We start from the raw sequence: 53,873 nt of genomic DNA on the forward strand, positions 1-53,873 counted from the left end.
AAGCCTTCGAGGATCGCGGGCTGCCCTCCCATATCGGCCAGCGCCTGTTCGGCATCTTCCGGCGTCATGATCCGCGCCTGCCCCTTGCCGTCATAGCCGAAGCGCCGGGTCTTGAGGATCGCGGGCAGTCCGATCTCGGCGATCGCCTCGGCCAGATCGATCTCGTCATCCACGGCGGCAAACGGCGCCGTTGCCAGCCCCAGATCCGACAGGAACGCCTTTTCGGTCAGCCGGTCCTGGCTGATCCGCAGCGCGTTGCGCCCCGGCCGCACGGGTTTGCCGAAGCTGTCCAGCACATCCAGTGCCGAGGTCGGGATATTCTCGAATTCATAGGTCACCACATCGACCGCGGCGGCAAAGCGGCGCAGCGCGTCCTCGTCCTCGTACTCGGCCTGAAAATGGTAGTTCGAGACATGGCTCGCCGGGCAATCGCCGCCCGGCTCGAACACACAGGTCTTGAAGCCGAGACGCGAGGCGGCAACCGACAGCATGCGGCCCAGCTGGCCGCCGCCGAGGATACCGATGGTGGCGCCGGTCGTCAGGAGATCAGTCATCTTGAGGCTCGTCCGGAATGGAGGCCGAAAGTGCGGCACGCCATGCATCCAGGCGCTGCGCCAGCGACGGGTCGCCATTGGCAAGGATCGCCGCCGCCATCAGCCCGGCATTGGCAGCACCCGCCGCACCGATCGCCATGGTGGCCACCGGAAAGCCGCGCGGCATCTGCAGGATGGAATAAAGACTGTCGACACCGGACAGCGCCTTGGTCTGCACCGGCACGCCGATCACCGGCACCCGCGTTTTCGAGGCCATCATGCCGGGCAGATGCGCAGCACCGCCCGCCCCTGCGATAATCACCTGAAGGCCACGCTCGGCGGCGGTGCGGCCATAGTCCCACAACCTGTCCGGGGTACGATGCGCCGAGACGATCTTTGCCTCGTAAGGCACCTCGAGCTCGTCCAGAATATCCGCGGCCGCGCGCATGGTCGGCCAGTCCGACTGGCTGCCCATGATGATGCCCACTTTGACCTTGCCCATGTCACTGGCCTCCTGCCGTCTGCGCGCGCACTATACCCATCGCGCGGGCAGGTGCAATCAGACAGACCGCGACAGGCGGCCCCCGTCACCCGGCCCGTCTCACGCAGGGTCGGCATTGCCGCGCGGTCACGCGATGATGTCGGGATAGAGCCGGTCCTCGATATAGGCGATCCGGTCCTTGAGCTGCAGTTTCTGCTTTTTCAGCCGCTTGATCGTCAGCGGATCGCCCGAGCCCATGGCCTGCAGAGCGCCGATCGCCTCGTCGAGATCGCGATGCTGGCGGCGGAATTCCTCCAGCTCGACGCGCAGCACCTCGTCCGACTTCATGGACAGATCGCTGAAGGCGTTCATCTGCGTGATTCCTTTCAAACTCCGGGCCATTGAAGATACCGCTTTTGCCCCCGCAGGCAAAGCCCTTGCACCCGTCCTTTTCGATGCCCATATTCATGGCGTCGGATCGCCGGAACGGGGTCCGGCAGGGACTGTCGCTTTGATGAAGGACGTGTCGATGACGAAACTGACGCTGGGGTCGCACCCTTACATGCTGGGGTTCGAGCAGCTTGAGCGTATGCTGGAACGCAGCGCGAAATCCGGCAATGAAGGCTATCCTCCGTTCAATATCGAACAGACGTCGCAGACGTCGTACCGGATCACCTTGGCCGTGGCCGGGTTCTCCGAGGATGATCTGTCGATCACGGTCGAGGATCGCCAACTGGTGATCCGTGGCCGGCAGGGCGATGACGCCGATACCCGGATCTATCTGCATCGTGGCATCGCGGCCCGCCAGTTCCAGCGCTCTTTCGTGCTGGCAGACGGTGTCGAGGTTGGCGAGGCGATCATGGAAAACGGTCTGCTGCATGTGGACCTGACCCGCGCCGAGCCGGAACCCGTGGTGCAGAGAATCCGGATCAACAAGGGGTAATGCAAGATGCAGACAAGATATGATTTCGGTGCCGACGAGGGCCGTCCCATCGTCTATGTCCGGCCCGTACACGTGGCCGACCTGCCCGAGGACATGCGTGAGCAGGCGATGGGCAGCACGACGCTCTATGCGCTCCATTCCGCGGAAGGAGAGCGTCTGGCGCTGGTGCGCGACCGCCGCCTGGCCTTCGTGCTGGCGCGTCAGAACAACATGAATCCGGTCGCTGTTCACTGACATTCGGGTGCCGCTTTCAAGCCAAAGGGCCGCCCCGTTCCGGGCGGCCCTTCGCGTGAGAAACCTTCAAAAGCTCCGATCCGGCCTCAGCCCGCGATCAGCCCCATCTGCTCCAGCTTCAGCAGCACCTGATGCGCGCAGTTGTCGACCTCGACATTCTCGGTCTCGACCCGCAATTCGGGATCTTCCGGCACGTCATAGGGGTCCGAAATGCCGGTGAATTCCTTGATCTTGCCTTCGCGCGCCAGCCGGTACAGCCCCTTGCGGTCGCGCCGTTCGCATTCCTCGAGGCTGGTGGCGACATGCACCTCGACAAAGGCGCCATATTGCTCGATCTCCTCGCGCACGGCCCGCCGCGTCGTGGCATAGGGCGCGATTGGCGCGCAGATCGCGATGCCGCCGTTCTTGGTGATCTCCGAGGCGACATAGCCGATGCGCCGGATGTTCAGATCGCGGTGCTCCTTGGAAAAGCCCAGCTCCGATGACAGGTTCTTGCGCACGATATCGCCATCCAGAAGCGTCACCGGGCGCCCGCCCATCTCCATCAGCTTGACCATCAGCGCGTTGGCGATGGTCGATTTGCCCGATCCGGAAAAGCCGGTGAAGAACACGGTAAAGCCCTGCTGGCTGCGCGGTGGACGGGTGCGGCGCAACTCGGCCACCACCTCGGGAAACGAGAACCACTCGGGTATTTCCAGCCCCTCCTGCAAACGGCGGCGCAGCTCGGTGCCCGAAATGTTCAGGATGGTGACGTTGTCGCGATCCTCGATCTCGTCGATCGCCTCGTATTGGGCGCGCTCCTGCACATAGACCATGTGCTTGAAATCGACCATCTCGATGCCGATCTCGGCCTCGTGCTCGCGGAACAGATCCTGCGCGTCATAGGGGCCATAGAAATCCTCTCCGGCGCTGTTCTTGCCGGGGCCGGCATGGTCGCGCCCGACGATGAAATGCGTGCAGCCATGGTTGCGCCGGATCAGCCCGTGCCACACCGCCTCGCACGGGCCGGCCATGCGCATCGCCAGATTGAGCAGGCTCATCGTCGTGGTCGCGTTGGGGTATTTGTCCAGCACCGCCTCATAGCAGCGCACCCGGGTGAAATGATCCACATCGCCCGGCTTGGTCATGCCCACGACCGGATGGATCAGCAGGTTGGCCTGCGCTTCGCGCGCGGCGCGAAAGGTCAGCTCCTGATGCGCGCGGTGCAGCGGGTTGCGGGTCTGGAAGGCCACGACCTTGCGCCAGCCCAGCTTGCGAAAGAGCGCGCGCAATTCGTTGGGCGTGTCGCGGCGGCCCCGGAAATCGTAATGCACCGGTTGCTGGATGCCGGTGACCGGCCCACCAAGGTAAACCTTGCCGGCCGTGTTGTGCAGGTAGTTCACCGCCGGATGCGCCGCATCGTCCGCGCCAAAGACCTTCTCGGCCTCCCGCGCCTTGTCGGGGGTCCAGCGGTCGGTGACCGTCATCGTGCCAAGGATCACACCCTCTTGATCGCGCAGCGCGATATCCTGTCCAAGCTCAAGCTTTTCGGCAAAGCTTTCTGATACATCGAGCGTGATCGGCATCGGCCAGAGCGTGCCATCGGCCAGCCGCATGGTCTCGACGACGCTGTCGTAATCCGCCTCGCTCAGAAAACCTTTCAACGGGTTGAACCCGCCATTCATGAGCAGTTCCAGATCGCAGATCTGACGCGGTGTCAGATCCCAGCTTGTCAGATCGCCGGCCTCGATCTTCAGCTTCTGGGCGGACTCGTACGAAACGAACAACTCGGGGATAGGGGCCAGATTTTGCTGGTACATCGGAACTCTCGAATGGCTGTTACATGAATGTGCGGCGCCCGGGCCGGGCACCGCCTGTCTGATATGCGGCTTAGCCCCGCATTGTGGCCGGATTCAAGGCTGAGTTGGACCTTTTCGTGAAACGAGGCAGCAATGCCACCATCCGGGCCTTGGGCGGAAGGATGTTTTGTCGCAGCCGCCGGGTGCGAAACGCGGCGCTTGTCTGACCCAGATCAAATCGGGGTTTACATCTTCGAATTAGAATACTTCCAGACGCGCGACCGATATCAATTGCCTGGAGACCTCAATGCCCTCACACCGCCCCCTCACGCTGGGAACAGTGTCCGCCCTCGCCATCGCCGCCGCAAGCGGTGTCCACGCCTCCGATTTGCGCGACCGCGCGCTCGACATGTTCGCGGCCCTGCCCTCGACCGTCCCGGCGCTGAACGACAACATCATCACCGATGAAAAGGTCGATCTCGGCAAGGCGCTGTTCTTTGATCCCCGGATGTCGGCCTCGGGGGTGTTTTCGTGCAATTCCTGCCACAACCTGGCGACCGGCGGCGATGACAACATGCCGACCTCGATCGGCCATGGCTGGCAGCAGGGGCCGCGCAATTCGCCCACCGTGCTCAACGCCGTCTTCAACGAGGCGCAGTTCTGGGATGGCCGCGCCGCCGATCTTGCCGAACAGGCCAAGGGCCCGGTGCAGGCGGGCGTCGAAATGGCCAACACCCCCGACAACGTGCTCGCCACGTTGAATTCCATGCCGCAGTATCAAGAGTGGTTCCGCGCGTCCTTCCCCGGTCAGGATGATCCCGTGACCTTCGACAATTTCGCCAAGGCCATCGAGGCGTTCGAGGCCACCCTGATCACGCCCGCGCCGTTCGATGCCTTTCTTAATGGTGACGACAACGCGCTCACCGATCAGCAAAAAGCCGGGCTCGATCTCTTCATGGAAAAAGGCTGCTCGGCCTGCCATAACGGCGTCAACCTGGGCGGCACAGGGTATTTCCCCTTCGGCCTGATCGAAAAGCCCGGCGCCGACGTGCTGCCACCCGATGACAAGGGACGCTTCGAAGTCACCAAGACGGCGGATGATTCCTATGTGTTCCGCGCCTCGCCCCTGCGCAATATCGACCAGACCGCGCCCTATTTCCATTCCGGCAAGGTGTGGGACCTGCGCGTCGCGGTGGCGATCATGGGAACCTCGCAGCTCGGCGCCGAACTGACCGATCCCGAGGTCGACGATATCGTGGCCTTCCTCGGCTCGCTCACCGGCAAGATGCCCGAGGTGATCTACCCGATCCTGCCCGCCGAAACGGCGACGACCCCCCATCCGACGGGCGAAGTGATCCCCAACTGAGCCCCGGCTCGCCCCCGATGACACCAGACCGGCGCAGGCCCCGCCCGCGCCGGTTCTTTCTTGTCCGCCGATCCTCGCGGCAGGGCATGGGGCAGGCCGGGGATGCCTCCGGCGGGAGTATTTTGGGAACGATGAAAGCCGCGCCGCGCGCGTTTCTTCTGGCCGGAAATATCCCGGGGGAGGCGTTGAAATCCCCCGGGATTTCAACGTTGGGGGCAGAGCCCCCATGTCTTGCGGACGTCAGCCCTCGAGTTCGGCGATGAATTTCTCGGCATCAAGCGCTGCCATGCAGCCCATCCCGGCGCTGGTGACCGCCTGGCGATAGACATGATCCGTCAGGTCGCCGGCGGCGAAGATGCCGGGGATCGAGGTGCGGGTGCTTCCCGGCTCCACCTTGACGTAATCGCCGTGATGCATATCGAGCTTGCCCTTGACCAGCTCGTTTGCGGGCGCGTGGCCGATGGCGATGAACACGCCCTTGCAGGCGATGTCGCTTGTCTCGCCGGTCTGGGTGTTCTTGACCCGAATGCCGGTGACGCCCTTGGGCATGTCCTCGCCCAGCACCTCCTGCAATTCGTGGAACCAAAGCGTCTCGATCTTGGGGTGCTTGAACAAACGGTTCTGCAGGATCTGTTCGGCGCGCAGCGTGTCGCGGCGGTGGATGAGCGTCACTTTCGACGCGAAATTGGTCAGGAACAGCGCCTCTTCCACGGCGGTATTGCCGCCGCCGACCACCACGATCTCTTCGCCGCGGTAGAAGAACCCGTCGCAGGTGGCGCAGGCCGAGACGCCGAAGCCCTTGTAGGCCTCTTCCGAGGGCAGGCCCAGCCATTTGGCCCGTGCGCCCGTCGCCAGGATCACCGAATCCGCCGTATAGGTGGCGCCGCTGTCTCCCCTGGCCACGAAGGGCCGCGCCTCGACATCTAGCTCGGTGATGATGTCGCCGATGATCTCGCAGCCCATCGCCTTCGCATGGTCCTGCATCCGCACCATCAGGTCGGGGCCCTGCACTTCGGTGTCGCCGGGCCAGTTCTCGACCTCGGTGGTGGTGGTCAGCTGCCCGCCCGGCTCAATCCCCTGCACGAGGATCGGCTCCAGCATGGCGCGGCTGGCATAGACCCCTGCCGTATAACCGGCGGGGCCGGACCCTATGATGAGGCATTTGGTGTGGCGCGTCTCGGACATCTGGGCTCTCCGTATGGTCGGGTCAGGCCGGATATAGCCTTGCCCGCGTCCGGGGGAAACCCCATGCGAGATGAAAGAAGGGCCCGCGCGACGATGCGGCGGGCCCTTGGGTGGTTTTCAGGTTCTGAGGCGCTCTCAGGCCGCCCGACGCTTGCGACGCAGCGCCGCCAGCCCGCCCAGACCGGTTAGCAAGAGCCAGCCACCGGCCGGCAGCGGGATCTGGCCCGAGGGCGGCTGGGTGGTGATTTCCTGCACCTTGATGGTGACGAACGCGCTCGAGAACGCCTCAGCGGTATCGCCGCCGGCACGGATCTTGTTCAGATCCCAAGCCGCGCCACCGGTTGCGAGGGCCAGTTTAGCGTAATCATCCTCGGTCGTCCCCGCGCCGTTTCCGATAAAGGCGCCTATATCGGTGGTGAAGCCGGTGCCATCGGCGATATAGGCCGTGCCGTCCGAGTCGATCCCAAGGGCGGTGCCGACACTATTGCTATCTGATCCGAAGGGATTGTTGATGATTGCGTTGAGCAGGATGTTCTGGCCCTTGAGGGCGCTGAGGATCGAGCTGTAGGTCAGTGAATTGCCCATATTGTCGCGATCTTCATCGGTAACGAGGATGAAGTTGATCGCGGCGCCTTGCGCATAATTGAAAGCGGTCCGGGCGAATTCGATCGCCGCATAGCCATCTTCTTCCGAACCCGTCAGCACAAGGTTGCTGAACTCGGTCAATGTGTCGGCCGCGGAATCGAGGATGCCGTCACTGATCGTTCTGGGGGCCGGGTTGCTTGCACCGAACCCCACCACACCATAGCTGCGATCCGTCACACCTGCACTGTCGAGGCCCGCATCGAGATCAAGGATCACATCTTTCAGAAATTGGTGTTCCGTGGTCATTGATCCCGACTCATCGACGAGAAAGACGACATTCGATGTCGTGTTGACCGTCGTCGTCGTCGTGGCATGCGCATCCGGCGCGAACATCAATGCGCCCGCGGCGACAAGCCCTGCACCTATAAAGTTTTTCATCATGGGTATCCCCCTTTTCAAATATTTTCAGGGCCACAACGGCCCATAATTGACCGCGTCAAAAGCAGCGACAGCCGACGTCACGGGGAACGGGAAACAAGGCACATGGGAACAGGCTCGGGACGACAGCACCCGCTACACAAAACACGGGTTTGCCCTCTATCAAACGCCACCAGAGTACCACTTTTTTACCATCTGGTGAACACATTCCTGCCCGAATTGACCATTTTCAGGGGGGGCATCCCCCCGAAAAGACAGCCATTCTGTCCTGATTTCTCCGGTTGCGCCTAACAAAGTTGCGAGTTATTGAAATAATATTGCGCGCGCCTGCGGTGCCGTTATAACTTTCACCAATTCAAACCTGTGGAGCGAATCATGTCCGCAACCCGTCTGGACGAGATTGATCGCAAGATTCTGTCCGAACTTCAGGCAGATGGACGGATGACCAATGTGGAGCTGGCGCGCCGCGTCGGAATCTCGGCGCCGCCCTGTCTGCGCCGGGTCCGCACCCTCGAGGAGCAGGGCTATATTCGCGGCTATCACGCCGATGTCGATCCGCGCGAGCTGGGCTTCGAAGTGCAGGTCTTCGCCATGGTCGGTCTACAAAGTCAGGCCGAGGCCGATCTGAGCGCCTTCGAGACCCGGTGCCGCAACTGGCCCTTGGTGCGCGAGTGTCACATGCTCAACGGCGAGGTGGATTTCATCCTCAAATGCGTGGCCCCCGATCTCAGCACCTTTCAGCGCTTCCTGACCGAAGAGCTGACCGCCGCCGACAATGTGGCCAGCGTCAAGACCTCGCTCGTGATCCGCGGTGCCAAGGATGAACCGGGCGTGCCTTTCGACATTCTCGAAGCGCGGTTGAACAAGTCGGCCTGACACCCCGTTCGTCGGGCAAGCCTCGGCAGCGCCGCCTCAGGCGGCGTCGATCTGTCCGCCCCAGCTGAACGGCAGGCGCAGATGCGCCAGGGGGCCGAAATCCTCGGGCGCGCGGATATGCGGGAAGAACGACAGGAACAGGTCCAGCATCTGGTCGCCCATCTGCCGCTCAAACCCGATGCCGGGGTGGAATGTCTCGAAGTCCATCCCCCCGGCGGTGATCGTGGCATGCTGTTGCAGGCACAGGTGATAGACCGTGATCGCCGCGGGCGGTGTGATCTCGACCACATTGACCCCATCGGCCAGATCGCGCACCGGACTCAGCACCCGGTCGCCGCCGAAACTGTCCCGCAGATTGGCCGGGCGCGACAACAGCCGCGCGCCGGGACCCGCCATCAGATTGCTCATTGGGCGCTCCATGCCAAAGGCATCCGGCATGATCCGGGTGACCCGGCATGCCAGTGCCGGCACGCCCGCGACATTCGGCACCAGCGTCATCGACCCGATCCAGATCAGCTTTTGCGGACCATATTCTGCAGTGTCGATCTCGCAGCCGGGCATCAGATCCTCGACCGCGACCTGTCCTTGGGTCGTGCGGATGAGCGTGCCGCGCGCAAAGGCGGAAAAGGCGCATTCAAAAGCAGGGATCGCAGGCCCGATATTCTCGGCATCCTGAAGCGTTCCGTCCGCCAGCTCCGCCATGATGCGATGCTTGCGCAGCATCCGCGCCTGGCGCGCGGTGCCGGTGGCCGGGGCATTGCTGCCCGGTTGCGCTTTTTCTTCGGGGCGACGGCCCACTCTGATCGAGGCCGCCGAATAGGGGATCGTCATGTTGTGTCACCTTCAGGATCGTTACAACCGCGCCGGCCCCCACCGACGACGACAAAAGGACGTGAAACCGTGTTCATTCGTACCTCAGGCGCGCAGCTGGGCCGCTCCGCCTGTCCCGGATCACATCGGGCCGCTGCTGTGTCGGCCCTCTCGTCGCCTCAGGCTGCGCGCGTTTCGGCCTTGCGCCGCGCATTGCGGCCAAAGGGCAGGGCAGGCATCGGCTGCAGGCTCGTCTCGATCACCGATTTCATCCAACGCTTTTTCATGGTCTTGTCCTCATACAACTGTCACTGCGCGACGCATTCTCCGTCATCGGAATCACTATGCCCGCGCTTTGGGGCCGCGATTTGACCGCGACACGCGGTGATGCAATTTTTTTGCCAATCCGCCGCACGAATTGTGAAATTGGACCGCATTTTGGAATTTCATTTTAAATCATGTGGTTAAGGGGATTCAGGCAGTCACGCCCCGTCGTGTCCCGGCCCCAATTTTGGCAATCCTGTGGACGTGTCCGCCCCGGATAGGCCCCAATCTCGGATTTCCCGGCTCAGATCCGGATGACCGAGATCAACCGCCCGTAATCCGCCTCTCCCGCATGGGTCGTGCGGCGATAGGAAAAGAACCGCTCCGGGTCCGAATAGGTGCAATGCCGCGTCCATTCGCACTGACCGATCCCGGCCTGCCGCAGCCGGTGCAGGCCAAACCCCGGCAGATCGAACAGATACCGGTCGCCCTCTCCATTGGCGAAGAAACGGGCATTGCCCGCGTCATCGGCCATGAAATCCTCCAGCAGTTCGGGCCCCACCTCATAGGTCCTCTGGCTGATTGACGGTCCGATGACGGCCCGGATCGCGCAGCGCTTGGCGCCCAGTGCCTCCATCGCATCGACCGTGGCCTCCAGCACACCGTCCAGCGCGCCGCGCCAGCCCGCATGGGCCGCACCCACGACGCCTGCATCCGGGTCTGCGAACAGCACCGGCTGGCAATCGGCGGTCAGCACTGCCAGCGCCACGCCCGGTGTGGCACTCACCAGCGCGTCGGCGCGCGGGCGTTCGGTCAATGGCCCGCTCACCGGGATCACATCCGCCGAATGCACCTGATGCAGCGTCACCAGATGATCGGGCGCCACCCCCATCGCCGTGGCCACCCTCGCGCGGTTGATGCTCACGATCTCGGACTGGTCCGACGATCCCGGCCCGCAATTCAGCCCTTGGAACACCCCCGAAGACGCGCCTCCGCGCCGGGTGAAGAACCCGTGACGGAAGGGCGACAGGCTGTCGGCGGTGATGATTTCCAGCGTCATGTCTCAAGTCCGGGCGGCGGTGGCGCCGTTTCGGGGAAAAGCCCAAGTACCTTGAAGACCGTCCCCATTTCCGCGGGATGGGTCAAGCGCCGATGTGCCGCAACATGCGCGTCCAGCGCCGCACCCTCCAGCCCCTGCGCCAGCGCCTGCGCCCGCGCGGTGATGCCCAACCGCTCCAGAAACACCCCCTGCGGGGTCAGACGGCTATGCTTTGCCGGGGCTGCGGCCTGCGCCAGCGCCTCGAAATCCACATGCGCGGTCAGATCCGCCCCGCCGGGATCGGCCAGCGGATCGGCGGCTTCATGCCCCGCCACCGCCTGAAACGTATCGCCCAGCGACCGCCAGTCGCCATAATCCACGATCAGCGCCGCACCGCCCCGTGCCCCGATTCGCGCGCCGATCGCCCCCGCCATGGCCTGCGCGCCCGCGCAGATCTCGACGATATCGCCATCCCGCGTATCCTCCATCCGATGCGCCAGCGCCGCCACCGGCTTGGGCGCGCTCACCCCAAGGGCCAGCGCGTCGCCGCTCAACCCGACGCAGCGTTCGCGCCACATCCCGCCCTCGCGCTGCAACTGCCGGATCGGCAGCGCGTCGAAGAACTCGTTGGCCAGCAAAAACAGCGGCGCATCGGGAAGCGCATCCACATGATCGTGCCACGTGATGTCATCGCGTCCCAGAGACTTACCCAGAGACTTACCCAGAGACTTACCCAGCGTCGCCCCCTGCACCGCCCGCAGCGTGGCCGAGGTCTCGACCAGATGCACCCGCATCGCCGCGTGAAACCCCGGCACCGCCCGTGTGGCGCGCAGCACATCGGCCATCAGCGTCCCGCGCCCCGGCCCGCATTCCGCCAGCGTGATCCCCTCCGGCGATCCCTGATCCATCCAGGCCTGCGCCAGCGACAGGCCCAGAAGCTCTCCGAACATCTGGCTGATTTCCGGCGCCGTGGTGAAATCGCCCGCCGCCCCCAGCGGGTCGCGCGTGGCGTAATAGCCATGTTCGGGATGCATCAGGCAGTCGGCCATATACTCGGCCAGCGTCATCGGCCCGTCCGCCCGGATGCGTGCGATCAGGATATCGCGCAGCCCGCTCATGCGCCCGCGCGACGCGCCCGCACGATCAGAACCAGACCCAGCACCACCATCGGCAGCGACAGGATCTGCCCCATGCTCAGCCCCAGCTGCCCCATCTGCCAGGCATAGCCCATCGGGTTGTCGGGCGTGATGAACTGCGCATCCGCCTGCCGCACGAACTCCACCACGAAACGCGACAGCCCGTAGCCGGCAAAGAACACGCCCGCCACCAGACCGGGCCGCTTGAGCGCGCCGCGCCCCCAGACCATCCACAAAAGGATCGCCCCCAGCAGAAGCCCTTCCAGCCCCGCCTCATAAAGTTGCGACGGATGTCGTGCACACGGCCCCTCGATACCGGGGCAATCCTGCGCCCGCGCTGTGGGGAAAACGACGCCCCAGGGCAGGTCCGTGGGCCGCCCCCAAAGCTCGGCATTGATGAAATTCGCGATCCGCCCCAGCAGCAGCCCCACCGGCGTCGCCATGCACAGCGCATCGGCCACCGACAGCATCGGGATGCCGCGCTTGCGCGCGAACAGGATACAGGCCACCACCACACCCAGAAGCCCGCCATGAAACGCCATGCCGCCTTGCCAGACCTGCAGGATCTCAAGCGGATTGGCCAGGTAATAAGCCGGTTGATAAAACAGCACGAATCCAAGCCGCCCGCCAAGGATCACCCCAAGGATCACCCATGTCAGCAGGTCCTCGACCGCGCGCGCATCCATCGGCGCCGTGCCGTTCGGCCACAGATGCGGCCGGCGCACCGCCGCCACCACCAGCCGCCAGCCGATCACGATGCCTGCGATATAGGCCAGCGCATACCAACGCAGCGAAAATTCCATCCCGAACAGCGCGATGGTGAAAATCTCCGGCGAGATATCTGGAAAGGGGATCATGGCCTTCATGCGCGTCTGTGTGCCTTCGGTTGTCGAAAGAAGTCAATCCTTGTCCCGGCCGGGCGCAGGCTCCATATAGGGGGAAACTGCAATGCCGGAGAGACCCATGCAAACCCGCAACAAGGTTCTGGACGATATCTCGCAACTCATGACCAACGCCATGGGCGTCGCTCAGGGGGCGCGCGAAGAGGCCGAGACAGCGATGAAATCCATGATCGACCGCTGGCTGGCGGACCGTGATTTCGTCACCCGCGAGGAATTTGACGCCGTGCGCGCCATGGCCCAAAAAGCCCGCGAGGAAAACGAGGCCCTGAAAGCCCGCCTAGACGCCCTCGAAGCCGCATCTCGCGGCTGATCGGCGCTCTACTCCTCTGGCGCGGGCACCCGCACGCCCGTGTTCGTGTCGCTGTCCGCCTCCATGTCGGCCCCGCGCCAGACCACGGTTCCCAGAATGGTCAGCTCGTCCAGCGCCGGACCCCGGACGACACAGGGCGGCTCGGAGCGTTTGAGCCCCGACAGAACCATCAGCCCCGGCTCAGGCTGGGACACATAACTCAGTCCCAGCCGACCGTTACGAAGATAAGCCCGGATCGCATGATCCGTGACCTTGCGCTGCCCGCCATCGACAAGGCACAGCGCCCCCTCCACCACCAGCGGTGACAGCCGGTCATCCGGCGCGATCACGAAACTCAGCTTTTCGGGCGTCAGCCCGCGCATCTCCAGCCACTCGCGCGCAAGGCCGATCGGCGCGGTCTGCCCATAGCGCCGCTCGCTGGGGTGAAACGGAATCGGCAGAAAGCCCGGTTTCGGCCCCTCGGCCGCGCCACCCGGCTCGCCGAATCCCGGTTGCGCGCCGTTGCGCGGCTCCGCGCCACCATCGTTCAGCGTCAGCCGCAAGCCCATCGCGTCCACCACCTCGACCAGCTTCGATGTCTGGATGTCGCGCCCGTCCCGGATGCTGCGCAGCATGTTCAGATCGATGCCCAGCTTTCGCGCATAGCCTCGCAACCCGTGCCGGGCGATGCCCTCGTTGATACCGTCTCTCAGGATGTCGAAACTGAACTGTGTCACAGGCGCGAGTTTGCACGAAACTCCTTTGTTGACCAGAAGGTTAATTGATTACACAATGTGTGATTAGTGACGCAATTATCATGGCTTACGCGTGTACGAGGAACCCGAAAAAACCGTTGCCCCCCAAGGTTGCGCAGCCTGCCGTTAGCCTTTCTCGGATGGTCTGCGATGACCGACTGCGACCCAGCCTCCGATCTTCTGCGTGCTCTGGAAGACACGCTGGCGCAGGCCCGCCGCCTGCGCGAAGAGCTGGGCCAAGTGTCCGACCCGGCCGAGCGTGCCCAGATTGTCGCTGAACTGCGCGACACGCTTTCGCAACTCTCCACCCTCCTGTCCGAGATCGACGCGATGGGCGGTATGGACTTCCTCTTCGCCTCGCCCGTGGGCCGGGCCTGACCCGCGTCATCCGGTCGGTCATCACGACCACGTCCCGTCCTCATGCGCGGCCATGCCCCTCGGTCACGCGCCCGCCCGGTGTCTGAAGCGGGGGCGCGCAGGGGGCGAAATAGGGGAGTTGTGTACGGGATGGACACAACTCCCGTTTCGCTCGTCTTATTTCGTCCCAAACCCGTGTAGGATTTGTACGAAACCTACGCATTTTTCCCGGCGACGGGGCCATGCCGTCATGCCTTTGTCACACTGGCGCAGATCGCCTCTGGATCGGCCTGCTGCATCTTGAGGCCATTTTGAAGTCATCCACAACTTATTGCGGTTATCCTCAACAAATAGCTTTACAGGATATGCCAAACCACGCACCATATCTTGTAGGACGGGTGGAATCCTCCCCCTTCCTTAGAGCAGGCACCTAGCGCTTGGGGCGCTGCAAAGCCCCGGCGCTACAGCAAAATGAGGTGGCGCCATGGCACTGTCCGAGCAGTTCTTGCAGGAAGATCTCCATCCGATTGATATCGTTGAACATCTTGCCGAACATCACGATTGGGAGTTTGATCGTATCGGCGACGATCAGATCGCAATGGCCGTCGAGGGCCAGTGGCGCACCTACTCGATCACACTGGCCTGGTCCGCCTATGACGAGACCCTCCGCATGGTCTGCACCTTCGAGATGGAACCTCCCGAAGAAAAAATGCCTGCGCTTTATCATATACTTAACGATGTGAACGATCAGTGCTGGGCCGGCGCTTTCACCTATTGGGACGAACAGAAACTGATGGTCTACCGCTACGGTCTGGTGATGACCGGCGCCCAAGCCGTCAGCCCCGACCAGGTGGATACCCTGATCCATGCCGCCTTCACCAATTGTGAGCGTTTTTACCCGGCTTTTCAATTGGTTGTCTGGGGCGATCAAACTCCGGAACAGGCCATTCAGGTCGCCATCGCCGAAGCTTTCGGCCGCGCCTGACCCCGGAAAAACCTCTCCGCGGCGCCATTGCACCCCCCCGGCGCCGCGCGTATCCCTACCATGATCGTAAATTGGGAATGGGAATCGGATCATGGATATGGACGAATTGGCCCGCCGCGGCCTTGTTTTATTGGGCTGTGGCAAGATGGGATCGGCCATGCTGCAGGGCTGGCTGTCCGGCGGACTGCCCCCCAAATCCGTTTGGGTGATCGATCCCAACCCCTCGGAATGGCTGCAATCGACCGGTGTGCAGATCAACGCCGATCTGCCTGTCAGCCCCGCCATCGTGCTGATCGCCGTCAAACCCCAGATGATGGGGGATGCCCTTCCTGACATCGCGGCGATGGGCAATGCCGAAACGCTCTTTGTCTCGGTCGCTGCCGGAACCCCAATTTCCTCTTTCGAACAAGCCCTTGGCGCGCAAAGCCCGATCATCCGCGCGATGCCCAACACCCCCGCCGCCGTGGGTCGGGGCATCACCGCGATCATCGGTAACGCCCATGCGCAACCACACCATCTTGATCTGGCCGAAACGCTCCTTTCCGCCGTAGGACAGGTGGTGCGCCTCGAAAACGAGGACCAGATGGACGCCGTCACCGGCGTCTCCGGCTCCGGCCCGGCCTATGTGTTCCACATGATAGAATGCATGGCCCGCGCCGGCGAAGCCCAGGGCCTCTCGCCCGAGCTTGCAATGCAGCTGGCCCAGGCCACCGTCGCCGGCGCTGGCGCCTTGGCAGAAGCCGCCGACGAGACGCCCGCGCAGCTCAGGGTCAATGTCACAAGCCCCAACGGCACCACGCAGGCCGGTCTCGAAGTGCTGATGGACGAGGCCAAGGGCTTGCCTTTATTGATGAAAAAGACCATCGCCGCCGCCGCCGACCGCTCGCGGGAACTGCGCAATGGCTGACCCGATCTCGATCGACGATTTCCTCAAGGTCGATATTCGCGTCGGCACCGTGATCCGCGCCGAACCCTTCCCCGAGGCCCGCAAGCCCGCGATCAAGCTCTGGATCGACTTCGGCCCCGAGCTTGGCGAGAGGAAAACCAGTGCTCAGATCACCGCGCATTACAGCCCCGATGACCTGCCGGGGCGTCAGGTGATCGCCGTCACCAACTTTCCGGCCCGCCAGATCGGCCCCTTCATGTCCGAAGTGCTGGTGCTTGGCCTGTCCGATGAAAAAGGCCAGATCGTGTTGCTGGCCCCCGACAAACCTGTGCCCAATGGGGAGAAGATGCATTGAGCCGCGTATACATGACCCGCCCGCTGCCTGACCGCGTTCTTGCGCGTGCCCGGGATCTTTTCGATGAGGTCGAAGTGCGCGAAGAGACCGCGCCGCTCAAGATAGGGCAGATGCGCGCCGCGCTGGCACTCTATGATGGGGTGTTGCCGACGCTGGGCGACATGTTCTCGGCCGAGGTGTTTCTGGATACCGAGAACCCGCGCTGCAAGGTGCTGGCCAATTTCGGGGTGGGATACAACCATATCGACGTGCGCGCCGCCCGCGCAGCGGGCGTCATGGTCACCAACACACCCGGCGCCGTCACCGATGCCACCGCCGATATCGCCATGACCCTGATCCTGATGAGCGCGCGCCGCGCTGGTGAGGGCGAGCGGCTGGTGCGCGCCGGCAAATGGGAAGGCTGGCACCCCACGCAGATGTTGGGCCTGCATGTCTCGGGCAAGACGGTGGGGATCATCGGCATGGGCCGGATCGGTCAGGCGATCGCACAGCGCTGTCACATGGGGTTCGGGATGGATGTGGTCTATTACAACCGCTCGGAAAAGGAGTTGGCCTTTCCCGCCACCCGCGCTGAAAACCTGCAATCGCTGGCCGAACAGGCCGATATCGTCGTTGTCGCCGTACCGGGTGGGGCCGAGACGCACCATATGATCGGCGCCGATCTCTTTGCCGCGATGAAGCCAACCGCGCATTTCGTCAACATCGCCCGCGGCGACGTGGTCAACGAGGTGGCGCTGATCGCCGCGCTGCAGGTTGGCCGCATCGCAGGCGCAGGCTTGGATGTCTATGAGCACGAACCCGAGGTTCCGGACGCCTTGCTCAGCATGGAGAACGTGACGCTCTTGCCGCATCTGGGCACTGCCGCGCTCGAGGTGCGCGAGGCGATGGGGATGATGGCGGTCGATAACCTCTATGCGGCATTGCAGGGGAAAACCCCTCCAAACCTTGTGAATTAGACGCATCAAAGCCGGGCTGCCGCGCCGTCACGCTTGACCTAGCGGCAGCCATCGGATGATCTGATGGCGTCATCCGGAGGAGGGGCCCGATGCACAGACCCGCTATCACAGGCAGCGGCGTTTTCACGCCAGACCAAGTCATCACTAATGATGAGCTGGTCGCTGCCTTCAACGCCTATGCCGAGCGGTTCAACGCCGAAAACGCCGACGCTATTGCGGCGGGTGATATCGCCGCCAAGGCCCCATCTTCGTCGGACTTCATCCTCGGCGCCTCGGGGATCGAGCAACGTCATGTCATGGACAAAACCGGCGTGCTGGACCCCGCAGTGATGCATCCACAGTTTCGCCAGCGAAGCGATGATGAGCCGTCGATTATGGCAGAGATGGCGCTGGATGCCGGGCGCAAGGCGCTTGAACAAGCCGGGCGGCGCGCCGATGAGGTCGATCTGGTGATCTGTGCCGCCTCGAACCACGAGCGCCCCTATCCGGCTATTGCCATTGAAATTCAGCAGCTTCTGGGCGCTGGCGGCTTTGCGTTCGATATGAATGTCGCCTGTTCCTCGGCTACGTTCGGCATTCAGGCGGCCGCCGACATGATCCGCTCGGGGTCGGTGCGTTGTGCGCTGGTGGTCAGCCCCGAGATCTGCTCGGGCCATCTGGAATGGCGCGACAGGGATTGTCATTTCATCTTCGGAGATGTCTGCACGGCGCTTGTGCTGGAACGCGCCGAAGACGCCAAAGGCGCACATTTCGTCGTGCGCTCCACGCGCTGCGCCACGCAGTTTTCCAACAATATCCGCAACAATAACGGGTTTTTGCGCCGCACCCGGCCCGATGGCCTGAAGGATCGGCGCGACATGCAGTTCATGCAGGAAGGCCGCAAGGTCTTCAAGGAAGTGCTGCCCATGGTCTCGGCGCATATTGCGGCGCATCTGTCTGACGAAGCCGTGGAGGCCAGCGATCTGCGGCGTCTGTGGCTGCATCAGGCGAACAAGTCGATGAACGATTTCATCGGCAAGAAGGTCATGGGCCGCGTGCCCGAACCCGACGAACAGCCAAATATCCTTCAGGATTACGCCAATACCTCGTCTGCGGGGTCGATCATCGCGTTCTCCAAGTATTCGGATGACCTCAAGCCCGGGGATGCCGGTCTGATCTGTTCCTTCGGGGCGGGATACTCCGTGGGTTCGGTGCTGGTCGAGCGCGGCTGAGGCGCGCCTTTCATTGCGCAACAAGCCGCATTTACAGGGTCGCGCCGCGATCACCTGTCGCTCTGGCTGCGCCATGAGATCAGAATAGTTTCGCCAAACTTACGTCATCTTTGGCACGGATCTTGCGGTATCGCCATGCCGAGTTTCGGCGCTGTCGACCATTTGTCGCGATAGTGAGGATACCTGCAAGATGCATATCATTCAGAATTTTTTAATGTCTCAAGCGCCACGCTCCCTTCTTTTCGGGGCGATCGGCATGGTGATGTCTGCCGCAGCCGCGACCGCGGGCAACACCTTCCTGCTTGCAAGCGTCGAGATGCCGCCGCCGAACGGGGCGAAGAATATCTGCGCGAAATACGATTGGGCCTGCGGCGGTCAGGTCAAGGCATCGCTCGGCGTCGAGCAGGAACTGGCATTGGTCAAGAAGATCAACACTCAGGTCAATTCATCGGTGAAACCCGCCTCGGACCGTGGGCAATTCCGAAGTGGGGATTACTGGTCCTTGCCGACGGCGTCGGGGGGCGATTGTGAAGATTTCGCTCTGCTCAAGAAACGCGAGCTGGTGCGCCTTGGCGTGGATCATCGCAAGCTGTTGCTGGCGACGGTCCTTGACCGCAAAAGGGTGCCGCACGCCGTTCTGGTCTACCGATCGGATCGGGGCGACCTGCTGCTGGATAATCTGACGAACGATATCCGCGATTGGCGATCCTCGAGATATATCTTTCTGAGAATGCAGAACCCGCAAAACCCGCGAAGCTGGGTCGGTGGTTTTCAGCAAGGCTGACCCTGCTAAACTCACCTAAAAGACCGGAGGCCGCACGCCCCGCGCAAGCGTGGCGCGCGGCTTTATTGTTTCAAATATGAGCACTTTCGGCACATCACCGGCTCATTGCACGGCCTTGTGAAACGCAGATTGCGTCACGCCGTTTCCAAAACTGAAAAAGTTTATATCCAGTTTCGGCAATAATAACACTATATGTTGCAATTCAATCCTCTAAAGATCAACATCTTGACTTTTGCACAAATCCTTCGCTATGGAAATAGATAGAATGTGTCGAAAATCTGGCGAGAATGCGGTAAGAATCAAAATTGTTTAGATCATTTATAAGGTGAAAGTTTGTGTTCCGCTGTGGGGGCGTAAAAAGCAGACTTTGGGAGAATAACTTTGAAACGCAAATTTGTGGCTTTGACCACGATCGGAGCATTTTGCTCTTTGGCAACTTTGGCCGCCCCTGCAATCGCTGATACAAGATGCACAGCCTGGACGGCCATGACGACACCATCGGTCGAGGACTTGTGCGAGTGTGATCGCGTGACCCGTGGCTTTGTCGCCCAACTTCAGCGCAGCGCCAGTTTCGCATCCATCCTGGCCGAAACCCAGTTGGCATGTCCCGGTCTGGCCGTTGTGCTGACCGAGGTCGAGACCTTCTCGACTGCCGCCGCATCGGGCGTCGGCAACGGGCCGGGTGTCGGCGCCGATGGCGGCGGTGGCCCTGGCGGGGTCGGCGGCGCTGGTGGTGGAGCCGGCGGTGGCGCTGGTGGTGGAGCCGGCGGTGGCGCTGGTGGTGGAGCCGGTGGTGGAGCTGGTGGTGGAGCCGGTGGCGGCGCTGGCGGTGGAGCCGGTGGTGGAGCTGGCGGTGGCGGCGCTGGTGGTGGAGCCGGTGGCGGCGGCGCTGGTGGTGGAGCCGGTGGCGGCGGCGCTGGTGGTGGAGCCGGTGGCGGCCCTGGCGGTGGAGCCGGTGGTGGAGCTGGCGGTGGCGGCGCTAGTGGTGGAGCCGGTGGCGGCGGCGCCGGCGGTGGAGCCGGCGGACCGGACGGTGGAAGAGGTCCCGCCGGTTGAGGCGGTGACGCCCCACGCAGTGTCCTGCGATATCTGCCCGAACCAGTAATGCGCCTGATCACATTTACATTGAGGAACACAAGATGAAACTGACAGCAGCAATAATGCTAACCGCTACCTGCATGACCGGCGCAATGGCTAACGCGGCGACGGTCGATATAAATACATCCGGCACATGGTCCAATGTTGCGCCTCAGGATGTGTTTGGCTTGCAAATCACCGACGACGGAAGCCGCGTCGCCTGGGGTGACCCTGTGCTGAAAGGTTCGGAAAATTCTGGCCAGCAAAGTGCATACAGATTCGATGGTGTCGATGCGAAAGACGTTTCGAACGAGTTTTCTCTTGGCGTCTTCACACATGAGAATTTCGCTATCTGGCTCGACACTGAAACCTTCTATGAAAGTGCCGAGGGCGCTGCTGACGGAGATGCGCCCACAATCACCGGCGCAACCCTCACCGTGGATATCAAAGGCGATATTCATGGCCACGCCTTCAGCTTTTCATCGGTCTTCAACTTCCTGCATGATGAAACCGATAATACTTGTACGAATGTACCTGGTTCGGCCGCGGACTGTGCCAATGATATCGTGACCCTGGTAAGCTGGTTCGCAGCCCCGCAAACGGTGCGCGTTGGAGATTTGGTCTACACTTTTGAAGTGGACGGTTTTTATCTCGGCGAACAAGGCGACACCGCGCTCACCAAATTCTCCACCATTGAGGAACAAGACAACGCGGCTTATCTGCGCGGTTCCTATTCCGTGGCACCGATCCCGCTGCCGGCGACACTGCCTTTGCTGCTTGGAGCAATTGGCGGAATGGTGGCCTTCGGGCGCCGAAAGGTCCGCGCGGCCTGATCGCGGCAGCTTGGCCGGGGCTGGGGCAGGGGGCTGGCCCCGGCCCATCACCGATAGGTTCGGTCTTCCATGGGGGTCGCCTCGATCCGCTTGAGCAGTCGGTCCAGAAAGGACTGCTCGGCGCGATTGAGGCTCGCCTTGGGGTTCCAGACCACATGCACATCTATCGCGGGCGGCGTGTCGTAGGGGGGCAATTGCCACATGACACCGTCCTGCACATCGCGCTTGGTGACATGAACCGGCAGGGGGCCGATCCCCAGTCCGGCGATGATCATCCGCCGTACCTCTTCGAGGTGGCCGGATGTGCCCACGATCAGATCCTCCATATTGGCCTCGGCCCGCATCACGGCCACCGGTTTCAGCGCGTCCTGCAGGCGGTCAGTGTCGAAACTGACGGCGGAATGCCCCGCCAGATCTTCCCGCGTGAGGTTCTCGCGCCCGAACAGAGGATGCGGCGGCCCACAGAAAAGACCAAAGAATTCCCGGTAGATGCGCATGTATTCAAGGTTCGGGTTACGTCGGTTCACTAGACATACGGCGAAGGATGAAAACCGCCCCGAGACGCTTTCGACGGCCTCGGACGAGGACAGCACGTCGATCGACAGCGTGGCCTTGGGGTGCTCGGCGTGAAAGTCCGACAGGACGGCGTCAAAGAGCGGGCAGATCACGTGGCTGGCCAGCGCGATACGCACATGGCCTGTCACCTCGTCAGTCATTTCGCGCATCTGGGTGGATAGCCGCAGGATCGATCCCTGGATGTCTACCGCCTCGCGATAAAGAACCTGCCCCGCTTTCGTCAGCTCGAAATACCCCGGTTTGCGGTCGATCAGGCGACGGCCGACACGGTCCTCCAGCCGTTTGAGCGCGGTCGAGACCGAAGGCTGCGTGAGCCGCAGCCGGTGTGCCGCTTCGGTGATCGAGCGGGACTGTCCCAGAACGACGAATGTGCGCAGCAGGTTCCAGTCCAGTTCGCGCATCAGACGGACAGCGCCGTCAGGGGTTTCCATAGCTTCTGTCAATAGTCATAATTCCGATTATTTATTTGATTAATGCATGCCCCCTTTGCATCGTCAAGCCAAGCCCGGTGACAACGGGCCAGGGAACAAAGAGGGAGTGTCATGTCGGTCGAAGCCCGAGAGGCGCGACAGCCTTGGATATTGCTGTCTCCGGCGCTCACGGCGGTAGCGTTGCTGCTGTTCGTGCCCTTGCTGTTCATCGTCGTCTATTCGTTCTGGTTGCGCACTGCGACGGGCGCCGATCAGGTGGGCTTCTTTCTGGACAACTGGCAAGAGGCGCTGACGGACGCGTTTTACCGCGACATCCTGCTCAACACCCTGAAGATCGCCGCGATCACGACGTTCGTCTGCGCGGTCATGGGCTATCCCGCAGCATATTTCATTGCCCGGTCCAAGGGGAACAAGGCGATCCTGCTGCTGTTGCTGATGCTGCCATTCTGGATCAGCTACATCATCCGCACGATGAGCTGGATCAACATCCTTGGCGTGTCGGGGGCATTCAACAGCGCGCTTCTGGCGCTTGGCATCATCGCCGAGCCGATCCAGATGCTTTATAATGAAACCACCGTGATCTTGGGTCTGGTGCATTTCCTGCTGCCCTTCATGGTGCTGAATGTCTTTGTCAGCCTGGACGGGATCGACACCAATCTCGAAGATGCCGCTAATTCGCTTGGCGCGACACGCTGGCAGGCGTTCCTGCAGGTGACACTGCCGCTGTCGCTGCCGGGGCTGGCGGCGGGCGGGCTGCTGTGTTTCGTTCTGGGCGCCGGCACCTACATCACGCCGCTGGTTCTGGGCGGGCCGACCGACGCGATGTTCGCCAACCTGGTGTTCGAGGCGATCATCACGCAGCTCAACTGGCCGCTTGGGTCGGCCCTCAGCCTGATGCTGCTGGCGGTGCTGGGGGTTCTGGTGCTGATCTACAACCGTTACTTGGGCATGGCGCAGCTGATGAAGGGGCTGGGCTGATGCGCGAGTCGGGATCACTGGGCTGGGCATTGGTGCGCGCATGGACCCTGCTGGTCTACATGTTCATGTTCCTGCCGGTGGCGGTGGTTGTGCTCTTGTCGTTCAACGCCAGTCAGTTCGGAAGTTTTCCGATGACCGGGTTTTCCTTCCGTTGGTTCGTGGAGCTGTCGCAGAACGATGCGATCCTGCGGGCGTTTCGAACCTCGATCGTGCTGGGGCTGCTGACGGCGGCGATCTCGACCACCTTGGGTGTTCTGGCCAGCCTTGCGCTGGTGCGCTACCGGGTGCCGGGGTCGAACCTGATTTCCACACTGCTGATCGCGCCCATTCTTGTGCCGGAGGTAGTGCTGGCGGTGGCGCTGCTGCTGTTCCTGAACTTTCTGCAGATCAACAAAAGCTTCACCCTGCTCTTGCTGGGCCATGTGATCTTTACCTTGCCCTTCGTCATCCTTGTGGTGCAGGCCCGTCTGGTCAGCATCAAGCGCGATGTCGAAGAGGCCGCAATGAGCCTTGGGGCCAGCCCGCGCCAGACCTTCTTCCAGATCACCCTGCCGCTCATGATGCCGGCTGTTCTGGCTGGCGCGCTTTTCGCCTTCACCATCAGTTTCGATGACATCACCGGCACATTGTTCTGGAAGCCCGGCGGGGTAGAAACCGTCCCGACCCAGATTTTTGCCATGCTGCGCAATTCGATCAGTCCCGAAATCAACGCGCTTGGCACTGTGATGATCCTGATGACGGTCGGGCTGCCTCTGCTGGGGCTGGCGATTGCCCGGAAACTTTCAACCAAAAGCGGCACTTGAGAACCGCTGAAGCAAACTGAACCCATGTCAACAAGGAGTGACCTATGACCAGGAAAATGGACAACACAACCCGCTACGAGCGTCTGCGCGAGCGCTACATGAACGGCGATATCGACCGGCGCGGCTTTCTGGGGCTGATCGGTGCCGCGGGCCTTGCTTACGGTGTGCAGACGCCCTTCGCCAAATTCGCCCATGCGCAGTCCGTGAGCCAGGTTCGCTTTGACGGCTGGGGCGGCGTGGTCTCCGAGGCGTTCCGCGAACATGCCTTCGATCCCTACACCGCCAAGACCGGTATCGAAGTGGTCGACGGCACATTCGGCGGCGGCGATGAATATCTCAGCCGCGTCAAGGCCAGCCAGGAAGGCGAATACAACATCGCGCATCTGTCGGGTGTGTTCGACTATGCGCGTTACCACAGTCTTGGCCTCAGCACTGTGTTGAACGAAGACAACATCCCCAACCTGCAATACGTCATTCCCAAATTGGTCGACGTGTTCCGCGGTGTATCGGATGGCAAGCTCTCTTGCGTGCCTTACGACTATGGCACCACGGGTCTTGCCTATAACCGCAAGCATATCTCGGACGAAGAGGCCAAGGAAAAGGGCGCGGGTCTGCTGATCGATGCCGCCTACAAGGGCAAGATCGCCGGCTGGAGCGATTGGCGCACGCGTATCTGGTATGCCGCGCTGCAAACCGGCCAGAACCCGAATGCGATCGAGGATATGGACGCCGTCTGGGATGCCGTGCGCCAGCATCGCGATCTGAGCCTGAAATACTGGGGGTCGGGCGCCGAATTGATGAGCCTTCTGGCCGAGGAAGAAGTCTACGTGACCGAAGGCTGGTCCGGCCGCATCTATGCCCTGCAGGAACAGGGCCACGACATCGGCTATATCGATCCGCCCAACGGCATGGGCTGGCAGGAATGCCTGTTCGTCATCAAGGGCAGCCCGATGGAAGCCTGCGAAGAGCTGCTGAACTTCATGCTCGCGCCGGAAACCTCGATCGCGGTCGCCGAGGGGCAGAACTATCCGCCGGCCCTTGATCCGCAGAAGGTGGATCTGGGCGCCAAGATCCCGACCCTGCCCGCCTTCGATCCAACGGGTAAACTGTCGGGTCTGACCTTCGCCGATCCGGCCTATTGGAACGGCAACGAGCAGGAATGGTCCAAGACCTTCGGTCGCGTGCAAAAGGGCTATTGAGCCAGACGATCAAGACCGGTCCCGCAGCCTTGTGCGCCGGGGCCGGTCGCCCCCAATTACCCGCCACCGGAGACCATGAATGAGCTCGGTCACTTTGAACAACATCGTCAAGCGGTTCGGCACCTTCACCGCGGTGCATCGCTCGTCGCTTGAAATACCCGAGGGGGCGTTTGTCACGCTTCTGGGGCCGTCGGGCTGCGGAAAGACGACCAACCTGCGCATGATCGCGGGTCTGCTGGATCCGACCGAGGGCGAAATCCTGATCGGCGGCAGACGCGTCAATGACGTGCCCATTCACAAGCGCAACCTTGGTCTCGTGTTCCAGAACTACGCGCTTTTCCCGCACAAGACAGTGGCCGAAAACGTGGCGTTCGGGCTGAAATACCGCAATGTGCCGTCCTCGGACATACCGCGCCGCGTGCAGGAGGCGCTGGATCTCGTGCAGCTTCCCAATGTCGGGGATCGCTACCCCAAGGCGCTTTCGGGCGGGCAGCAACAGCGTATCGCACTTGCCCGGGCCATCGTCATCGAACCCGATGTGCTGCTTCTGGACGAGCCGCTCTCGGCCCTCGATGCCAATCTGCGCGAGGACATGCGCGTTGAATTGAAGCGCATTCAGGAACGGATCGGCGTGACCACCGTTTTCGTCACCCATGACCAGTCCGAGGCGTTGGCGATGTCCGACCAGATCGTCGTGATGTCCGAAGGTCGGGTCGAACAGGTGGGCGCCCCAGAAGAGGTCTACAACACACCAGCCAGCGAATTCGTGGCGCATTTCCTTGGGGCATCGAATATCCTCGCGGCTCGCTGCGCTCTGTCTGGTGGGGCCGTGACCTTGCATGAAAAGACCTTCGGCACGGTGCCCATCCCGGCGGCCAAAGCCCCGAGGATCACCTCCGAAGGCCCTGCCAAACTGGTGGTGCGCGCCGAAAAGCTGGTGCTGTCCACATCGCCTGCGCCCGAAGGCGTGATTTCGGTTCCCGCCACCGTGCAGACCGTCGATTATCAGGGCCAGTCGGTCCGCTATTTCGTGCAGGCTGGCGACACGCAGCTGCAAGCCATCAACATGATCGACGGCCATCCCTTTGCGGTGGGCACCAAGGTCAATCTTCATCTGCGGCCGCAGGATTGCGCCGCCTTGCCCGGATAACGCCATGACACAACGACCAAGCCATCTGTTCTATCAGGGCCGCCAGCGCCGTCCGGTTCTGGATCAGGCGCGCGGCGTCTACATGTGGGATGTGGACGGCAAGCGCTATCTCGACGGATCCTCCGGGGCGATGGTCTGCAATATCGGACATTCCAACGAGAACGTGCTCGAGGCGATGCGCCGCCAGATGGAGAAATCGACCTTCGGCTATCGATTGCATTTCGAGACAGAGGCCTCTGAGAAACTGGCTGCGAAGACGGCAGCACTTTGCCCCGAAGGTCTGAACCGGATCTTTTTCGTCTCGGGTGGCTCCGAAGCCGTGGAAAGCGCGATAAAACTGGCGCGGCAATACGCGCTGGCCACAGGTGAGGGCAGCCGCTGGAAGATCATCACCCGCGCGCCCAGCTATCATGGCTGCACGCTCGGCGCACTGGCGATCACCGGCTACGATCCGCTGACCAAGCCCTTCGGGCCGATGATGCAGGCGATGCCCAAGATCCCGGCGCCCACCGCCTATCTTGACGGGCTCGACCCCGAAGACGAGGCGACCGGTCATCACTATGCCGACATGCTCGAGGCGAAGATCCTCGAGGAAGGCCCCGAAAGCGTGCTGGCCTTCATGGTCGAGCCGGTGGGCGGCGCCTCGACCGGCGCTCTGCCGCCGCCGCGCGGCTACATGGAGCGCGTGCAGCAGATCTGCCGCAAATACGGCGTGCTTTTCATCCTCGACGAGGTCATGACCGGCGCGGGTCGCACCGGTGCGTTTCTGGCCGCCGAGCATTGGAACCTGACCCCGGATATCATCGTGATGTCCAAGGGCTTTGCCGCAGGCTATGTGCCGCTCGGCGCTATGGCGGCGCATGAACGGTTGGTCGAGGCAGTTCTGGACGATGGCGGTTTCCTGCACGGCTATACCTATGCCGGAAACCCCTTGGCCTGTGCGGCGGGTGTCGCCGTGATCGACGAGATCGAACGCAATGATCTCACCGGGAATTCTGCGGTGATGGGCGCGCGCCTGATAGAGCGTTTGACCGGCCTGATGCAACGCTATCCGATCATCGGCGACGTGCGAGGAATGGGCCTGCTGACGGCGTTCGAATTCATGTCGGACCGTCGCACCAAGGCGCCTTTGCCCAAGCACCTCAAGGCCTTCGACCGCTTCGTGAACATCGCCTATGACAATGGGCTGATCGTTTATTCGCGGCGTACCCGGATGGGTCTGGAGGGTGACCATATCATCGTCGCCCCCCCGATGATCGTGACCGAAACCCATCTCGACGAGATCACCGAGATGCTCGACCTGTCGCTGGCTCAATTCACCGACGAGATCCGCCCCGAACTGGATCGCATCGCATAACACAAGGCCCCGCATGTCCGACATTATCATCACCTGCGCCATCACGGGCTCGATCCACACGCCGTCCATGTCACCCCATCTGCCGGTGACGGGCGATGAGATCACCGCGCAGGCCCTCGGCGCCGCCGAGGAAGGGGCCGCGATCCTGCATCTGCATGCGCGCGATCCCGAAACGGGCCGGCCTTCGGCCTCAGTCGAGCATTTCATGGCCTTTCTGCCGCGCATCCATCAGGGCTGTGACGCGATCCTCAACCTCTCGACCGGTGGCAGCGCGATCATGAGCCTAGATGAGCGTCTGGCCGCCCCGCGCCTTGCCGCCCCCGAGATGGCCTCGCTCAACATGGGGTCGATGAATTTCGCGCTCTATCCGATGGCCGAGCGGTTCACCGACTGGCAGCATGACTGGGAAAAACCGTTTCTGGAAGCCACCGACGATCTGGTTTTCAAGAACACGCCCCGCGATATCGCCCGCATCCTGACAGAACTGGGCACCGAACGCGGCGCGCGGTTCGAGTTCGAATGCTACGATCTCTCGCATCTCTACATGCTGCGCCATTTCGCGGATCGCGGCATGATCCAGCCGCCATTCTTCATCCAGTTCGTGTTCGGCGTGTTGGGAGGGGTCGGGCCAGACCCTGAAAACCTGACACATATGGTCCGCATCGCCGACAAGCTCTTCGGCGCGGATTACATGTTCTCGGTGCTTGCAGCAGGCCGCCACCAGATGCCGATGATCACCATGGCCGCCGCCATGGGGGGGCATGTGCGTGTCGGGCTCGAGGACAGCCTGACCATCGCCCGGGGCGAGCTCGCCACCAGCAACGCCGCGCAGGTCGCCAAGATCCGCCGCATCGTCGAGGATCTCGGCCGCACGGTTGCAAGCCCCGCCCGTGCGCGTGATATGCTCGGCCTCAAAGGCGCGGACAGGACCGCGATCTGACATCATGACCGCGATCACCTTTCGCCCCGTTCGGACCGACGATGACCTGATGCTGCTGGACGGCGCGCTGCGCGCGCTCAGCGCCGATCTGGGCGATACCCACAAGGCCAGCCGTGCCTGCCTGGCATCGGCGCTTCTGTCGGAGGTCGCGCCGGCGCATGGTCTGCTGGCGATGCAGGGCGAGACACTCTGCGGGGCGGCTCTTTTCAGCCCCACCTATTCGACGGCGCGGGGGGCTGCGGGGGTCTATGTGTCGGACCTTTGGGTCGATGAAACGGTGCGTGGCTCTGGCCTTGGCCGCAGGTTGCTGGCCGCGGTTGTGCGCCGCGCCGCACAGACTTGGCGGGCTGAATGGCTGACGCTGGCCGTCTACGATCATTCGGTTGCGTCGCGTGCCTTTTATGACCGATTGGGTCTCGTCCCGCGTACCGGTGCAACCGTGATGACCCTGGATCGCGAAGGGTGCCTCGAGATGATGAAGGACACAGGATGAAAGCGATTTTCGACGACCGGCAATGGCGGCACGACCCTCGGCATTTCATGGCCAACGGCAAGGTTCTGCCAAGCCCCGAACAACCCGCCCGCATCGCCAGACTGATCGAGGGCGCGCGCGCCGCCGGTTGCGCCATGCAGGCGCCCGACGATGCCGGGATGGGCCCGCTCGCCGCTTTGCATTCGCCCGAATACCTGTCGTTCCTTCAAACGATCTACACCCGCTGGCAGCGCATCGATGGCGCCGGAGACGAGGTGATCCCCAACATCCACCCCGCCAACCGCACCGACAGCTACCCGCGATCGGCGGTGGGGCAGGCGGGCTATCATCAGGCCGACACCGCCTGTCCGATCGGTGAAGGCACCTGGGAGGCGGCCTATTGGTCCGCACAGGTGGCGATCACCGGTGCTGATCTTCTCGTGTCGGGCGCGCGCGCCGCATATGCGCTGTCGCGCCCGCCGGGGCATCATGCCTTCGGCGATCTGGCGGGGGGCTTCTGTTTCCTGAACAATTCCGGCATTGCCTCCGAACGGCTGCGCGCTCGGGGGCTGCGCCCGGCGATTCTCGATGTGGACGTGCATCACGGTAACGGCACGCAAGGGATCTTCTATGATCGCGACGACGTGCTGACCGTCTCGATGCACGCCGATCCGGCCCGTTTCTACCCGTTCTTCTGGGGCCATGCCGATGAGCGCGGCATCGGTCGGGGCCTTGGCTACAACCTCAACCTGCCGTTGCCGCGCGGCACCGATGACGAGGGCTTTCTGCGGGCGCTCGATACGGCGCTCGCGCGCATATCCGCCTTCGGCGCCGATGTGGTGGTGGTGGCCCTCGGCCTTGACGCCTATGAGGGCGATCCCTTCAAGGGCTTCGCCGTCACGACACCCGGATTTTCCCGGATCGGCGCGGCCATCGCAGGGCTGGGGCTGCCCACGCTGTTCGTGCAGGAAGGCGGCTATCTCTGCGACGAGCTCGGCCACAACCTGACCGCCGTGCTGACCGGCTTCGAGGGCGCATGACACATCCCGATATCATCGTCATCGGAGGCGGGATCGCCGGCATCAGCGCCGCCGCTGAGCTGGCTGCCCATGCCCGCGTCACGGTGATCGAGACCGAGGCGCAGCTCGGGTATCATTCCACCGGGCGTTCGGCCGCGATTTTCATCCGCAATTACGGCAACGCCACCCTGCGTGCGCTCAATGCCGCCGCCGCTCCGGTGTTCGAGGCGCCAGAGGGCATCAGTGACCGCTCGCTCCTGTCGCCGCGCGGCGAGTTGCTGCTGGCAGGCGAGAACGAGCTCGGCACGCTGCAGGCCTATTGCGACGGCGCTTCCGGGATCGACCTGCTGGAGGCCGCAGACGCGGTCGATCTGGTTCCCATCCTGCGCCCCGAGCGCATCGTTCGGGCCGCTCTGGAACGTGACGCTCAGGACATCGACGTGGATCGCATGCTGCAGGGCTATGCCCGGCTGCTCAAGGCACGGGGCGGGCAGGTGGTGACCAGCGCCCCCGTCACCGCCATCCGGCGAGGGCATGCCGCCTGGCAGGTCACCGCGGGCGACCGGCCATTCACCGCGCCCGTGCTGGTGAACGCCGCCGGGGCCTGGGCCGATCCGGTGGCGCGTTTGGCGGGCTTGGCGCCTTTGGGCATCACGCCGATGCGCCGCTCTGCGGCGCTTCTGCCCGCACCTTTAGGGCACGATATCTCGCGCTGGCCGCTTTTCGGATCGATCTCCGAGACCTGGTATGCCAAGCCCGATGCGGGCAAGCTGATGGTCTCGCCCGCCGATGAGGACCCGGTCGCGCCCCATGATGCCTGGCCCGATGACATGGTGCTGGCCGAAGGTCTGCACCGCTATGAACAGGCCGTGACTGTCCCCGTCACCCGTGTCGATCACAGCTGGGCGGGCCTGCGCAGCTTTGCCGCGGACAGGACACCCGTCGCAGGCTTCGCGCCTGAGGCGGATGGATTTTTCTGGCTGGCAGGGCAGGGCGGCTACGGCGTTCAGACAGCCCCGGCCCTCGCGCGGCTCACGGCGGCGCTTGTCACCGGGGCCGAACCCGGTCTATCGGATGCCACGGTCGCGGCGCTTTCGCCCGCCCGGTTTCACAGCTCCTGAAAGGACACCCCATGAGCGACATCACCCGCCATCATACCGGCCCGCGCATGAGCCAGATGGTCATCCATAACGGCATCGCCTATCTCGCCGGTCAGGTCGGCGCCCCCGGCGAAAGCGTCACCGCACAGACCCAAAGCTGCATCGAAAAGGTCGAGGCCCTTCTGGCCGAGGCCGGCACCGACGCAACCCGCATGCTCAGCTGCACGATCTGGCTGGCCGACATGGCCGATTTCGCCGAGATGAACGCCGTCTGGGACGCCTGGGTGCCCGAGGGCCACGCCCCGACCCGCGCTTGTGGCGAGGCGAAACTGGCCACGCCCGACTACAAGGTCGAGCTGATCATCACCGCCGCGCTTCCCTGATACGATGCCGGGCCGTCCGGGATCCGCGCGGCCCGCCTTTCATCGTTCCCAAAATACTCCCGCCGGAGGCATCTGGCCTCTGCGCCCGTGGCAGCGCAACGGCAATGGACGCGGCCGGATGCTTGCGCTATCAGGCGGGCGATCCATTGACGAAAGGCATCCCCATGTCCGGCCACGGCGCTCCGATTCCCATGACCTCGCACCGCTCGGGCGGGCTTGCCGGCACAGCCGATATTCCCGGCGACAAGTCGATTTCGCATCGCGCGCTGATCCTCGGGGCGCTGTCGGTCGGCGAAACCATGGTCACCGGCCTTCTCGAAGGACAGGACGTGCTGGATACGGCCCGCGCCATGCGCGCCTTCGGCGCCGAGGTGGTGCGCGATGACGATGGCACGTGGCGCATTCACGGCGTCGGTGTCGGGGGCTTCGCCGAGCCCGATCAGGTGATCGATTGTGGCAATTCCGGCACCGGTGTGCGGCTCATCATGGGGGCGATGGCGACCTCGCCGGTGACCGCCACCTTCACGGGCGATGCCAGCCTGAACAAACGGCCCATGGCGCGGGTGACCGATCCGCTGGCGCTTTTCGGCGCGCAGGCGGTGGGCCGGTCGGGGGGGCGCTTGCCCATGACCATCGTGGGCGCGCGCGATCCCTTGCCAGTGCGCTACACCGTGCCCGTTCCTTCAGCGCAGGTGAAATCGGCGGTGCTGCTGGCAGGGTTGAACGCACCCGGTCAGACCGTCGTGATCGAGCACGAGGCGACCCGCGATCATACCGAACGGATGCTGGCGGGGTTCGGCGCGCAGATCACCACCGAAGATACCGCAGAAGGCCGCATCATCACGCTTGAAGGCCAGCCCGAGCTGTCGCCTCAAACCATCGCCGTGCCCCGCGATCCCAGCTCGGCGGCCTTTCCTGTCTGTGCCGCGCTGATCACCGAAGGCTCGGACGTGCTGGTGCCCAATATCGGGCTGAACCCCACCCGTGCGGGTCTCTTCACCACCCTGCAGGAGATGGGCGCCGATCTGAGCTATGAAAACCTGCGCGAGGAAGGCGGCGAGCCCGTGGCCGATCTGCGCGCCAGCTTTTCGCCGGACCTCAAGGGGATCGAAGTCCCGCCCGAGCGTGCCGCATCGATGATCGACGAATACCCGGTGCTGTCGGTGGTCGCGGCCTTCGCCCAGGGTGCCACGGTCATGCGTGGCGTCAAGGAATTGCGCGTCAAGGAATCCGACCGGATCGAGGCCATGGCCACCGGCCTGCGCGCCAACGGCATCAAGGTCGAGGACGGTCCCGACTGGTGGATCGTGCATGGCCGGGGACATGGCGATGTGCCGGGGGGCGCGACCTGTGCCAGCCATCTGGACCACCGTATCGCCATGTCGTTTCTGGTGATGGGGCTGGCCGCGAACCAGCCGGTCACGGTGGATGACGGCGGCCCGATCGCCACCTCCTTCCCGATTTTCGAACCGCTGATGGCCTCGCTTGGCGCCGATATCCGCCGCGATGGATGATCCGGCCCGGTCGGGCGCATGCGGCGTCTTTCAGACGACCCGCGCGCCCTGGCTGGTCAGCGCCTCGAGCACGGCATCTAAGGCCGCACTATCCGTGGCGGCGATCCCGTCGCGCACCAGCTCCACCTCATAGCCCCGATTGAGCGCGCCTTGCGCGGTGCGCGCCAGCCCTGCGCAGCCCTCGCGCCCCACAAGTCGCAGCCGCCCGACGCGCAGCATATCCAGCAGCGCATCCAGCGCGCCGGTCTCGAACCCGTCTTCCACCGGCTTGACGATCACATGATCGGCCATGCCGCGAAACGCGGGTGCCAGTTCCACATCCGCGCTGCCGCGTGTCGGTGCGCCGGGCCGGGTCAGCCGCACGATCAGCCGCGCCATCAGCCCGTGCCATTCCTGCCGCAGCGCGATCACGGGTTGATCGCGTTGCCGCGCCAGTTCCACCTCGCGCGCCACCGCGGCCTCGACGCGGGCGCGGGTGGCGGCATCGTGCTGTGTATCGCTCCAAAGGCAGTCCTGCAATTCGATCAGCAGCAGCGCAGCGCCCGCGCGTGGCGGCACTGGCGTGCCCTGACTGGCGCGCACCATGCGCCGCGCCACGATCCACGCCCAGACCAGCAGCCCGCCGCCCAACAGGGCCATCGCGGTCCAGATCATCGCCGCCTGCCCGGATAAGGACAGCATCGCCCCGTCATAACTCGATCTCCCTCGTACCTGCACTCAAGCTTTCGTCTGCACAATTCCCCGGCCAGAGGCAAGAACCGGGTTTGATCCGTGTCAGTGTCATGTCACGCCGATGCTCTAGGACTGGACCGGACCACGCCGCAAACAGGAGACCTGCCATGACCGCCCCTCTCGCACCGATCACCGTTCTCGATCTGACCCATGTGCTGGCAGGGCCTTTCGCCTCGATGACGATGGCCGACTTGGGCGCGCATGTCATCAAGGTGGAGCGGCCCGGAAGCGGTGATGACACACGGTCCTTTCCGCCCTTCAAGGCCGACAAGAGCGCCTATTTCGCCACCCTCAATCGCGGCAAGCAGTCGGTCGCACTCGATCTCAAGGCCGATGCCGACCGCGCGCTGTTCGACCGGCTTCTCGAGCGGGCCGATGTGATTCTCGAAAATTACCGCCCGGGTACCATGGAAAAGCTGGGCTACGGCTGGGAGACCCTTCACGCCCGCTATCCGCGCCTGATCTATGGGGCGGTCAGCGGCTTTGGCCATACCGGCCCCGATGCCTTGCGCCCGGCCTATGACATGGTCGTGCAGGCGCGCGGCGGCGTCATGTCGATCACCGGCGAGAAAGATCGCGAGCCCGTCCGCGTCGGCGCCAGCATCGGCGACATCATCGCCGGGATGTACATGCTCCAGGGCGTGCTGGCGGCGCTTTACGATCGCGAAAGGACCGGGCTGGGGCGCAAGGTGGATGTGGCCATGCTGGATGGTCAGTTGGCCATCCTCGAACATGCTGTCGCCATCACCTCGGTCACCGGCACCCCGCCCGGTCCCTCGGGGGCGCGGCATCCCTCGATCACCCCGTTCGAGACCTATCATGCCGCCGATGGTCTGTTCGTGATCGCCGCGGGCAACGATGCTCTTTTTGCGCGGTTATGCGATGTGCTGGGCCTGCCACTGGCCGAGGATCCGCGCTTTGCGACCAACCCTGCGCGCTGCGAAAATGCCCGGATGCTCAAGCGCCTGATCGAAGCGGTGACCATCGATCAGCCCAAGGCGCACTGGATCGATCGTCTGGAAGCCGCCGGGGTGCCCACCGGCCCGATCCAGAATGTCGCCGAAGCGATGCGCGATCCGCAGATACTTGCCCGCAACATGGTGGTCGATGTGCTGGATGCCGCCGGCAAGCCGGCCTTCACCGCAGCGGGAAATCCCATCAAGATCAGTGGGATGGAGGACCCCAAGACGCGCGGACCGGCGCCCGATCTCGATGGGGACCGCGCGGCGATCCTCGATTGGCTGGCGCGTGACGCGTCCTGAGGGCAGGCCAGTCTTGATGCCGGCATGACCTTCATGCCGCGCCTGTGACATTTTCTGACGGTTGCAGGCTGTAACCCGGCGGGCATTGCCTTATGTTCCGCCGTGCAACCAGAATGTCACGGATAAGGACACATCCCGATGTCGCAAGACCCCCTCGTTGTCTTCACCCCCTCGGGCAAGCGCGGCCGGTTTCCCAAGGGAACCCCGGTGCTGACCGCTGCACGGCAATTGGGGGTCGATCTCGATTCGGTCTGCGGCGGGCGTGGCATCTGCTCGAAATGCCAGATCACGCCCTCCTACGGCGAATTTTCCAAACATGGCGTGACCGTCCATCAGGACGCCCTGTCGGAATGGAACGCGGTCGAGGAACGGTATGACCAGAAACGCGGCCTCAAGCCGGGCCGCCGTCTGGGCTGTCAGGCGCAGGTGATGGGCGATGTGGTGATCGACGTGCCCCCCGAAAGTCAGGTCCATCGGCAAGTGGTGCGCAAGGCTGCCTCGGCCCGCGTGATCGAGATGGACCCGGCCACCAGGCTCTATTTCGTCGAGGTGGACGAGCCCGACATGCACGAACCCACGGGCGATCTGGAACGGTTGGAACGCGCGCTGTCGCGCGAATGGGATATTCCCGCGATCCGTGCTGACCAGTCGCTGCTGTCCAAGCTGCAGCCGGTGTTGCGCAAGGGCAAGTTCCAGGTCACCGTCGCGCTGCACAAATCCCACACCGATGACGTGGCCCGCCTGATCGAGATCTGGCCGGGACTGCACGAAGACGGCCTTTACGGTCTGGCCATCGATCTTGGCTCCACTACCATCGCTGCGCATCTGACCGATCTCGACACCGGCGAGGTCAAGGCGTCTTCAGGCATCATGAACCCCCAGATCCGCTTCGGCGAAGACCTGATGAGCCGGGTCAGCTATTCCATGATGAACCCCGGCGGCGACCGCGAGATGACCAGCGCCGTGCGCGAGGCGATCGACACACTGGCCGATGAGATCGCCAAGGAGGCGGGGATCGATCCGCATCTCATCGTGGAAACCGTGTTTGTCTGCAACCCGGTCATGCACCACCTGCTTCTGGGCATCGACCCGGTCGAACTGGGGCAGGCGCCTTTTGCTCTGGCGACCTCGGACTCGATCTCGATGCCGGCCCGCGAACTGGATCTGACGACGATCAACCCGCGTGCGCGCACCTATATCCTGCCTTGCATCGCGGGCCATGTGGGGGCCGACGCCGCCGCCGTGGCCCTGTCCGAAGAGCCGGGCAAATCCGAAGACCTTGTTCTGATCGTCGATGTTGGCACCAATGCCGAAATCCTGCTGGGCGACCGCGCACGCGTGCTGGCCTGCTCCTCGCCGACCGGCCCGGCCTTCGAGGGGGCGCAGATCTCCAGCGGTCAGCGCGCGGCCCCCGGCGCAATTGAGACCATCCGCATCGATCCCGTCACCAAGGAGCCGCGCTTTCGTGTGATCGGCTGCGACAAGTGGTCGGACGAGGACGGCTTCGACGCGGAAATCGCTGCCTCCGGCATCACCGGCATCTGCGGTTCGGGCATCATCGAGGCGGTGGCCGAAATGCGCATCGCGGGCCTTGTGGATGAAAGCGGCCTGATCGGATCGGCCGCGGCCACAGGCACGCCGCGCTCGGTGCCCGAAGGGCGCACCCATGCCTATCTCATCCATGACGCCACCGCCGATGGCGGGCCGCGCATCACCGTCACCCAAGGCGATATCCGCGCCATTCAGCTGGCCAAATCCGCGCTCTATGCGGGCGCGCGGCTGCTGATGGATGAACGCGGTGTGGACAAGGTGGATTGTGTCGTTCTCGCCGGGGCGTTCGGGGCCCATATCAGCCCGCTCCATGCCATGGTTCTGGGGATGATCCCGGATGTGCCGCTGGACAAGGTGACAAGTGCCGGCAACGCGGCGGGCACCGGCGCGCGCATCGCGCTGTGCAATGTCGCCGCCCGCATCGAGATCGAACGCGTCGTGGGCCAGATCTCCAAGGTCGAGACCGCCATCGAGCCCAAATTCCAGGAGCATTTCGTCGCCGCCAATGCGATCCCGCACAAGACCGATCCCTTCCCCGAATTGGGCCGGCTCGTGACCTTGCCGCATGTCAGTTTCAACGTGGGCGCAGGCGGCGATGGCGACGGCGAGGACGGGGGACGCCGCCGCAGACGCCGGCGCGCCTGAAACAGGGCCGCGTGATAGCTTTCCCCTTGACCGGGCAAGGCGGATTTCATACCTAGACGGTCGCCCGAGCGGGTATGGTGAAAAGGTATCACGCGAGCTTCCCAAGCTTAAGTTACGGGTTCGATTCCCGTTACCCGCTCCAACATCCCGGCACGCAGCACGGCCAGTCGCCAAGCTACTCTATCGGCGTTTCGCTGTGCGATTCATCTGTTCCAAGCGGGATCAATCCGGCCTGAAGCGGCAGCGCGATTGACATCATCAGGATCGCGATCAGCAGGATAATCACCTCGAGACCGGGCAGCCAATTCAATGACCGCGTATCCCACCATCGCACAAGGCGCGGGCTGTTGGGAAAATTCCCGGGCTGCTTCAACGCCTTGCGGCGCAGTTGCTCCGCCTCGTCCTGCCGGTCCGAGCCGACAGTCGTCAGGCCCTCGTTTCTTGTGGTGCCGGAGGAATGAGTATTGGGACGAGGATAGTCCTCGGTGTCGGTCATAATTTTATCCTGTTGAAATAGCTCAAAATCTCGTGTGATCCGGATAACGTGTTCGATAATGGGCGCAGCTTACCCCAAGTTTGCGCATTTTGGGAGACCCGGGTCTGTAAACAGTCTGTTCCGAGCCAAGTCTCGAAACCCGCGCAAACGGCTCTCCGGGCGGCGCAGCCGCGGCACTGGGGCTTGAGCGTGCCGGTCGCATGGCATACCCATGCCCCCATCAGCAAAGGATGACATCATGGCGTTCACCATCGCGATCGATGGCCCGGCAGCCGCCGGCAAGGGCACCGTCTCGCGCGCCGTCGCGGACCATTTCGGCTTTGCGCATCTGGATACCGGCCTGCTGTATCGCGCCACCGGGCGCCGCACGCTGGATGGCACCGATCCGGTCGAGGCTGCGCGCACCCTGCAGGCCACCGATCTCGAGGCCGAGGATCTGCGCACCCCCGACGTGGCGCAGGCCGCAAGCCGCGTTGCCGCTCTTCCGGATGTGCGTGAGGCCCTGCTGGATTTTCAACGCGCCTTTGCCCGCAGGGCAGGGGGGGCGGTGCTCGATGGGCGCGACATCGGCACCGTGATCTGCCCTGACGCCGAGGTGAAGCTCTTCATCACCGCCACGGACGACATCCGCGCCGAGCGCCGCTGGAAAGAACTGCGCGAAAAGGGGCATGCCGACAGCCTCGTGGATGTTCTGCGGGAACTTCGCACGCGCGACGAGCGCGACAGCGCCCGCGCCGCCGCCCCGCTCAAACCGGCCGAGGATGCGGTGCTGCTCGACACGTCACAGATGTCGATCGACGAGGCCGTGTCGGCTGCGATCTCGCTCATCGAAGACCGCCTGAACCGCTGACGCGCGCCCGCGCAACCCGGCTCGCCCGGTCGGCGCGCGCCCGCCTTTGCCATGCCGGACGGCACGAGGGGCTTGCAAAGCATGGCGCAAGCGGATATGTGCGCCCCTGTCGATAAGGCGATCAAGGCCATATAACAAAGAGATCGAGCAGGGTCGGGTCACCGGCCCTCTTTGTTTTGTGGCACGTCTGACCAACGAAACCCCAAGACCGGCGGAGACAACCGCGCGGCCGGAAAAATGCACTTGTAAAGGAAAACCACGCCACATGGCTCATAACGCATCCATGGAGGAATTCGAGACCCTCCTTAATGAAAGTCTCGAAATGGACACGCCCGATGAGGGGTCTGTCGTCAAGGGCAAGGTGATCGCGATCGAAGCGGGCCAGGCCATCATCGATGTCGGCTACAAGATGGAAGGCCGCGTCGATCTCAAGGAATTCGCAAATCCCGGCGAAGCGCCCGAAATCGCCGTTGGCGACGAGGTCGAGGTGTTCCTCCGCGCCGCCGAGAACTCCCGTGGCGAAGCCGTCATCAGCCGTGAGATGGCGCGCCGCGAAGAGGCATGGGACCGTCTTGAAAAGGCCTATGCCGACGAAGAACGCGTCGACGGCGCGATCTTTGGCCGCGTCAAGGGTGGCTTCACCGTCGATCTGGGCGGCGCAGTGGCGTTCCTGCCCGGCTCTCAGGTCGATGTGCGCCCCGTGCGCGATGCCGGCCCGCTGATGGGTCTCAAGCAGCCGTTCCAGATCCTCAAGATGGACCGTCGCCGTGGCAACATCGTCGTGTCGCGCCGCGCTATCCTCGAAGAAAGCCGCGCCGAACAGCGCGCCGAGGTGATCTCGCAGCTGACCGAAGGCGACACCGTGGATGGTGTGGTCAAGAACATCACCGAATACGGTGCCTTCGTCGATCTGGGCGGTGTTGACGGTCTTCTGCACGTCACCGACATGGCATGGCGTCGCGTCAACCACCCCTCCGAGATCCTGTCGATCGGCGAGACCGTGAAGGTCCAGGTCATCAAGATCAACAAGGAAACCCACCGTATCAGCCTCGGCATGAAGCAGCTGCAGGAAGATCCGTGGGATCTGGTGGCCGCCAAGTATCCGCTGGCCTCGGTCCATACTGGTCGCGTCACCAACATCACCGATTACGGCGCCTTCGTCGAGCTGGAGCCCGGTGTCGAAGGTCTGGTGCACGTCTCGGAAATGTCCTGGACCAAGAAGAACGTGCATCCCGGCAAGATCGTTTCGACCTCTCAGGAAGTCGAAGTCATGGTGCTGGAAATCGACCAGGCCAAGCGCCGCGTGTCTCTTGGTCTCAAGCAGACGCAGCGCAACCCCTGGGAAGTCTTCGCAGAAACTCATCCCGTCGGCACCGAAGTCGAAGGCGAGGTCAAGAACATCACCGAATTCGGTCTGTTCATCGGCCTGCCCGGCGATATCGACGGCATGGTTCACCTCTCGGACCTCAGCTGGGACGAGCGCGGCGAAGAGGCGATCCAGAACTACAAGAAGGGCGATATCGTCAAGGCTGTCGTCTCGGAAGTCGATGTCGAGAAAGAGCGTATCTCCCTCTCGATCAAGGCGCTGGACGGCGATCCCTTCGCGGATGCTGTCGGCGGCGTGAAGCGCGGCTCGATCATCACGGTCGAGGTGACCTCGATCGAGGATGGCGGGATCGAAGTGCAGTATGACGGGCTCAAGTCCTTCATCCGCCGCTCCGACCTCAGCCGTGACCGCTCCGAGCAGCGTCCCGAGCGTTTCACAGTCGGCGACAAGGTCGATGTGCGCGTGACCAATGTCGACTCCAAGACACGTCGTCTGGGTCTGTCGATCAAGGCCCGCGAGATCGCCGAGGAAAAAGAAGCCGTGCAGCAGTATGGCAGCTCGGACTCGGGTGCATCGCTTGGTGACATTCTTGGCGCAGCCCTCAAAGGTGACGACGACAAGGGCTAAGCCCTGCGCGTCTGACATCTGACGACCCTCTCGAACGGCCCCGCCCCGGCGGGGCCGTTTCACGTAGTGCCCCCTTCTGCGCCCTTGGCCAAACCCGCGACGCACAGCCGGCTTTCTCTTTGCGAATCAACGGTTTTGCTGCGGATGCAAAATGCCTTGGGTGGGTGCCGCATGCTGCTTGGGACATTGGTCTTGCGATCAAAATGCCCGTTTAACGCGAGAAATTCTGCGATTTGCCGCTTGGCCCCCCCGTGTTTCTGTTTCGATTCCTGATGTTTGTATCTATAGTCCCCAAGACTGCCTGTTGCGCCAAAAACCAAAAAACCCGGGGGAGAACCAATGATCCGGTCGGAGTTGATTCAAAAAATTGCCGAAGAAAATCCGCATCTTTATCAGCGCGATGTCGAGCGTATCGTTAATACCATTTTCAACGAGATCACCAACGCCATGGCCGAAGGAAACCGGGTTGAGCTGCGCGGCTTCGGCGCGTTCTCAGTGAAACGGCGCGATGCGCGCACCGGTCGCAATCCCCGGACCGGCGAGGCGGTCTATGTAGAGGAAAAGCATGTGCCGTTCTTCAAGACGGGCAAGCTGTTGCGTGACCGACTGAACGGAAAATCCTGATGCGTTACATCCGCTATGCGTCCATTGCCATCTTCGCTGTGGCGCTTGTTCTTGTGGCCCTCGCCAATCGCGCCATGGTCGAGGTGCGTCTGGTGCCCGACGAATTGTCGGGCCTTGCGGCGCTGAATCCCAGCCATGAAGTACCTTTGTTCGTGGTGATCTTCGCAGGTGTGGCCGCCGGGCTTGTCGTCGGTTTCATCTGGGAATGGATCCGCGAATATGGCGAGCGGGCCGCCGCCGCGCGCCAGATGCGCGAATTGCGCGCCCTGCGCGCCGAGGTGAAACGCCTCAAGGGCGAGACCCACGAGGGCAAGGACGAGGTTCTGGCCCTGCTCGACAAGGCCAGCTGAGCGCGCCATGCCCGATGACATCAAGGTCAAGATCTGCGGGTTGACCGATCCCGCCGACGTGCCCGCCGCAATCCTTGCGGGGGCCTCCTATGTGGGGTTCGTGTTCTTTCCCAAATCGCCCCGCAACCTCGATCTCGAGGCCGCGGCCTTCATGGCCGCTGCCGTGCCCGAGGGGATCATCCGCGTGGCTCTCACCGTCGATCCCGATGATGCGCTGCTGGATGCGCTGACCGCCCATGTGCAGATCGACATGATCCAGCTGCATGGTCACGAAACGCCCGCGCGCGTCACGCAGATCAAACAGCGCACCGGCCTGCCGGTGATGAAGGCGGTGGGCGTCGCGGATGAAACCGATCTGACACAGATCGATTTCTACGAAAAGGTCGCCGATCAGATCCTTGTCGATGCCAAGCCCCCCGCTGGCGCCGATCGTCCCGGCGGCAATGCCATGGCCTTCGATTGGACGCTTCTTTCGGGGCGCCGCTGGTCGAAACCGTGGATGCTGGCCGGTGGTCTGAACCCCGACAACGTCGCGGATGCGGTCCACCAGACAGGCGCACGGCAACTCGATGTCTCGTCAGGTGTGGAACGGGCTCCGGGTGAAAAGGACGCCGATCTCATGCGCGCTTTCATTGACAGGGCCCGCGCCGCCTCCGAGGATTGAGCCCGTCCGGTCCACGATCAACAGGAGGGGCAATTGACCAAGCAGAAATCCGAAGATCTCGGTGATGTCTATGGCGCCAAGTCGCCCGATGCCACGCGCAAACTCTATGACGACTGGTCGCGCAGCTATGATGCAGACAATCTGCGCAAGGGCTTTCGGTTGCCGTCCCTCGGCGCGGGGCTGTTGGCGCGGCACCTCGGCTCATCCGTGTCAGGTCCGATCCTCGATGCAGGCTGTGGCACAGGGCTGGTGGGCGAGACGCTGGCGATCCTGGGCTATGGTCCGATCACCGGGTGCGACCTCTCGCCGGAAATGATCGCGGCGGCGCGGCGCACCGGGGTCTATGCAGATGCCACCGTCGCCAACATGGCCACAGGTCTGCCTTTCGCGAATGACGCCTTTGCGGCCTTCACCTGCATCGGCTCCTTCGGCCCCGGACATGCCCCGCCCGAAAGCCTTCGGGACCTCGCACGCGTCACGCGACCCGGCGGGATCGGCGTGTTCAACCTTCTGAGCGCCACATGGGAAAGCCAGGGCTTTCCGGCGGTGATCGACGGTCTCAAGGCCGCTGGTCACTGGGAAGAGGTCGAAATCAGCGCCCCGTTCCGACCCTATCTTCTGGCCGAACCAGAGTTGTGGTCCCGGCTCCATGTGATGCGGATGCTGTGATCCCGCGTTAACCTCGTCTTAATCTTGGCGGTGGCAGGCTGTCTGCATGAGCCGTTTGCCAGATCACCTGACGCCCGAGCGCTGGATCGCCCAGGTCTTCACCTCGACCGAGGCGATGCGCGGCGGGGTCGTCAAGCGCCAGATCCGTGATGTCGAACGCCTCGCCGGTCGTCAGGCCTTCTTGGCCGAGGTGGAACGCCGCGGATTCCAGGCCGTCGAGAATGGCCGCCACTTCGTGATATTCTGCAATACCCTGCCGATCCGCCGTGCGCGGCGTTGATCTTTGGTCAAGGGCTTTCGAAAGCCCTTGACCACGCCGCGCCGGCGCGGCGTCCCGCGCGGTTTCGAAACCGCGCATAAAAGGCGTTTCGAAACGCCTTGCCCACCCCGGTTCCGTCGGTTTTCGCTGGAAAATCCCCTGTGCGTCCCATATTGAACCCAAGGATCAAGGCCCAGACCGGAAGGCACGCAGCGATGAACGATCTTTTCAATTCCTTCATGACAGGACCCGACGAAAAAGGCCGCTTCGGCGACTTCGGCGGTCGCTTCGTGTCCGAAACCCTTATGCCGCTCATCCTCGAGCTTGAAGAGCAATATGAGCACGCCAAAACCGATCAGTCCTTCTGGGACGAAATGCATGATCTCTGGACCCATTACGTGGGCCGCCCCAGCCCGCTCTATTATGCGGACCGGCTGACCAAGCATCTGGGCGGCGCCAAGATCTATCTCAAGCGCGACGAGCTCAACCACACCGGCGCGCACAAGATCAACAACGTGCTGGGCCAGATCATTCTCGCCCGCCGCATGGGCAAGACCCGGATCATCGCCGAAACCGGCGCTGGTCAGCACGGCGTCGCCACCGCCACGGTCTGCGCCAAGTTCGGCCTGAAATGCGTGGTCTACATGGGCGCGCATGACGTCCAGCGCCAGAAACCCAACGTCTTCCGCATGCGCCTTCTGGGCGCCGAAGTGATCCCGGTCACCTCGGGTCGCGGCACGCTCAAGGACGCGATGAACGACGCGCTGCGCGACTGGGTCACCAATGTGCGTGACACGTTCTATTGCATCGGCACCGTCGCCGGCCCGCATCCCTATCCGGCCATGGTGCGCGATTTCCAGTCGATCATCGGCAAGGAAGCCAAGGAACAGATGCAGGCCGCCGAAGGCCGTCTGCCCGACACGATCATTGCCGCGATCGGTGGCGGCTCGAACGCCATGGGCCTGTTCTATCCCTTTCTCGACGATTCCAGCGTGAACATCATCGGGGTCGAGGCCGGGGGCCGCGGCGTCGACGAAAAGATGGAGCATTGCGCTTCGCTAACCGGCGGTCGCCCCGGTGTTCTGCATGGCAACCGCACCTATCTTCTGCAGGACGATGATGGCCAGATCCTCGAAGGCTATTCGATCTCGGCGGGTCTCGATTATCCCGGCATCGGCCCCGAACACAGCTGGCTGCACGATATCGGCCGCGCGAAATACGTCTCGATCACCGACCGCGAGGCGCTCGAGGCGTTCCAGCTGTGCTGTGAACTCGAAGGGATCATCCCGGCGCTCGAACCCAGCCATGCGCTGGCCCATGTCATGAAGATCGCCCCCGATCTTCCCTCCGATCACCTGCTGGTCATGAATATGTGCGGCCGGGGCGACAAGGACATCTTCACCGTCGCCCGCCATCTGGGCTTCGACATGGACGACGCCGACTGACACATGCCCCAGGGTGCCTCAAAGCGCCTTGGCCACGCGCCTTCGAAGGCGTTTGGCGCCTGCGTCGGCCTCTCAGTTTTCCGTCGCATGCTCCTGCAACACATGCAGCGGCACGATATCCAGCGCGCGCATATGCGTGGCCGAGAGCCGCACCTTCGGCGCGCAGCCTTCGTCATGGGCCTGCAGGAACCGCGCCGCGCACAGGCACCATTGATCGCCGGGCCGCAATCCGGCAAAGCCGAATTCCGGTCGTGGCGTGCTCAGGTCGTTGCCCACATATTTCGAATAGGCCAGAAACTCCGCCGTCATCAGCGCACAGACCGTATGGCTGCCCCGATCTTCGGTGCATGTATTGCAATGCCCGTCCCGGAAAAAGCCGGTCACGGGGTCTTGCGAACACAGCTCCAGGTCACCGCCCAGAACATTGACCGCCTCGTCTTTCGTCATCATCCCGCGTGCTCCTCTTGCATTGGCAGTGGGCCGTGGCGTGTCTTGCCGCTCACGCCTCGTGCAGCACTGTCTCGTATCCCTCGAAGACAGGCGCCCCCATCAGCGCATCGCGTGTCTGCGATTGGCCTGCGCCCTTGTGCGCATCGCGGAACTGCTGCGATTTCGTCCACGCCTCGAAGGCTGTGTAACTGTCCCAGATCGCATGGCTGATATAATGCCGGAACCCGTCTCCATCCGGACCTTTCAGAAGGCGGAACTCGCGAAACCCGTCCATCTCCTTCAACCGGCTTTCCCGCTTGGCCCACATGGTCTCGAAGCTCTCCTCGAACCCGTGGCGCACCTGAAACCTGTTCATGGCGATGTAACTCATGCCCTTGCGTCCTTGTCTGCTGATCCGTGGCTGTCCCCACAGTAAATAGCGCCGGGGCTGTCTCTTCAACCCGTCACAGCGCCTCGGCGATCCGGCGCATCATCTCGACATTCGCCTCGTGCACGCCCTCTTCGCGAAAGCCCCGGTCCGCGCTGGTCACCACGATCACCGCATCCCGGTCCTGGTCGATATAGATATACTGCCCATAGATGCCGCGCGCCATGAAAACCCCATCCGGCGCGCCCACCGGAATCCACCACTGATAGCCATAGCCGATCTTTCCCGGCTGTGTCGGCGCGCTGGCTCGGGTCGACAGACGCACCCAATCGGCCGGCACCACCTGCCGCCCCTCATAGACGCCCATCTGTTCATACATCAGCCCGAACCGGGCATGATCCCTTGTGCGCATGTTCAGACCGCCAAGGACAAAGGCCACACCCTCGCCATCGCTCAGATAATAGGGCGCGTCTTCAAGCCCCAGCGGCGCCAGGATCCTCTCGGTCAGCAGGTCCGGAATCTCCCGGCCCGTCGCACCGCGCACCACCATGCCCAGAACATGCGTGTCGATCGAGACATACTCCCACAGCGCTCCAGGCTGCGCCGCCCGCGCCATCAGCCCCGCCGCGAACCCGTCCATCGTGCCGCCAAGCGCCAGCACCCGGCCCATGCGGTTGATATCCGAATGATAGTCCAGGTAATCCTCGTCGAACTCCACACCGCTGGTCATCTGCAAGACCTGCCGGATCGTCACCCCGTCATAGGCCCCCCCGATCAGGCGCCGGTCATAATGCGTCACCGGCACGTCAAGCGACGCGATCGTGCCATCCTCCACCAGAAGACCGAAAAGCGCCGAGAGATAGCTTTTCGACAGCGACCAGCCGATCCTCCGATCTTCCGGCCCGGTGCCCAGGTGATAGCTTTCATGCACCACCCGGCCCTCATGCAGCACCATCAGCGAGGTGACCGCCCGCGCCTCGATCCATGCCTGAGTGCCTTGCGGCAGCGCCAGCGGCGGCCCCTCGGGCAGGTCCGAGACCGGCCCCTCGCCGCGCCCCAGCGGCACGGTCAGGAACGCCCGGTCCATATGCGAGAAATTCTCGACGATCCGGCCCTCGTCAAAGAGCGTGTTGACCGCCCATAATCTCAGGATCTCGTCGCGCTTCCACAGACCTATGACCACAATCGCCAACAGGGCCATCAGCACCGCGCGCATCGCCCATCGCAGGATCCACCTCATCTGTCCGCTCTCCCCTGGTCTGCGGCGCTCATCGGAACCTGTCGACCAGACGTTGCAGCGGGCTGCGGCTGTCCGCGGCCTGCTCTTCCGGCTTGACAGCCGGCCGCGCCTTGGGCGCCGCGCCCGCCGCATCGGATTTCGGCGCAGGCGGCGCACCGGCAGGGGCCATGCGCTGCGCGATGGCATTCAGGAACCTGTCCTTGCGGCCCGCCGCCAGCTCTGCGGCGCCATCGGAAATGCCGCGCATCAGATCGTCCAGCCAATCGGCATCCGCCTTGGCGAAATCCTGCAGGACATACTGCGCCACCAGCTCCTTGCGGCCGGGATGCCCGATACCAAGCCGTACGCGCTGATAGGCCTCTCCGACATGCTGATGGATCGAGCGCATCCCGTTATGCCCCGCATGGCCGCCGCCAATCTTGACCCGGACCTTGCCCGGCGCCAGATCCAGCTCGTCATGGAACACGGTCACATCGCCCGGCTCCAGCTTGTAAAAGCGCATCGCCTCGCCCACCGACTGCCCGCTGAGATTCATGAAGGTGCCGGGCTTGAGCAGCATCACCTTCTGCCCGCCCAACTGGCCTTCGGCGATCTCGCCCTGAAACTTTCCCTTCCACGGCCCGAACCCATGGTCCTTTGCGATACGGTCGATGGCCATGAAGCCGATATTGTGCCGGTTTCCGGCATATTTCGCACCGGGATTTCCCAGCCCCACGAATAGCAGCATTGCCGCGGCCCCCATCTTTGGTGATGCTGGTCTACGCGGCATGGGCGATGGAATCAACGATCAGGGGCAGTGTATGGCCGAGTATGAGGTGAACGGGGTGCAACTGGCGCTGCCCGATGCGATGCTGACCGACTGGATCCGGGACAAGCTGGTCTCGGGCGGCTATGAGGCGCATGAGGCGCGCGCCGCCCTGATGCGCCTGCGCCCGGGCCAGCGTGTGCTCGAACTGGGCTCGGGGCTTGGCTATATCGCGACGCTCTGTGCCGGGATCACCGGCGCCGAAAACGTCGTCACGGTCGAGGCCAACCCGCATATGCTGCCGGTGATCGAGGCCAATCTCGCGCGCAACGATGTCGCCGGCGTGACCTTGCTGCATGGTGCGGTGACAGGGCAGGCCGCAGGTCCGGACAGGATCGGCTTTCAGACCGGCTCGGCCTTCTGGGGGGCGCATATCGCCACCCCCGATGCCCGCTCCGCTTCGGTGATCCATGTGCCGCGCCTTGTGCTGGGCGATCTGCTGGCGCGCTATCGGCCCCATGTGGTGATCATGGATGTCGAAGGCGCGGAGGAACATCTCTTCGATGCGCCATGGCCCGATCATGTGCGCTCGGTGATGATGGAACTGCACCCGGCCCGATATCCGGACATGGCGATCAAGCGCATTGTCGATTGCCTGTCGGCCTCGGGCCTGACCTATGATCCCGGCCCGTCGCGTGGCCGGATCCTGTGCATGCGGCGACTGCGCAGCGCATGAAAAAACGCGGGACGGCGCTGCCATCCCGCGTTTGCTGTCTTGCCGCGGCTCCGGACCGGAGCGCGTGACGGCCTCAGCCCTCGTCGCCCTCGGCTTCCGTCTCACCAACGGTCGGAACCTCGGCCGACTCGTCCTCGTCCTCTGCCGATCTCAGCGCCGACGGGGCCGAGATGTTGCAGATCACGAAATCGCGGTCGATCGTCGTCTGCGCGCCTTCCGGCAGCGTCACCTGGCTGATGGTCAGCGTATCGCCGATATCCATGCCCGACAGATCCACGGTGACCTCTTCGGGAATGTCGCCCGCCGTCACGACCAGCTCGATCTCGTTGCGGACCACGGTCAGAACGCCGCCCTTCTTGAGGCCGGGCGCCACGTCCTCGCCGGTGAAGGTCACCGGGATGAACAGGTTGATCTTCGTCGTCCGGCGCAGACGCATCAGGTCCAGATGGGTCGGCAGATCCTTGACCACATCGCGCTGCACGTCGCGGCAGATCACGCGCACATCGTCATGCCCTTCGACCTTGAGGTTGAACAGGGTCGACTTGAACCGTCCCTCTTTCAGCTTCTTGATCAGCACGTTGTAGGGAATCTGGATCGGAAGCGGATCGACGTCGCCACCGAATACGATGCCCGGAACCATATGCGCGCGGCGCACAGCACGAGCGGCGCCCTTGCCTGTCCCCGTGCGTTCCTGGGCGTGAAGATCAGGAATTTCTCCAGCCATGTTGTTCTCCATAGGTTAGGGCGGGGTTCCTCCAAGGCTGTAACCCCGCGTGAAGCCGCGCGTATAGACCGGATCGCCCCTGTTGAAAAGGCCCAATTCACAGCGTCGGGCCGTGTAGGGGGCCAGCCCCCGTCGCGTCTTCGCCGCGCCTCCCCCGGGATATTTCCGGCCAGAAGAAGCCGCAGCCGCCCCGGGGTTTCTTCTGGCTCCAAATATCCCCGCCGGAGGCATCCGCCACATGACGCAAGCGCATCGGCGCGGAGAGCGTGCTCACGCCTGCCAGCGGCCCTCGAACCCTTCCGGGATCATCAGGATATCGCGGTCCAGTGTGCGCACGTCGCGGCGACCACAAAGTGCCATCGACACATCGAGCTCCTTGTGGATCACCTCGAGCGCGCGGGTCACGCCCGCCTCGCCCATCGCGCCCAGGCCGTAGACATAAGCGCGCCCGATATAGGTGCCCTTCGCCCCCATGGCCAAAGCCTTGAGCACGTCCTGACCTGTCCGGATGCCGCTGTCGATATGCACCTCGATCTTGTCGCCCACCGCATCGAGGATCGCAGGCAGGGCGCGGATCGCGCTCAGCGCGCCATCGAGTTGCCGCCCGCCATGGTTCGACACGATGATCGCATCTGCCCCGACATTCAGCGCCTCGCGTGCATCGCGCGGATCCATGATGCCCTTGATGATCAGCGGGCCGTCCCACATCTTGCGAAACTCCCGGATGCGATCCCAGTTGAGCGAGGGATCGAAGGCCTCGGACGTCCATGTGCTCAGCGACGAGGGGTCCGTCACGCCCTTCGCATGGCCCACGATATTGCCGAAGAACCGCCGCTTGGTCCCGAGCATCCCCAGCCCCCACTGCACCTTGGTCATCATGTTGGCCACCGATGCCGGCGTCAGCTTGGGCGGCGCGCTCAGCCCGTTCTTGAGGTCCTTGTGCCGCTGGCCCAACACCTGCAGATCCACCGTGATCATCGCCGCCGAACAGTTGGCCGCTTTCGCCCGATCGAACAGGCGCTGCATGAAGTCGTCGTCCTTCAGCGTGTAGACCTGCATCCAGAAGGGTTTGTCGGTGTTCTCGGCCACATCCTCGATCGAACAGATCGACATTGTGGACAGCGTGTAGGGCACCCCGAACTTGCCCGCCGCGCGCGCGGCCTTGATCTCGCCGTCGGCGTGCTGCATCCCCGTAAGCCCCACCGGCGCAAGACCCACCGGCATCGCGACATCCTGGCCGATCATCTGGCTGGCGGTGCTGCGCCCGTCCATGTCCACGGCCACCCGTTGCCGCAGATAGATGTCCGAGAAGTCGCTGGTGTTCTCGCGGAAGGTCTGTTCGGTCCAGCTGCCCGATTCCGCGTAATCAAAGAACATCTTCGGCACGCGCCGGTGATAGATGCGCTTGAGATCGGCGATGGATGTGATGACGGGCATGGCAGGGTTCTCCGGGCAAACTGGTCAGGTTCGATTACCAGTCACTTTGCCCGCGCGCAATCCGCCCCGCCATGCCGACATGCGCCTTCAGGCCGTATGTGCGCCGTCAGCCAATCCCTTGACGAAGTCCAGCACTTGCGGAACCGGCACGCCCTCGGCCAGCTTGGCCACGATGGCCGAGCCCACGACCGCGCCATCGGCGACACCGGCGATCTCGCGGCTGGTCTCGGGGCTGCGGATGCCGAAGCCCACGATGACCGGCAGATCGGTCTGCGACTTGATGCGTGCCACTTCGGGCGCCACATCGGCGGCCTGTGCTGCCGCCGCGCCGGTGATCCCGGTGATCGACACGTAATACACAAAGCCGCTGGTGTTTTGCAGCACCTTGGGCAGGCGCTTGTCATCGGTGGTGGGTGTGGCCAACCTGATGAAGTTCAGCCCGGCTTTCTGCGCGGGAATGCACAGCTCGTCATCCTCTTCGGGCGGCAGGTCCACCACGATCAGCCCGTCGATCCCCGCCGCCTTGGCATCGGCCAGAAACTTGTCCACCCCGCGATTGTAGATCGGGTTGTAATAGCCCATCATCACGATTGGCGTGGTGTCGTCCTCCTTGCGGAACTCCGTCGCCATCGCCAGCGTCTTCTCCAGGGTCTGACCCCCGGCAAGCGCGCGCTGCCCCGCCAGCTGGATCGTTTCGCCATCGGCCATCGGATCGGTAAAGGGCATGCCCATCTCGATGATGTCCACACCCGCTCCCGGCAGCCCCTTGATCAGCTCGAGCGAGGTGTCGTAATCCGGATCGCCCGCCATCACATAGGCCACGAAGGCTTTTTTTCCTGCGGCCTGAAGCTCGGCGAATTTGGCGTCGATGCGGGTCATTGCTTTATCCTGAAATTGGGTCGCACCGGGTTTGACCGAAAGCCGGGGCAAAATCAATGCCCAGCTTGACCTCGACCCGTCCCGCGCCGTAGATGCGCGCAACTCGCAATCAGGAGGGGCCGGGCATGGGCTTCAAGATGGGGATCGTCGGACTGCCGAATGTGGGCAAGTCCACGCTGTTCAACGCGCTGACCAAGACGGCGGCCGCGCAGGCCGCGAATTTCCCGTTCTGCACCATCGAACCCAATGTGGGCGAGGTGAACGTGCCCGATGCGCGGCTTGATACGCTGGCCCGGATCGGCGGCTCGGCCACCATCATTCCCACCCGGATGACCTTTGTGGACATTGCCGGTCTGGTCAAAGGCGCCTCCAAGGGCGAGGGTTTGGGCAACCAGTTTCTCGCCAATATCCGCGAAGTGGACGCCATCGCCCATGTGCTGCGCTGCTTCGAGGATGGCGACGTCACCCATGTCGAAGGCCGTGTCGATCCCGTCGCCGATGCCGAGGTGATCGAAACCGAACTGATGCTGGCCGATCTCGAATCGATCGAAAAGCGCCGCGCCGGCCTCGTGCGCAAGCTCAAGGGCGGTGACAAGGAGGCCGTCCTGCAAGAGCGCCTGCTCGCCGCAGCCCAGGCCGCGCTGGAAAACGGCCAACCGGCCCGCACCGTCGAGGTCTCCGCCGAGGACCAGAAAGCCTGGAAAGGTCTGCAGCTTCTGACCACCAAGCCCATTCTCTACGTCTGCAACGTCGATGAGGGCAGCGCCGCCACCGGCAATGCCTTCTCCGCCGCAGTCGAACAGATGGCCGCCGAACAGGGCGCGGCCAGCGTCGTGATCTCCGCCCGCATCGAGGAAGAGATCAGCCAGCTCGACGCCGAAGAGGCCGAGATGTTCCTCGACGAGATGGGCCTGACCGAAGCCGGTCTCGACCGTCTCATTCGCGCGGGCTACGATCTTCTGCATCTCGAGACCTATTTCACCGTCGGCCCGAAAGAGGCCCGCGCCTGGACCATTCCCGCAGGCACCTCCGCCCCCAAGGCCGCAGGCGTCATCCATGGTGATTTCGAAAAGGGCTTCATCCGCGCCGAAACCATCGCCTATGACGATTTCGTCGCCTGCAACGGTGAACAGGGCGCCAAGGAAGCCGGCAAGATGCGCGCCGAGGGCAAGGCCTATATCGTCAAGGATGGCGACGTGCTGCATTTCCTCTTCAACACCTGATCTGGTGTTTGGCTTCCGGCGTTTCGTACGGAATTTGGGGCAAACAGAACGAACGCTCTGTTAACCTTGCGCATTTCGGTGCCGGGTACCGACGCGATACCGACGTGATACCGACGCGATACCGAACGGGGTTTTTCGCCGTTAATCAGGGGCTTGGGGGTGATTCGGCACTCACCGCGCCAGCGCGTCGATCACCGCCCTGTCCGGAAAGCATGTCGGGGCCCGTCCAGTGGCCTCCTGCCAGCGTCCGATGGATCGCCGCGTCTTGAACCCCGGCAGCCCGTCCACCCCGCCGACATCATGCCCCAGCCTCTCGAGGCCCTGCTGCATCCGTGCGATATCCGACCGCATCAGCCGCCCCGGATCGCGCCAGCGCCCCTCGAAATCGCCCATGCCATAGGCGATCCTGTCGCCCACGTGACCCACGTAAAGCGCATAGAGATCGCTCATGTTATAGTCCTTCAGGACATAGAAATTGGGCGTGACGACAAAGGCCGGCCCGTGCCGCCCGGCTGGCATCATCAGAAATCCGTCTTTGTTTTTTTCATTATCAGGGAAGGGTTTACCCGATACCCGCCGCACGCCTGCAGCGGCCCAATCGGCGATCCGGCGCCCTTGGTCCGGCCCCTCCAGCGCACAGGAGACCGTGTCGGGAACCACCACCTCGAACCCCCAGTCGCGCCCCGCCTGCCAGCCATGCCGCGCCAGATAATTGGCGATCGACGCGATCGTGTCGGCCGCCGAGGTCCAGATATCGGCGCGCCGGTCCCCGTCGCCATCCGCGGCATGCTCCAGAACATTCGAGGGCATGAATTGCGGCTGCCCAAGCGCCCCGGCCCAACTGCTTCTCAGCGTCCCAGCCGGGGCCTGACCGCGCTCCATAATCTGCAGGGCGGCCAGCAGCTCATCGGTGAAATATGCCGCCCGCGTGCTCATAAATCCTTTGGTTGCAAGGACTTGGATTGCGTTGTGCGGAATTTTCGCGCGTCCATATGCGCTTTCCCGTCCCCAGATTCCCAGCACGATCCGCCCCGGCACGCCGGTCTTGCGCTCCGCCTCGGCCAGCGCCCTCGCGTGCCGCTGCCCCATCTGGCGCCCCACCGCCGCATCCGTCTCGACCCCGCTGAAATAGCGCGATGGCGCCCCAAATTCCGCCTGTCTCTGGCGTGTCGGGACTTGGGCCTTTTGCCCCGGCACAACCAGATCCGGCAGCTCCCAATTGAGCCGCACATCCTCCACCGCAGCATCGAATATGCGCCGCGAAACGCCTGTCCTTTGCGCTTCTGGCCAGATCGTCTGCTCCAGCCAGCTTTGGAACTGACGCTCGATTTCCTGACGGTCCTGCGCCCATGCCGGAAGCGCCAGCGCGATGGTCAGAACAAGGGAAAACATGAACCGTATCAATGCGTTGGCCTTCCATTGCCCAAGGTCTGCACACCCTATGTTACGCCAGATCCCCTCTGGCTGGCCACACCCATATCGGCCCGGCAGACCCCTTGCTCCAGCGCGCCACCCACCTGCGCCCTCGCCTCGGGCGGCAGGCCGTCAGCCTCGGATGACGCTGTTTGCCCGCGATATTTCACCAGCGCCG

The 53,873-nt window shown here is 63.3% G+C and carries 60 protein-coding genes and 1 tRNA gene (1 of these 61 running past the window's edge); 38 read left to right on the plus strand and 23 right to left on the minus strand.

Annotated features, from left to right (window positions below):
- From RAZWK3B_RS17590 to RAZWK3B_RS17600, 3 genes are all read right to left on the minus strand, one after another.
- Nucleotides 1-554 (minus strand): ATP-grasp domain-containing protein (locus RAZWK3B_RS17590; RefSeq protein WP_007817542.1); only part of this gene is annotated, 554 nt, incomplete at its 3' end.
- Complete coding sequence (gene purE, locus RAZWK3B_RS17595) at nt 547-1,035, minus strand: 5-(carboxyamino)imidazole ribonucleotide mutase (protein ID WP_007817544.1); 489 nt, start codon at nt 1,033-1,035, stop codon at nt 547-549. The genes purE and RAZWK3B_RS17590, both read right to left, overlap by 8 nt.
- 126 nt (nt 1,036-1,161) lie before the next feature.
- A complete protein-coding gene (locus tag RAZWK3B_RS17600; RefSeq protein WP_037296224.1) occupies nt 1,162-1,386 on the minus strand; it encodes a YdcH family protein in 225 nt (74 codons plus the stop codon).
- Between the two features lie 157 nt (nt 1,387-1,543).
- On the opposite strand from RAZWK3B_RS17600, the gene RAZWK3B_RS17605 reads away from it, so the two are divergent.
- Together RAZWK3B_RS17605 and RAZWK3B_RS17610 are read left to right on the plus strand one after the other, a co-directional pair.
- On the plus strand, nt 1,544-1,957 hold the full coding sequence (locus tag RAZWK3B_RS17605; RefSeq protein ID WP_037296239.1) for an Hsp20 family protein: 414 nt from the start codon (nt 1,544-1,546) through the stop codon (nt 1,955-1,957).
- A 6-nt stretch (nt 1,958-1,963) separates the two neighbouring features.
- Nucleotides 1,964-2,191 carry a DUF1150 family protein gene (locus RAZWK3B_RS17610; RefSeq protein WP_007817551.1) on the plus strand — a complete coding sequence of 76 codons (228 nt, stop codon included), beginning with the start codon at nt 1,964-1,966 and terminating at the stop codon, nt 2,189-2,191.
- Between the two features lie 86 nt (nt 2,192-2,277).
- Here RAZWK3B_RS17610 and RAZWK3B_RS17615 read toward each other — a convergent pair whose 3' ends face one another.
- Nucleotides 2,278-3,990, minus strand: coding sequence for a bifunctional sulfate adenylyltransferase/adenylylsulfate kinase (locus tag RAZWK3B_RS17615; RefSeq protein WP_007817553.1), 1,713 nt, complete (start codon nt 3,988-3,990; stop codon nt 2,278-2,280).
- Nucleotides 3,991-4,276: 286 nt separating this feature from the next.
- Here RAZWK3B_RS17615 and RAZWK3B_RS17620 point away from each other — a divergent pair, with 286 nt between their 5' ends.
- Nucleotides 4,277-5,335 (plus strand): cytochrome-c peroxidase, encoded by a 1,059-nt coding sequence (locus RAZWK3B_RS17620; RefSeq protein WP_007817554.1) that lies wholly within the window; start codon nt 4,277-4,279, stop codon nt 5,333-5,335.
- 240 nt (nt 5,336-5,575) lie between these two features.
- On the opposite strand, the gene trxB is transcribed toward RAZWK3B_RS17620, so the two are convergent.
- Together trxB and RAZWK3B_RS17630 are read right to left on the minus strand one after the other, a co-directional pair.
- Nucleotides 5,576-6,520: a thioredoxin-disulfide reductase gene (trxB, locus tag RAZWK3B_RS17625; RefSeq protein ID WP_007817555.1), complete on the minus strand. Its 945-nt coding sequence runs from the start codon at nt 6,518-6,520 to the stop codon at nt 5,576-5,578.
- A gap of 135 nt (nt 6,521-6,655) precedes the next feature.
- Entirely contained in the window at nt 6,656-7,546 is an 891-nt protein-coding gene (locus RAZWK3B_RS17630) for a VPLPA-CTERM sorting domain-containing protein (protein WP_007817556.1), read from the minus strand.
- A 372-nt stretch (nt 7,547-7,918) separates the two neighbouring features.
- Between RAZWK3B_RS17630 and RAZWK3B_RS17635 the strand changes: the two genes are divergently transcribed.
- Nucleotides 7,919-8,419, plus strand: a complete 501-nt coding sequence (locus RAZWK3B_RS17635) for an Lrp/AsnC family transcriptional regulator (RefSeq protein WP_007817557.1) — start codon at nt 7,919-7,921, stop codon at nt 8,417-8,419.
- Between the two features lie 36 nt (nt 8,420-8,455).
- Here RAZWK3B_RS17635 and RAZWK3B_RS17640 read toward each other — a convergent pair whose 3' ends face one another.
- The 4 genes from RAZWK3B_RS17640 to lgt all read right to left on the minus strand — a co-directional run bounded on the left by RAZWK3B_RS17640 (nt 8,456) and on the right by lgt (nt 12,534).
- Complete coding sequence (locus RAZWK3B_RS17640; protein WP_007817558.1) at nt 8,456-9,250, minus strand: Hint domain-containing protein; 795 nt, start codon at nt 9,248-9,250, stop codon at nt 8,456-8,458.
- Between the two features lie 547 nt (nt 9,251-9,797).
- On the minus strand, nt 9,798-10,553 hold the full coding sequence (gene pgeF, locus RAZWK3B_RS17645; protein WP_007817560.1) for a peptidoglycan editing factor PgeF: 756 nt from the start codon (nt 10,551-10,553) through the stop codon (nt 9,798-9,800).
- Nucleotides 10,550-11,650 (minus strand): class I SAM-dependent methyltransferase, encoded by a 1,101-nt coding sequence (locus RAZWK3B_RS17650; RefSeq protein WP_007817561.1) that lies wholly within the window; start codon nt 11,648-11,650, stop codon nt 10,550-10,552. Before RAZWK3B_RS17650 ends, pgeF begins: the two co-directional genes overlap by 4 nt.
- The gene (lgt, locus tag RAZWK3B_RS17655) at nt 11,647-12,534 is read right to left on the minus strand and encodes a prolipoprotein diacylglyceryl transferase (protein WP_007817562.1); all 888 of its coding nucleotides are present in this window, start codon (nt 12,532-12,534) and stop codon (nt 11,647-11,649) included. Before lgt ends, RAZWK3B_RS17650 begins: the two co-directional genes overlap by 4 nt.
- Nucleotides 12,535-12,631: 97 nt before the next feature.
- Here lgt and RAZWK3B_RS17660 point away from each other — a divergent pair, with 97 nt between their 5' ends.
- Nucleotides 12,632-12,880 (plus strand): accessory factor UbiK family protein, encoded by a 249-nt coding sequence (locus tag RAZWK3B_RS17660; protein WP_007817563.1) that lies wholly within the window; start codon nt 12,632-12,634, stop codon nt 12,878-12,880.
- 8 nt (nt 12,881-12,888) lie between these two features.
- Here RAZWK3B_RS17660 and RAZWK3B_RS17665 read toward each other — a convergent pair whose 3' ends face one another.
- On the minus strand, nt 12,889-13,596 hold the full coding sequence (locus RAZWK3B_RS17665; RefSeq protein ID WP_007817564.1) for a hypothetical protein: 708 nt from the start codon (nt 13,594-13,596) through the stop codon (nt 12,889-12,891).
- Nucleotides 13,597-13,764: 168 nt separating this feature from the next.
- Here RAZWK3B_RS17665 and RAZWK3B_RS17670 point away from each other — a divergent pair, with 168 nt between their 5' ends.
- From RAZWK3B_RS17670 to RAZWK3B_RS17710, 9 genes are all read left to right on the plus strand, one after another.
- Complete coding sequence (locus RAZWK3B_RS17670) at nt 13,765-13,992, plus strand: hypothetical protein (RefSeq protein ID WP_007817565.1); 228 nt, start codon at nt 13,765-13,767, stop codon at nt 13,990-13,992.
- 463 nt (nt 13,993-14,455) lie between these two features.
- Entirely contained in the window at nt 14,456-14,956 is a 501-nt protein-coding gene (locus RAZWK3B_RS17675; RefSeq protein WP_007817566.1) for a type III secretion system chaperone family protein, read from the plus strand.
- 91 nt (nt 14,957-15,047) lie between these two features.
- Nucleotides 15,048-15,863, plus strand: a complete 816-nt coding sequence (gene proC, locus RAZWK3B_RS17680) for a pyrroline-5-carboxylate reductase (RefSeq protein WP_007817567.1) — start codon at nt 15,048-15,050, stop codon at nt 15,861-15,863.
- Nucleotides 15,856-16,197: a tRNA-binding protein gene (locus RAZWK3B_RS17685; protein ID WP_007817569.1), complete on the plus strand. Its 342-nt coding sequence runs from the start codon at nt 15,856-15,858 to the stop codon at nt 16,195-16,197. The genes proC and RAZWK3B_RS17685 overlap by 8 nt, the downstream gene beginning before the upstream one ends.
- An 11-nt stretch (nt 16,198-16,208) precedes the next feature.
- A complete protein-coding gene (locus RAZWK3B_RS17690) occupies nt 16,209-17,153 on the plus strand; it encodes a 2-hydroxyacid dehydrogenase (protein ID WP_007817571.1) in 945 nt (314 codons plus the stop codon).
- An 89-nt stretch (nt 17,154-17,242) separates the two neighbouring features.
- Nucleotides 17,243-18,364, plus strand: a complete 1,122-nt coding sequence (locus tag RAZWK3B_RS17695) for a beta-ketoacyl-ACP synthase III (protein ID WP_007817573.1) — start codon at nt 17,243-17,245, stop codon at nt 18,362-18,364.
- Nucleotides 18,365-18,620: 256 nt separating this feature from the next.
- Nucleotides 18,621-19,148, plus strand: a complete 528-nt coding sequence (locus tag RAZWK3B_RS17700; protein WP_232279562.1) for a transglutaminase-like cysteine peptidase — start codon at nt 18,621-18,623, stop codon at nt 19,146-19,148.
- A gap of 694 nt (nt 19,149-19,842) precedes the next feature.
- The gene (locus tag RAZWK3B_RS21495; RefSeq protein WP_007817577.1) at nt 19,843-20,253 is read left to right on the plus strand and encodes a hypothetical protein; all 411 of its coding nucleotides are present in this window, start codon (nt 19,843-19,845) and stop codon (nt 20,251-20,253) included.
- Between the two features lie 34 nt (nt 20,254-20,287).
- Nucleotides 20,288-21,058, plus strand: coding sequence for a choice-of-anchor K domain-containing protein (locus RAZWK3B_RS17710; RefSeq protein ID WP_157132308.1), 771 nt, complete (start codon nt 20,288-20,290; stop codon nt 21,056-21,058).
- Between the two features lie 47 nt (nt 21,059-21,105).
- On the opposite strand, the gene RAZWK3B_RS17715 is transcribed toward RAZWK3B_RS17710, so the two are convergent.
- On the minus strand, nt 21,106-22,065 hold the full coding sequence (locus RAZWK3B_RS17715) for a LysR family transcriptional regulator (RefSeq protein WP_007817580.1): 960 nt from the start codon (nt 22,063-22,065) through the stop codon (nt 21,106-21,108).
- 111 nt (nt 22,066-22,176) lie between these two features.
- Here RAZWK3B_RS17715 and RAZWK3B_RS17720 point away from each other — a divergent pair, with 111 nt between their 5' ends.
- The 11 genes from RAZWK3B_RS17720 (at nt 22,177) to aroA (ending at nt 32,980) form a co-directional block, all read left to right on the plus strand.
- A complete protein-coding gene (locus RAZWK3B_RS17720) occupies nt 22,177-23,043 on the plus strand; it encodes an ABC transporter permease (protein ID WP_007817582.1) in 867 nt (288 codons plus the stop codon).
- Nucleotides 23,043-23,846: an ABC transporter permease gene (locus RAZWK3B_RS17725; protein ID WP_007817583.1), complete on the plus strand. Its 804-nt coding sequence runs from the start codon at nt 23,043-23,045 to the stop codon at nt 23,844-23,846. Before RAZWK3B_RS17720 ends, RAZWK3B_RS17725 begins: the two co-directional genes overlap by 1 nt.
- 56 nt (nt 23,847-23,902) lie before the next feature.
- Nucleotides 23,903-25,045, plus strand: coding sequence for an extracellular solute-binding protein (locus RAZWK3B_RS17730; protein ID WP_007817585.1), 1,143 nt, complete (start codon nt 23,903-23,905; stop codon nt 25,043-25,045).
- 79 nt (nt 25,046-25,124) lie between these two features.
- Nucleotides 25,125-26,195 (plus strand): ABC transporter ATP-binding protein, encoded by a 1,071-nt coding sequence (locus RAZWK3B_RS17735; RefSeq protein WP_007817587.1) that lies wholly within the window; start codon nt 25,125-25,127, stop codon nt 26,193-26,195.
- A 4-nt stretch (nt 26,196-26,199) separates the two neighbouring features.
- Nucleotides 26,200-27,552 (plus strand): aminotransferase family protein, encoded by a 1,353-nt coding sequence (locus RAZWK3B_RS17740; RefSeq protein ID WP_007817589.1) that lies wholly within the window; start codon nt 26,200-26,202, stop codon nt 27,550-27,552.
- A 13-nt stretch (nt 27,553-27,565) separates the two neighbouring features.
- Nucleotides 27,566-28,492, plus strand: a complete 927-nt coding sequence (gene kce / locus RAZWK3B_RS17745; RefSeq protein WP_007817591.1) for a 3,5-dioxohexanoate:acetyl-CoA acetone transferase — start codon at nt 27,566-27,568, stop codon at nt 28,490-28,492.
- A 4-nt stretch (nt 28,493-28,496) separates the two neighbouring features.
- Nucleotides 28,497-28,985 carry a GNAT family N-acetyltransferase gene (locus tag RAZWK3B_RS17750; RefSeq protein ID WP_007817592.1) on the plus strand — a complete coding sequence of 163 codons (489 nt, stop codon included), beginning with the start codon at nt 28,497-28,499 and terminating at the stop codon, nt 28,983-28,985.
- Nucleotides 28,982-30,004 carry a histone deacetylase family protein gene (locus RAZWK3B_RS17755; RefSeq protein ID WP_007817594.1) on the plus strand — a complete coding sequence of 341 codons (1,023 nt, stop codon included), beginning with the start codon at nt 28,982-28,984 and terminating at the stop codon, nt 30,002-30,004. Before RAZWK3B_RS17750 ends, RAZWK3B_RS17755 begins: the two co-directional genes overlap by 4 nt.
- Nucleotides 30,001-31,104: an NAD(P)/FAD-dependent oxidoreductase gene (locus tag RAZWK3B_RS17760; RefSeq protein WP_007817595.1), complete on the plus strand. Its 1,104-nt coding sequence runs from the start codon at nt 30,001-30,003 to the stop codon at nt 31,102-31,104. The genes RAZWK3B_RS17755 and RAZWK3B_RS17760 overlap by 4 nt, the downstream gene beginning before the upstream one ends.
- A gap of 11 nt (nt 31,105-31,115) precedes the next feature.
- The gene (locus RAZWK3B_RS17765) at nt 31,116-31,466 is read left to right on the plus strand and encodes a RidA family protein (RefSeq protein WP_007817596.1); all 351 of its coding nucleotides are present in this window, start codon (nt 31,116-31,118) and stop codon (nt 31,464-31,466) included.
- Between the two features lie 164 nt (nt 31,467-31,630).
- Nucleotides 31,631-32,980, plus strand: a complete 1,350-nt coding sequence (aroA, locus tag RAZWK3B_RS17770) for a 3-phosphoshikimate 1-carboxyvinyltransferase (RefSeq protein ID WP_037296242.1) — start codon at nt 31,631-31,633, stop codon at nt 32,978-32,980.
- A gap of 30 nt (nt 32,981-33,010) precedes the next feature.
- On the opposite strand, the gene RAZWK3B_RS20330 is transcribed toward aroA, so the two are convergent.
- Nucleotides 33,011-33,661, minus strand: coding sequence for a cysteine hydrolase family protein (locus tag RAZWK3B_RS20330; protein WP_007817598.1), 651 nt, complete (start codon nt 33,659-33,661; stop codon nt 33,011-33,013).
- A 158-nt stretch (nt 33,662-33,819) separates the two neighbouring features.
- Here RAZWK3B_RS20330 and RAZWK3B_RS17780 point away from each other — a divergent pair, with 158 nt between their 5' ends.
- From RAZWK3B_RS17780 to RAZWK3B_RS17790, 3 genes are all read left to right on the plus strand, one after another.
- Nucleotides 33,820-34,974 (plus strand): CaiB/BaiF CoA transferase family protein, encoded by a 1,155-nt coding sequence (locus RAZWK3B_RS17780; RefSeq protein ID WP_007817599.1) that lies wholly within the window; start codon nt 33,820-33,822, stop codon nt 34,972-34,974.
- Nucleotides 34,975-35,112: 138 nt separating this feature from the next.
- Nucleotides 35,113-37,170: an ASKHA domain-containing protein gene (locus RAZWK3B_RS17785; protein WP_007817600.1), complete on the plus strand. Its 2,058-nt coding sequence runs from the start codon at nt 35,113-35,115 to the stop codon at nt 37,168-37,170.
- Nucleotides 37,171-37,238: 68 nt separating this feature from the next.
- A tRNA-Gly gene (locus tag RAZWK3B_RS17790) sits at nt 37,239-37,312 on the plus strand.
- Between the two features lie 33 nt (nt 37,313-37,345).
- Here RAZWK3B_RS17790 and RAZWK3B_RS17795 read toward each other — a convergent pair.
- Nucleotides 37,346-37,666, minus strand: coding sequence for a hypothetical protein (locus RAZWK3B_RS17795; RefSeq protein WP_007817601.1), 321 nt, complete (start codon nt 37,664-37,666; stop codon nt 37,346-37,348).
- Nucleotides 37,667-37,904: 238 nt separating this feature from the next.
- Here RAZWK3B_RS17795 and cmk point away from each other — a divergent pair, with 238 nt between their 5' ends.
- From cmk to trpB, 8 genes are all read left to right on the plus strand, one after another.
- Entirely contained in the window at nt 37,905-38,516 is a 612-nt protein-coding gene (gene cmk / locus RAZWK3B_RS17800) for a (d)CMP kinase (RefSeq protein WP_007817602.1), read from the plus strand.
- 265 nt (nt 38,517-38,781) lie between these two features.
- Nucleotides 38,782-40,470, plus strand: a complete 1,689-nt coding sequence (gene rpsA / locus RAZWK3B_RS17805; protein ID WP_007817603.1) for a 30S ribosomal protein S1 — start codon at nt 38,782-38,784, stop codon at nt 40,468-40,470.
- A 339-nt stretch (nt 40,471-40,809) separates the two neighbouring features.
- The gene (gene ihfB, locus RAZWK3B_RS17810; RefSeq protein ID WP_007817605.1) at nt 40,810-41,094 is read left to right on the plus strand and encodes an integration host factor subunit beta; all 285 of its coding nucleotides are present in this window, start codon (nt 40,810-40,812) and stop codon (nt 41,092-41,094) included.
- A complete protein-coding gene (locus RAZWK3B_RS17815) occupies nt 41,094-41,444 on the plus strand; it encodes a LapA family protein (RefSeq protein WP_007817607.1) in 351 nt (116 codons plus the stop codon). The genes ihfB and RAZWK3B_RS17815 overlap by 1 nt, the downstream gene beginning before the upstream one ends.
- Before the next feature lie 7 nt (nt 41,445-41,451).
- Nucleotides 41,452-42,108, plus strand: a complete 657-nt coding sequence (locus RAZWK3B_RS17820) for a phosphoribosylanthranilate isomerase (protein ID WP_007817609.1) — start codon at nt 41,452-41,454, stop codon at nt 42,106-42,108.
- Between the two features lie 33 nt (nt 42,109-42,141).
- Nucleotides 42,142-42,777: a class I SAM-dependent DNA methyltransferase gene (locus RAZWK3B_RS17825; protein ID WP_007817611.1), complete on the plus strand. Its 636-nt coding sequence runs from the start codon at nt 42,142-42,144 to the stop codon at nt 42,775-42,777.
- Between the two features lie 46 nt (nt 42,778-42,823).
- Complete coding sequence (locus RAZWK3B_RS17830) at nt 42,824-43,057, plus strand: hypothetical protein (protein ID WP_007817614.1); 234 nt, start codon at nt 42,824-42,826, stop codon at nt 43,055-43,057.
- A gap of 194 nt (nt 43,058-43,251) precedes the next feature.
- A complete protein-coding gene (trpB, locus tag RAZWK3B_RS17835; protein WP_007817616.1) occupies nt 43,252-44,481 on the plus strand; it encodes a tryptophan synthase subunit beta in 1,230 nt (409 codons plus the stop codon).
- A gap of 72 nt (nt 44,482-44,553) precedes the next feature.
- Here trpB and RAZWK3B_RS17840 read toward each other — a convergent pair whose 3' ends face one another.
- From RAZWK3B_RS17840 to pth, 4 genes are all read right to left on the minus strand, one after another.
- Nucleotides 44,554-44,931: a DUF2237 family protein gene (locus tag RAZWK3B_RS17840; RefSeq protein WP_007817618.1), complete on the minus strand. Its 378-nt coding sequence runs from the start codon at nt 44,929-44,931 to the stop codon at nt 44,554-44,556.
- Nucleotides 44,932-44,980: 49 nt separating this feature from the next.
- Nucleotides 44,981-45,301 carry a heme-degrading protein HmuQ gene (gene hmuQ, locus RAZWK3B_RS17845; RefSeq protein WP_007817621.1) on the minus strand — a complete coding sequence of 107 codons (321 nt, stop codon included), beginning with the start codon at nt 45,299-45,301 and terminating at the stop codon, nt 44,981-44,983.
- Between the two features lie 73 nt (nt 45,302-45,374).
- Nucleotides 45,375-46,538, minus strand: a complete 1,164-nt coding sequence (locus tag RAZWK3B_RS17850; RefSeq protein WP_007817623.1) for a serine hydrolase domain-containing protein — start codon at nt 46,536-46,538, stop codon at nt 45,375-45,377.
- Between the two features lie 28 nt (nt 46,539-46,566).
- The gene (gene pth, locus RAZWK3B_RS17855) at nt 46,567-47,265 is read right to left on the minus strand and encodes an aminoacyl-tRNA hydrolase (protein ID WP_037296244.1); all 699 of its coding nucleotides are present in this window, start codon (nt 47,263-47,265) and stop codon (nt 46,567-46,569) included.
- A 73-nt stretch (nt 47,266-47,338) separates the two neighbouring features.
- On the opposite strand from pth, the gene RAZWK3B_RS17860 reads away from it, so the two are divergent.
- Complete coding sequence (locus tag RAZWK3B_RS17860) at nt 47,339-48,019, plus strand: FkbM family methyltransferase (protein WP_157132313.1); 681 nt, start codon at nt 47,339-47,341, stop codon at nt 48,017-48,019.
- A gap of 73 nt (nt 48,020-48,092) precedes the next feature.
- On the opposite strand, the gene RAZWK3B_RS17865 is transcribed toward RAZWK3B_RS17860, so the two are convergent.
- From RAZWK3B_RS17865 to trpA, 3 genes are all read right to left on the minus strand, one after another.
- Nucleotides 48,093-48,743, minus strand: a complete 651-nt coding sequence (locus RAZWK3B_RS17865; RefSeq protein WP_037296245.1) for a 50S ribosomal protein L25/general stress protein Ctc — start codon at nt 48,741-48,743, stop codon at nt 48,093-48,095.
- 270 nt (nt 48,744-49,013) lie between these two features.
- Complete coding sequence (locus RAZWK3B_RS17870) at nt 49,014-50,180, minus strand: alpha-hydroxy acid oxidase (RefSeq protein WP_007817633.1); 1,167 nt, start codon at nt 50,178-50,180, stop codon at nt 49,014-49,016.
- 87 nt (nt 50,181-50,267) lie between these two features.
- Entirely contained in the window at nt 50,268-51,059 is a 792-nt protein-coding gene (gene trpA, locus RAZWK3B_RS17875) for a tryptophan synthase subunit alpha (protein WP_007817635.1), read from the minus strand.
- A gap of 125 nt (nt 51,060-51,184) precedes the next feature.
- On the opposite strand from trpA, the gene ychF reads away from it, so the two are divergent.
- Nucleotides 51,185-52,282 carry a redox-regulated ATPase YchF gene (gene ychF / locus RAZWK3B_RS17880; protein ID WP_007817637.1) on the plus strand — a complete coding sequence of 366 codons (1,098 nt, stop codon included), beginning with the start codon at nt 51,185-51,187 and terminating at the stop codon, nt 52,280-52,282.
- A gap of 171 nt (nt 52,283-52,453) precedes the next feature.
- On the opposite strand, the gene RAZWK3B_RS17885 is transcribed toward ychF, so the two are convergent.
- Nucleotides 52,454-53,674, minus strand: a complete 1,221-nt coding sequence (locus tag RAZWK3B_RS17885; RefSeq protein WP_007817639.1) for a lytic murein transglycosylase — start codon at nt 53,672-53,674, stop codon at nt 52,454-52,456.
- A 47-nt stretch (nt 53,675-53,721) separates the two neighbouring features.
- Nucleotides 53,722-53,873 carry the 3' portion of a hypothetical protein gene (locus RAZWK3B_RS21300; RefSeq protein WP_007817640.1) on the minus strand. It continues 16 nt past the right edge of the window, so 152 of the gene's 168 nt are visible here — the last part of the coding sequence; its start codon lies beyond the right edge, outside the window; it ends in the stop codon at nt 53,722-53,724.

The organism is Roseobacter sp. AzwK-3b, assembly GCF_000170875.1.
GTDB classification, from domain to species: Bacteria; Pseudomonadota; Alphaproteobacteria; order Rhodobacterales; family Rhodobacteraceae; genus Roseovarius; species Roseovarius litoreus.

What these genes read in the sequence shown, in the direction of transcription:
- purE (WP_007817544.1), bottom strand. Translation starts at nt 1,035, where the DNA reads ATGGGCAAGGTCAAAGTGGGCATCATCATGGGCAGCCAGTCGGACTGG.
- RAZWK3B_RS17600 (WP_037296224.1), bottom strand. Translation starts at nt 1,386, where the DNA reads ATGAACGCCTTCAGCGATCTGTCCATGAAGTCGGACGAGGTGCTGCGC.
- RAZWK3B_RS17605 (WP_037296239.1), top strand. Translation starts at nt 1,544, where the DNA reads ATGACGAAACTGACGCTGGGGTCGCACCCTTACATGCTGGGGTTCGAG.
- RAZWK3B_RS17610 (WP_007817551.1), top strand. Translation starts at nt 1,964, where the DNA reads ATGCAGACAAGATATGATTTCGGTGCCGACGAGGGCCGTCCCATCGTC.
- RAZWK3B_RS17615 (WP_007817553.1), bottom strand. Translation starts at nt 3,990, where the DNA reads ATGTACCAGCAAAATCTGGCCCCTATCCCCGAGTTGTTCGTTTCGTAC.
- RAZWK3B_RS17620 (WP_007817554.1), top strand. Translation starts at nt 4,277, where the DNA reads ATGCCCTCACACCGCCCCCTCACGCTGGGAACAGTGTCCGCCCTCGCC.
- trxB (WP_007817555.1), bottom strand. Translation starts at nt 6,520, where the DNA reads ATGTCCGAGACGCGCCACACCAAATGCCTCATCATAGGGTCCGGCCCC.
- RAZWK3B_RS17630 (WP_007817556.1), bottom strand. Translation starts at nt 7,546, where the DNA reads ATGATGAAAAACTTTATAGGTGCAGGGCTTGTCGCCGCGGGCGCATTG.
- RAZWK3B_RS17635 (WP_007817557.1), top strand. Translation starts at nt 7,919, where the DNA reads ATGTCCGCAACCCGTCTGGACGAGATTGATCGCAAGATTCTGTCCGAA.
- RAZWK3B_RS17640 (WP_007817558.1), bottom strand. Translation starts at nt 9,250, where the DNA reads ATGACGATCCCCTATTCGGCGGCCTCGATCAGAGTGGGCCGTCGCCCC.
- pgeF (WP_007817560.1), bottom strand. Translation starts at nt 10,553, where the DNA reads ATGACGCTGGAAATCATCACCGCCGACAGCCTGTCGCCCTTCCGTCAC.
- RAZWK3B_RS17650 (WP_007817561.1), bottom strand. Translation starts at nt 11,650, where the DNA reads ATGAGCGGGCTGCGCGATATCCTGATCGCACGCATCCGGGCGGACGGG.
- lgt (WP_007817562.1), bottom strand. Translation starts at nt 12,534, where the DNA reads ATGAAGGCCATGATCCCCTTTCCAGATATCTCGCCGGAGATTTTCACC.
- RAZWK3B_RS17660 (WP_007817563.1), top strand. Translation starts at nt 12,632, where the DNA reads ATGCAAACCCGCAACAAGGTTCTGGACGATATCTCGCAACTCATGACC.
- RAZWK3B_RS17670 (WP_007817565.1), top strand. Translation starts at nt 13,765, where the DNA reads ATGACCGACTGCGACCCAGCCTCCGATCTTCTGCGTGCTCTGGAAGAC.
- RAZWK3B_RS17675 (WP_007817566.1), top strand. Translation starts at nt 14,456, where the DNA reads ATGGCACTGTCCGAGCAGTTCTTGCAGGAAGATCTCCATCCGATTGAT.
- proC (WP_007817567.1), top strand. Translation starts at nt 15,048, where the DNA reads ATGGATATGGACGAATTGGCCCGCCGCGGCCTTGTTTTATTGGGCTGT.
- RAZWK3B_RS17685 (WP_007817569.1), top strand. Translation starts at nt 15,856, where the DNA reads ATGGCTGACCCGATCTCGATCGACGATTTCCTCAAGGTCGATATTCGC.
- RAZWK3B_RS17690 (WP_007817571.1), top strand. Translation starts at nt 16,209, where the DNA reads ATGACCCGCCCGCTGCCTGACCGCGTTCTTGCGCGTGCCCGGGATCTT.
- RAZWK3B_RS17695 (WP_007817573.1), top strand. Translation starts at nt 17,243, where the DNA reads ATGCACAGACCCGCTATCACAGGCAGCGGCGTTTTCACGCCAGACCAA.
- RAZWK3B_RS17700 (WP_232279562.1), top strand. Translation starts at nt 18,621, where the DNA reads ATGGTGATGTCTGCCGCAGCCGCGACCGCGGGCAACACCTTCCTGCTT.
- RAZWK3B_RS21495 (WP_007817577.1), top strand. Translation starts at nt 19,843, where the DNA reads ATGGCGGCGGTGGCCCTGGCGGGGTCGGCGGCGCTGGTGGTGGAGCCG.
- RAZWK3B_RS17710 (WP_157132308.1), top strand. Translation starts at nt 20,288, where the DNA reads ATGAAACTGACAGCAGCAATAATGCTAACCGCTACCTGCATGACCGGC.
- RAZWK3B_RS17715 (WP_007817580.1), bottom strand. Translation starts at nt 22,065, where the DNA reads ATGGAAACCCCTGACGGCGCTGTCCGTCTGATGCGCGAACTGGACTGG.
- RAZWK3B_RS17720 (WP_007817582.1), top strand. Translation starts at nt 22,177, where the DNA reads ATGTCGGTCGAAGCCCGAGAGGCGCGACAGCCTTGGATATTGCTGTCT.
- RAZWK3B_RS17725 (WP_007817583.1), top strand. Translation starts at nt 23,043, where the DNA reads ATGCGCGAGTCGGGATCACTGGGCTGGGCATTGGTGCGCGCATGGACC.
- RAZWK3B_RS17730 (WP_007817585.1), top strand. Translation starts at nt 23,903, where the DNA reads ATGGACAACACAACCCGCTACGAGCGTCTGCGCGAGCGCTACATGAAC.
- RAZWK3B_RS17735 (WP_007817587.1), top strand. Translation starts at nt 25,125, where the DNA reads ATGAGCTCGGTCACTTTGAACAACATCGTCAAGCGGTTCGGCACCTTC.
- RAZWK3B_RS17740 (WP_007817589.1), top strand. Translation starts at nt 26,200, where the DNA reads ATGACACAACGACCAAGCCATCTGTTCTATCAGGGCCGCCAGCGCCGT.
- kce (WP_007817591.1), top strand. Translation starts at nt 27,566, where the DNA reads ATGTCCGACATTATCATCACCTGCGCCATCACGGGCTCGATCCACACG.
- RAZWK3B_RS17750 (WP_007817592.1), top strand. Translation starts at nt 28,497, where the DNA reads ATGACCGCGATCACCTTTCGCCCCGTTCGGACCGACGATGACCTGATG.
- RAZWK3B_RS17755 (WP_007817594.1), top strand. Translation starts at nt 28,982, where the DNA reads ATGAAAGCGATTTTCGACGACCGGCAATGGCGGCACGACCCTCGGCAT.
- RAZWK3B_RS17760 (WP_007817595.1), top strand. Translation starts at nt 30,001, where the DNA reads ATGACACATCCCGATATCATCGTCATCGGAGGCGGGATCGCCGGCATC.
- RAZWK3B_RS17765 (WP_007817596.1), top strand. Translation starts at nt 31,116, where the DNA reads ATGAGCGACATCACCCGCCATCATACCGGCCCGCGCATGAGCCAGATG.
- aroA (WP_037296242.1), top strand. Translation starts at nt 31,631, where the DNA reads ATGTCCGGCCACGGCGCTCCGATTCCCATGACCTCGCACCGCTCGGGC.
- RAZWK3B_RS20330 (WP_007817598.1), bottom strand. Translation starts at nt 33,661, where the DNA reads ATGCTGTCCTTATCCGGGCAGGCGGCGATGATCTGGACCGCGATGGCC.
- RAZWK3B_RS17780 (WP_007817599.1), top strand. Translation starts at nt 33,820, where the DNA reads ATGACCGCCCCTCTCGCACCGATCACCGTTCTCGATCTGACCCATGTG.
- RAZWK3B_RS17785 (WP_007817600.1), top strand. Translation starts at nt 35,113, where the DNA reads ATGTCGCAAGACCCCCTCGTTGTCTTCACCCCCTCGGGCAAGCGCGGC.
- RAZWK3B_RS17795 (WP_007817601.1), bottom strand. Translation starts at nt 37,666, where the DNA reads ATGACCGACACCGAGGACTATCCTCGTCCCAATACTCATTCCTCCGGC.
- cmk (WP_007817602.1), top strand. Translation starts at nt 37,905, where the DNA reads ATGGCGTTCACCATCGCGATCGATGGCCCGGCAGCCGCCGGCAAGGGC.
- rpsA (WP_007817603.1), top strand. Translation starts at nt 38,782, where the DNA reads ATGGCTCATAACGCATCCATGGAGGAATTCGAGACCCTCCTTAATGAA.
- ihfB (WP_007817605.1), top strand. Translation starts at nt 40,810, where the DNA reads ATGATCCGGTCGGAGTTGATTCAAAAAATTGCCGAAGAAAATCCGCAT.
- RAZWK3B_RS17815 (WP_007817607.1), top strand. Translation starts at nt 41,094, where the DNA reads ATGCGTTACATCCGCTATGCGTCCATTGCCATCTTCGCTGTGGCGCTT.
- RAZWK3B_RS17820 (WP_007817609.1), top strand. Translation starts at nt 41,452, where the DNA reads ATGCCCGATGACATCAAGGTCAAGATCTGCGGGTTGACCGATCCCGCC.
- RAZWK3B_RS17830 (WP_007817614.1), top strand. Translation starts at nt 42,824, where the DNA reads ATGAGCCGTTTGCCAGATCACCTGACGCCCGAGCGCTGGATCGCCCAG.
- trpB (WP_007817616.1), top strand. Translation starts at nt 43,252, where the DNA reads ATGAACGATCTTTTCAATTCCTTCATGACAGGACCCGACGAAAAAGGC.
- RAZWK3B_RS17840 (WP_007817618.1), bottom strand. Translation starts at nt 44,931, where the DNA reads ATGATGACGAAAGACGAGGCGGTCAATGTTCTGGGCGGTGACCTGGAG.
- hmuQ (WP_007817621.1), bottom strand. Translation starts at nt 45,301, where the DNA reads ATGAGTTACATCGCCATGAACAGGTTTCAGGTGCGCCACGGGTTCGAG.
- RAZWK3B_RS17850 (WP_007817623.1), bottom strand. Translation starts at nt 46,538, where the DNA reads ATGAGGTGGATCCTGCGATGGGCGATGCGCGCGGTGCTGATGGCCCTG.
- pth (WP_037296244.1), bottom strand. Translation starts at nt 47,265, where the DNA reads ATGCTGCTATTCGTGGGGCTGGGAAATCCCGGTGCGAAATATGCCGGA.
- RAZWK3B_RS17860 (WP_157132313.1), top strand. Translation starts at nt 47,339, where the DNA reads ATGGCCGAGTATGAGGTGAACGGGGTGCAACTGGCGCTGCCCGATGCG.
- RAZWK3B_RS17865 (WP_037296245.1), bottom strand. Translation starts at nt 48,743, where the DNA reads ATGGCTGGAGAAATTCCTGATCTTCACGCCCAGGAACGCACGGGGACA.
- RAZWK3B_RS17870 (WP_007817633.1), bottom strand. Translation starts at nt 50,180, where the DNA reads ATGCCCGTCATCACATCCATCGCCGATCTCAAGCGCATCTATCACCGG.
- trpA (WP_007817635.1), bottom strand. Translation starts at nt 51,059, where the DNA reads ATGACCCGCATCGACGCCAAATTCGCCGAGCTTCAGGCCGCAGGAAAA.
- ychF (WP_007817637.1), top strand. Translation starts at nt 51,185, where the DNA reads ATGGGCTTCAAGATGGGGATCGTCGGACTGCCGAATGTGGGCAAGTCC.
- RAZWK3B_RS17885 (WP_007817639.1), bottom strand. Translation starts at nt 53,674, where the DNA reads ATGTTTTCCCTTGTTCTGACCATCGCGCTGGCGCTTCCGGCATGGGCG.